The following is a 57244-nucleotide window of genomic DNA, read 5'->3' as shown; positions in this document are numbered from 1 at the left end:
GGCCGGGCTGATTGTGATGCAGGTCGCAGGGGTGCACGAAACCGCGCGCTATACCGCGCACCTGCTGATGGCGACCACAGACGATTGCATCCCCGGCTATGCGCGCGTGGCAGACGCGGTGCATGCCCATGGCTGCGCGCTGTTCGGGCAACTGTTCCATCCCGGGCGCGAAATCATGGAAAGCCAGGACGGCACGCTGCCGGTGGCCTATGCCCCCTCGGCCGTGCCCAACGAACGCTTTCACGTTACCCCGCGCCCGATGTCGGCAGCCCTGATCGCGCAAGTGATCGCAGGCTATGCCATGGCTGCACAACGGCTTGAACGCGCCGGGCTCGACGGGGTGGAAGTGGTTGCCAGCCATGGCTATCTGCCTGCCCAATTCCTTAACCCGCGCGTCAATCTGCGCACCGATGCCTATGGCGGCGACGATCAGGCGCGGCGCCGTTTCCTCGCCGATGTGCTGGCCGCGATCCGCGCCGCCACCGGTCCCGATTTCATCGTCGGCCTGCGCATCAGCGGCGATGAAAAGGATGCCGACGGCCTGAGTGCCGAGGACGTCATGGCGACGCTGGTCGCGTTCGACGGCCAGTTCGATTACTACAACATCACCGCAGGCACGTCGGCCGGGATCGGCAGCGCGGTCAACATCGCCCCGCCGATGGCGGTGGCGCACGGCCACCTCGCACCCCTGTCGGCCAGCATCAGGGCGCGCGTTGGCACCCCGGTGTTCGTCGCAGGCCGCATCAACCAGCCGCAGGATGCCGAACGCATCCTGGCCAGCGGCGCCGCCGACATGGTCGGCATGACCCGCGCGCTGATCTGCGACCCCGAAATGCCCGCCAAGGCCCGCGACAACCGGCTCGACGATATCCGCGCCTGTATCGCCTGCAACCAGGCCTGTATCGGCCATTTCCACATGGGCTATCCGATCTCGTGCATCCAGCACCCCGAAACCGGACGCGAACTGACTTATGGCGCGATCACCCCTGCGCCCCGCCCGCGCCGCATCGTGATTGCGGGCGGGGGCCCGGCGGGAATGAAAGCCGCCGCCGTCGCCGCCGCGCGGGGGCATCAGGTGATTCTGTGCGAAGCCGGGCGCCAGCTTGGCGGGCAGGCGTTGCTGGCCCAGATGCTGCCCTCGCGTGCCGAATTCGGCGGCATCGTCACCAATCTCGCGCGCGAAATGGCGCTGGCCGGGGTCGACGTGCGGCTGAACCAGCCCGTCACGCGCGCGCTGATCGACCAGATTGCGCCCGCTGCCGTGGTGATCGCCACTGGCGCCACCCCGCGCAGCGCGCCGGTCGAAGGCGCCGAGACCGGCCACGTCGTCAACCCCTGGCAAGTGCTGCGCAACGAAGTGAACGTCGGCGCATCGGTGCTGATCGCCGACTGGAGCCTCGACTGGATCGGCCTTGGCCTGGCCGAACGGCTGGCGCGCGCCGGATGCCGCGTGCGGCTGGCCGTCGATGGCTATATGGCCGGGCAACGCGTGCACCAATATGTGCGCGACTTGTGGATCGGTACGCTCCACGATCTGGGCGTTGAAGTCATCCCCTATGCCCGGCTCTATGGCATCGACGGGCAGACCGTGTTCTGCCAGCACGCCAGCAACGGCGCGCCAATGCTGTTCGAAGATGTCGACACGCTGATCACCAACCTGGGCCATCAGAGCGTCTGCGCGCTGGAGGACGAACTGGCCGGAACGGGCCTGGACTTGCACGTGATCGGCGATGCGCTGACGCCGCGCACGGCGGAAGAGGCGGTGTTCGAAGGGTTGAAAGTGGCCGTCGCGCTGTAAACACGGAACTTGCCCGGCCGCCGCAAATATGCGCCCATGGCATGATTGCGAAAGGAAAACGGCGTGGGCACAAGTGGCATCCTCAAACAGGCACGGTTCGCACTGGTCGCCGCAGCGGCGCTTTGCACACCGGTTGCGGTACAAGCGCAAACCGCAGACGGTTTCATCCCTGGTGCCCAGGATGCCGCGGCGCAGACCGTGATGCTCAGCGGTCACGATCTGACCATTGAACAAGTCGTGCAGATTGCCCGCCATGGCGCGAAGATCGCGCTGACCGCGCAGGCCCGCCAGCGCTCTGCCGACGCCTATGGCCTGTTGCTCGAAGCCGCTGCCGAGGGGGTTACCGTCTACTGGTTCAATCGCGGATCGGGGTCGCAACGCGAAACCACCATCTTTTCCGGCGATCCCACCGCGCCCGACACCAGCGCCCGTCTGAAAGCGCGCCAGCTTGCCAATTTTGCACGCGGCGAGACCGGGTCTTATGGCCCGGAAATCGACAACGAGGATGTCATCCGCGCGATGATGGCGATCCGCGCCAATGCGATGTCATACGAAGCGGCCAGCCCAGGCTTGACGCAGATGCTGCTCGACATGGTCAATGCCCGGATCACGCCGATCGTGCACAGCCAGGGGTCGCTCGGTGAAGGCGATCTGGCCCTGATGGGGGACATCGGCCGCGCCATGGTCGGGGTGGGTGAAGTGCATTACCGGGGCGTGCGCATGACCGCGGCGCAGGCGCTGCAGCAGGCCGGGCTGAAGCCGCTCGAACCGTTTGGCGCCGATGATGCCGCGCTGGTCAGCACCGATGCCTGGTTCACCGCCAATGCTGCGTTGCTGGTGGCGGATTCGCGCAATCTGCTCGAATGGTCCGACATGGCGACCGCGATGGCGCTGCTCGGCATGAATTCCAGCATCACGCCGCTGTCGACCCCGGTGCAGGCCAACCGCCCGTTCCGCTGGCTCAACTGGGATGCGGCGCGCGTGCTCGACATGGTGCGCGGCAGCTACTTGTTCGAGGTTGATCCCAAACGGATCATCCAGGACCCCGAAAGCCTGCGCGCCTCGACCCAGCGCACCGGTTCTGCATGGCAAGCCTGGGCCGACTTGCGCGACAGCGTGCAACTGGCGATGAATTCGTCGGATCACAACCCGGCGGTGCGCCCCGATGTACAGCCCGGCGACAGTTGGGAACTTGCCACGCCGCAATTGATGCAATTCCACGTCAAGGGCGGCCCGCTCAGCCACGGGAAAGGCGGCTATATCCTGTCCGACGCCAACTGGGACCCCTATCCGCTGTCGAACCAGGTCGAAGGGTTCACGATCGCGCTGGCCAACATGGGCGTAGTCCTGGCGCAGCGGATCGAACGGTTCACCAATCCGTTCTTCACGGTGATCCGCCCGACCGATGTGATGACACCGGACCAGGCCGCCACGCTGCCGCAAGGCGCGGGCTATCTGCCCGTGGACTTGTGGGTGGAAATCACCGGCCTGATCACCCCGGTCACCCCGCAGGGTCAGCCGATCGTGGCGACGGTTGAAGATCTGCAAGCCGAAACCCGGCTGAAAGTCGCCCGCGCCCGCAAGGTTGTCGATCTGACCACGCATTTGCTGGCGCAGGACATCCTGATGTCGACCAACTGGATGGAAGTGCGCAAGGCGCAAGCGCCCGCGCGCAATTTCGGCGCCGCCCCCATCGCGGCACTGGCGGCGGTGCGCGCCGTGGTGCCATTGCGGCACGGCACCGGCCCCGGCGTGGCGGGAATGGCCATCCACGACCTGATCACCGACACGCCGGTCAGTGCGTTCTATCCAGGCGGCCCCGCCGCGCCGCAGGGCATTGCACCGCCACAGGCCCAGGCAAATTAGAGCGTCCTGCGATAAATCTGTAACACCGTGACGGAGCCGATTTTGGCCCAGTGCAAGGAGGGATGGCGCAGGAATATCGGGAATATTTCAAGCCATCTCGACGCCGCAATGGGCCAAAAGCGGCCCGCCCCGAAGGGGTTGCTCTGGAAAGGCCCGTGGCAGCGTTGCGTCGCTTGCGCGGGGCAACCACAGCCCGCGCTGCGCGACGCGCCTCCCCACGGGGCTTTCCAGAGCAATCACGGTGTTACAGATTTATCGCAGGACGCTCTAGGGCTGGTCGGGTCCCGTAGCCAGCCATGCCGCGCGCACCTTGCGCGAGGTCATGCCCTGCCCGTCGGCACGCCAGCCGGGCGGGCCCATTACCACGCCGGCCACTTCGCGCAACGATCGCGCACGCACCAGGTCGCGCCCCATCGCCAGCCATTCGTGAAAGGCGATGCGGAACGGGTTGTGCGTGTCGATGTTCTTCATGATGCCATAGCGCGGCGGGTCGTGATCGACCTCTTGCGCGAAGGTGCCGAACATCCGGTCCCATACCATCAGCACCCCGCCATAATTGCTGTCGAGATAGCGCGGGTTCGACGCGTGGTGGGCACGGTGGTGGCTGGGGGTGTTGAACAGATATTCGAACCAGCGCGGCATGCGGTGCACCGCCTCGGTGTGAATCCAGAACTGGTAGAACAAGTTGATGGTCTGTTGCAGCAGGATCATCTGCGGGGGAAAGCCGATCAGCGCGAGCGGAATCCACGGCGTCCACGTGCCGACGATTTCTCCGGTCCAGGTCTGGCGCAGCGCGGTCGACAGGTTGTAATGCTGGCTGGAATGGTGGTTGACGTGCGCCGCCCACCACAGGCGGCATTCGTGGCTGATGCGGTGGAACCAGTAATAGGTGAAATCGTCGAGCACGAACAGCAGCGCCCAGGCCCATACCCAGTGCGGTGAAATCGTCAGCACGCGCCAGCGATAGGCCGCGCCCAGCCCGGCGATCACGATCCCGGCCATCATCAGATTGGTCAGCACATTGCCCAGCGTCATGCCGAATGCCGCCAGCGTGTCGCGCGCCCGATAGCGTGCCTTGATCACCGCCATGCGCGCCAGAACCGCCTCAAGCGTGATCGACACCGCATAAAAACCGAAAATCAGCTCTGTCAGCGACGGTTTCCACGCCATATCTGCGCCCCCTTGCCCTGGTCGATCTCAGGATGCGGGCAAACCGGTCCCGCGCCAACCGGAAAATGTCAGGACCCGCTCGACTGCCGCAACGCGGTCAGTTCGTCCTTCGTCTGGTGCAACAGATGGGTCAGTTCGGCCACCGCGATCGACAGGTTGAGCACTTCGCTTTCGCGCAACTGGTCAAGCTTCTGGTGCAGCAGCTCGATTTCCAGTTCGGCCTTGATGTTGATCTTGTAGTCGCTTTCGGCAGCCTTGCGATCGACATCCTGTTGCCGGTTCTGGCTCATCATGATGAACGGCGCGGCATAGGCGGCCTGAAACGACAGCGCGAGATTGAGCAGGATGAACGGATAGGGATCCCATTGCCGCACATAGGCGGTGATGTTGAGCACGATCCACACCGCCAGCAGCACCGATTGCACGATGATAAATCGCCACGACCCCATCGTTTCGGCAACGATATCGGCAATCTTCTGACCCAGCGTCAGCGGCGCGTCGGTCGCGCCATGCGCCCGCGCCGCGCGCAACCGCTCGGCCCGGCGCAACTTGCGGATATCGTGCAACAGGAAGTGTTCGGCTTCATCGAGCAGATGCTTGGCGCCTTCGATGGCATTCATGGGTCTGTCACCGGGCTGTTGGACATCGTTGGCGGCAGGTTAGAGCGGCTTTGCGCAAAGCACAAACAAACAGGGCCGGGGTTGCCCCCGGCCCTGTCGATTATACGATGTCGCGGCTTCAGCCCTTGAGCACTTCGGCCAACGTTTCACCCAGCAGGCTGGGCGAAGGGCTGACGCGGATGCCGGCGGCTTCCATCGCGGCGATCTTGCTTTCGGCATCGCCCTTGCCGCCCGAAACGATCGCACCGGCATGGCCCATGCGGCGGCCCGGAGGCGCCGAACGGCCGGCAATGAAACCGGCCATCGGCTTTTTGCGGCCACGCTTGGCCTCGTCGATCAGGAACTGCGCAGCCTGTTCTTCGGCATCGCCGCCGATTTCGCCGATCATGATGATCGACTTGGTGTCTTCGTCGGCCAGGAACAGTTCGAGCACGTCGATGAAGTTGGTACCGTTGACCGGGTCACCGCCAATGCCGACCGCGGTGGTCTGGCCAAGGCCGATGTTCGAGGTCTGGAACACCGCTTCATACGTCAGCGTGCCCGAACGCGACACCACGCCGACGCTGCCCTTTTTGAAGATCGAGCCGGGCATGATGCCGATCTTGCATTCTTCGGGGGTCAGCACGCCGGGGCAGTTGGGCCCGATCAGGCGCGACTTGCTGCCCTGCAGCGCGCGCTTCACGCGCACCATGTCGAGCACCGGAATGCCTTCGGTGATGCACACGATCAGTTCCACTTGCGCGTCGATCGCTTCGAGGATGGCATCGGCCGCACCCGGAGGCGGGACGTAGATGCACGAGGCGGTCGCACCGGTCGCCGCCTTGGCTTCGGCCACGCTGTCAAACTGCGGCAGGCCGATGTGCGTCGTGCCGCCCTTGCCCGGGGTCACGCCCGCAACCATCTGCGTGCCATAGTCGAGCGCAGCCTGGGTGTGGAACGCGCCGGTCTTGCCGGTCATCCCCTGGGTGATGATCTTGGTGTGTTTGTTGATGAGGATCGACATGGTTCAGGAAACCTTCCGGACTTCGGCCACGATCTTCTTCGCGGCATCGCCAAGATCGTTGGCGGGAACGATGGGCAGACCCGAGTTGGCAAGGATGTCCTTGCCCTGCTGCACATTGGTGCCTTCGAGACGAACGACCAGCGGAACCTGCAGGTTCACTTCCTTGGCGGCGGCAACGATGCCGTCGGCAATGATGTCGCACTTCATGATCCCGCCAAAGATATTGACGAGAATGCCCTTCACCGCCGGGTCGCGCAAAATGATCTTGAACGCAGCCGTCACCTTTTCGGTGGTGGCGCCGCCGCCCACATCGAGGAAGTTGGCGGGGAATTCGCCGTTCAGCTTGATGATGTCCATCGTCGCCATGGCCAGCCCTGCGCCATTGACCATGCAGCCGATGTTGCCGTGGAGCTTGATATAGGCCAGGTCGTACTTGCTGGCTTCGATTTCCGCGGGGTCTTCCTCGGTTTCGTCGCGCAGCGCGAACACGTCGGGGTGACGATAGAGCGCGTTGGAATCAAAGCTCATCTTGGCGTCGAGTACCAGCAGCTTGCCATCGGCGGATTCGACCAGCGGGTTGATTTCGAGCATGTCGGAATCGAGCGCGACGAACGCTTCGTACAACTGCTTCGACAGCTTTTGCGCCTGCTTGTTGAGATCGCCCGACAGCTTCAGCGCGAACGCCACGGCGCGGCCATGGTGCGGCTGGAACCCGGTGGCGGGATCGATCACGATGGTGGAGATCTTTTCGGGCGTCGAATGCGCCACGTCCTCGATGTCCATGCCGCCTTCGGTCGACACGATCAGCGCAACGCGCCCGGTGCCGCGATCGACCACGATCGACAGGTAGTATTCCTTGGCAATGTCGACACCGTCGGTGACATAGAGGCGGTTGACCTGCTTGCCCGCTTCGCCCGTCTGCACGGTGACCAGCGTGTTGCCCAGCATTTCGCGGGCATGCGCGCCGACTTCTTCGACCGATTTGGCCAGCCGCACGCCGCCCTTGGCATCGGCGGGCAGTTCCTTGAACTTGCCCTTGCCGCGCCCACCGGCGTGGATCTGCGCCTTGACCACATAGATCGGGCCCGGCAACTGCTGTGCAGCCGCAACGGCTTCTTCGACGGTCAATGCGGGGATGCCCGCAGGGACACTGACGCCGAATTTGGCGAGCAGTTCCTTGGCCTGGTACTCATGGACGTTCATGCGAATTCCCCAGCGTGCGAGTGGGAGGAAAGCCCGGTCCGGCAGGGGTGCAGGACCGATGGAGTCGCATGGGCCTTAAGCACACGCTTACCGGCTTGAAAAGAGCCCTTCTGCCGCACTGCAACTCAAGCCGGGGATTGGGCGTGCATACGAATGAATGAAACAGGCGAGGTCGGGCCGGGGCAAGCGCGGTCTTGCTTTGCCCACCGGCTTGGCTCATCGCCGTGGTGATGCTCGATTACGCGCGCCTTGAAGCCATCGTTCGCCAGGCCGGGCAACTGGCCATGGCGCATTGGCCGGGGCACGGACACGCGCCCGCAATGTGGGACAAGAGTCCCGACAACCCGGTGAGCGAGGCCGATCTGGCGGTCGATGCCTTTTTGAAGCGCGAACTGGGCGGCTTGTTGCCGAGCGCGGGCTGGTTGTCGGAAGAGACCGCCGACCATCCCGACCGGCTCGACCGGTCGCTGTGCTGGGTGGTCGATCCGATCGACGGCACGCGCGATTTCCTGCGCGGACGCACCGGGTGGTGCGTGTCGGTTGCGCTGGTCAGCGCGGGGCGGGCGCTGATCGGCCTGCTCGATGCCCCGGCGCGCGACGAACTGTGGAGCGCCACCGCCGGGCGCGGGGCCGCGCGCAACGGCGCACCGCTGCACGCCAGCACGCGCACCCGCCTGCCCGGCGCGCGCGTGCCTGCCGACACCCTGCCCAAAATCGATCAGGACCTGACCATGGTGGACAAGCCCAATTCGATCGCGCTGCGCATCGCGATGGTCGCGGCGGACGAGGCCGACCTGCTCGCCACGCTGCGCTGGGGCTATGAATGGGACATCGCCGCCGCCTGCCTGATCGCGCGCGAAGCGGGCGCGGCGGTCAGCGATGCCTTTGGCGTGCCGTTCGATTTCAACAAGCGCGACCCGCGCGCGTTCGGCCTGCTGGTAACCGCGCCCGCCATCCACACAGCGGCGGTCGACCGCCTGGCCGAACGCGCCGCGCGGCTCGCCTGATCACGCGAGTTCAAGACAGGTCGGAAAATCCTCGGTGTCGATGGTCGCCTGCATCGGCGCGGCATAGCGGTGCCCGGCGACTGTCTGATGGTTGATCAGCGCATCGACTTGCGCAGCCAGTTCGGCGGGGATCGCCCAGTCCCAGCGGGCAATGTTTTCCTCCAGATGCGCCACGCTCTTGGTGCCGGGGATCGCCACGACATGATCGCCCTGGGCCAGCACCCAGCCGAGCGACAATTGCGCAGGAGTTACCCCCGCCGCTGCCGCCAGCGCGTTGAAGCGTTCCAGCAGGCCGCGGTTGTGCTGCCAATTGGCCCCCTGAAAGCGGGGCATGCCGGGGCGAATATCGCCTTCGCCCAACGCGGCGGGATCGCCCACGCCATTGGCCAGCGCGCCGCGCCCGACCGGTGAAAACGCGACAAACGTGGTGCCCAGTTCACGGCAGGTGTTCAACACGGCGATTTCCGCCTGCCGCGTCCACGGCGAATATTCGGTCTGCATGGCCGCGATCGGATGCACCGCAGCGGCGCGGCGCAGCGTGTCGGCCGACATTTCCGACAGGCCGATCGCGCCGATCTTACCCTCCTTGATCAGGTCGGCCATCGCCCCCACCGACTCCTCGATCGGCACGGTGAAATCGCGGCGGTGCATATAATAGAGATCGATGTGATCGGTGCGCAGCAGCCGCAGCGAGATCTCAAGCTGTTCGCGGATGGTCTGGGGCTGGCAATCGATGCCGCGCTTGTCGCCGCTGGCGAATATGCCCATCTTGCTGGCCAGAAACACTTTGTCGCGCCGACCTTGCAACGCTTCGCCCACCAGCGTCTCGTTGTGGCCCAGGCCATAGAGCCGGGCGGTATCGAAATGGTCATAGCCCAGCTCGATCGCGCGGTGCAGCAGAGCAATCGCATCGGCATCGGACGGGCGCGGACCATAGGCCCAGCTCAGCGACATGCAGCCAAGCCCGACCGGGTTGGTCAGGCGGCCATTGATCGGACGTTGGTTGATCGTGCCGACGGCAATCGTATCGGAGGTTGGTACGGACATGGGGGGGCTGTCTCCTCGGGGTGCCTGCGGCGATGCCAGCCGGCACCGCCCGGCGTCAAGGACCAAGCCCCGCCGGTCAGGAGCCGCCGCGCGCGCGCGCCACTTCTTCCTGCGAGATCGGCACGATCTTGATTTCCACGCGGCGGTTGGCGGCGCGGCCTTCAGGGGTGTCGTTGCTGGCCACCGGCTGCGTCTTGCCAAAGCCGGTGCTGCGGATACGCGCCTGGCTGACGCCCTTTGACACCAGATAGTCGGCCACCACGCGGGCGCGGTTTTCCGACAATGTCTGGTTATAGGCATCGGACCCGGTCGAATCGGTGTGGCCGTAAACATCGATCAGCGAATTGGGAAATTTGTTGAGACTGGCCGCCACGGTGTCGAGCGTGTCGCGGAACCCCGGCTTGATCAACGTGCTGTCGGTGTCGAACGTCACGCCATTGGGCAGATTGACGAGAATGGCCTGGCCATCATCGACCGCCTTCACGTCCACCCCGCTGCCCGCGGTCTGTTCCTTCAGCTCCTTGATCTGCTTGTCCATGGTATAGCCGATCGAGCCGCCGATCACGCCGCCGATGCCCGCGCCGATGATCCGCCCGGTGCCGCCACCCAGCAGACCGCCGATCACCAGCCCGCCAACCACGCCCGCCGTCGCGCCGATCGCGGTGCGCGACACTTTCTTGTGCCCGGTGTTGGGGTCGGTAACGCAGGCCGAGGTCGCGACCAGCGAAACCGTGCACAACGCAGACAAGACAACCCGACCCAGCTTCATGACCAAACCCCGTATTTTTGAACCACAGACAGACAATGACCCGGATCGACCGGCTTTTCCAGTCCATCGGGGTAAACCGTGGTGACAAGACCCTGAACCGAATCCGAACGAAACGTCGCGCGGCCCTTCGCGAAGTGGCACAAATCTGCTAGCGGCTGGTGTTGTGACACCATTTCCCTGGACTGACGTCGTCATCATTGGCGCCCTGGTTGTTTTGAACGGCCTGTTTTCCATGTCAGAGCTGGCCATCGTTTCGGCGCGTCCGGCGCGGCTGAAAATGCGCGCCGAGGCCGGATCGACCAGCGCCGCGCTGGCGCTCGATCTGGCCAGCGACCAGGGCAAACTGTTGTCCACCGCGCAGATCGGCATCACGCTGGTGGGGATCATTGCCGGGGCCTTTTCGGGATCGCAACTGGGCGGACCGACCGGCGAGCGGCTGGCCGCGCTGGGTGTGCCGGCGCATCTCGCGCCCGAGGCGGGATTTGCGCTGGTGATCGCGGTCACCACCTACCTGAGCCTGGTGATCGGCGAACTGGTTCCCAAACAGCTCGCACTGCGATCGGCCGACGCGATTGCGGTGGTTGCGGCACGGCCGATGGCGATGATGGCCACGGCCACCGCCCCGCTGGTCTGGCTGCTCGACGAATCCTCGTCGCTGGTGCTGCGGCTGGGCGGGATCAAGGGCGCGGGCGGTCACGAAGTGACCACCGAAGAACTGGAAATGATCTTTGCCGAGGCGACTCGTTCGGGCGTGCTCGAAGAAGACGAACGCGCGCTGATGACCAGCGTGATGCGGCTGGCCGAACGGCCGGTACGCGATGTGATGACCCCGCGCACCGAATTGCACTGGATCGACTTGTCGGCCAGCGATGGCGCCTTGCGCGATGCGATCGCCGGGTGCCCGCATTCGCTGCTGCTGGTGGCTGACGGTTCGGTCGATACGATCGTCGGCGTGGTGCGCGTGCGCGACGTGTTGCAGGCACTGGTGCGCGGCGAGGTAGCCGACCTTGGCACTTTGATGAAAAAGCCCGCGATCGTGCCCGACCAGCTCGATGCGATGGATGCCTTGCGCCAGATTCAAATGGCCGAAGTGACGCTGGCGCTGGTGCACGACGAATATGGCCATCTGGAGGGCATCGTCACCCCCGCCGACTTGCTTGATGCAATCGCGGGCACGTTTGTCGCGCATGGCGATGATGGCGACACGCCGATGCTGATCGAGCGCGAGGATGCCTCGCTGCTGATATCGGGCGCGCTGCCCGCCGATGCGATGGCCGACCGGCTGGGCATCGATCTGCCCGAAGATCGCGACTATGCGACCGTCGCCGGGTTTGCGCTGTCGGTGCTCAAGAAGTTGCCGCACGAGGGCGAGCATTTCACCAGCCAGGGCTGGCGGTTCGAAGTGATCGATATGGACGGGCGCAAGATCGACAAGCTGCTCGCCTGCCGGAGCAAGCCTTCGGTGCCACCGACCACCCTCGACGGATAGGCCCTCCCCGCTGGCGGGAAGGGCCCATGCGATCAATGCGAAGGGGTTGGTGCCGCAGCGGGCGCGGTCGCTTGCGCCGCCGGAGAGCTGCTTTCGGGCGCGTTCACGATATCGCGCACGTTTGCGCCCTTGGGCACGGTGCTGGTGCGCGGATCGCCGACCACACTGCGAATGGCGGGAGCCGATGCACCGGCCTTGCCCAGCGCATCGGTTTCAACCGCACTGCGCGGCGCCGGTCCGCCAAACAGCGCATCGAGCGCCTGGCGGCTGGATTCGGTATCCTGCGGGCGCGGCGCACCGGGGTTGGGCGGGGTCAGCGCAAAATCGGGCGGAACCGCCAGCGGGGCCTGCCGGGTCACCGCAAATTCATCAGGACGCACACGATTGAACAGCGAGGAATGCGAACTGCACCCGCCCAGAAGGCCGGACAGCGCCACGGCGCACCCGGCAAGGGAAATTAGGGCGGTCTTGCGCATCAAGAATTCTCCGTAGGGGTATTGCCGGGCTTTTCGCCGGAAAGCAGCGAACGGGCAAGCAGTATCAGCACGCCAAAAGTGATCGCCGCATCGGCAAGGTTGAAAATCAGGAACGGACGCCAGGCGCCGATGTGCAAGTCGGCATAGTCGATGACGAAGCCATAGACCACCCGGTCATAGATATTGCCCAGCGCACCGCCCAGCACCAGCGCCAGCCCGATCACATCGGCGCGGCGGCGTTCGACCAGCAGCCATGCGGCCACCCCCAGCGCGATCGCCCCGGTCACCGCAATCAGGATCAGCCGCAGCGTCTGCGTGGTGGCCGTGAACAGCCCCAGCGAAACACCGAAGTTCTGAGTGTAGCGCAAGGCAAACACCGGCAGCAGCGCAATCGCATCGACCCGGTCGAGCGCGACCGGCCCCAGCAACAGCGCCTTCAACCCGCGATCGAGCGCAAACACCAGCAGCGCCAGGCCATAGCCGAATGCGCGCCGGGTCCAGATTTCAAACAGCACTTTTTCGCGGGTCATGCCTCGATCCCGTCGATTTGCGCCACCACATCGCCACAACGCACGCACAGCGCGCCATCCTCTGCCACATCGGGCAAATGGCGCCAGCACCGGCCACATTTGTGGTGATCGGTCTTGGCCACGTGGACCGCATCGCCGCGCGTGACGACCGAGGTGATGAACAGTTCGGCCAGATCCGCATCCGGGGCGTCATCCGCCACGGTCACCTCGGCTTCCAGGCTAGACCCAAGCACTTTGCCCCGGCGCAGCGGTTCGATCGCTTCGTTGACCGTCGCGCGCAGGGCGCGCAGAGCCTGCCAGCGCGCCTCGTCAACCGTGGCGGCAGGCACCACCGGCCATTCGAGCAAGTGCACGCTGCCTTCTCCGGGATAGCGCGTGCCCCACACTTCCTCGGCCGTGAACACCAGCACCGGCGCGGCATAGCGCACCAGCGCATGGAACAGCGTATCGAACACCGTGCGGCAGCCGCGGCGCGCGGGCGATGACGGCGCATCGCAATAAAGGCTGTCCTTGCGGATATCGAAATAGAACGCCGACAAGTCCTCGTTGCAGAAATCGCTCAGCGCGCGGACATACGTGTTGAAATCAAAGTATTCGACCGCCTGCGCCAGCGTGGCATCGAGCGCACCGAGCCGGGCCAGCACATAGCGTTCAAGTTCAGGCATGGCATCGACCGGCACGCGCTCGGCCTCGTCAAACCCGTCGAGCGCGCCGAGCAGATAACGGAACGTGTTGCGCAACTTGCGATACTGGTCGGCCACCCCGGCCAGGATTTCCTTGCCGATGCGGTGGTCTTCGGTGAAATCGACCGACAGCGCCCACAGCCGCAGGATATCCGCGCCATAATCGCGCATCAGGTCGATCGGGCTGATCGTGTTGCCCAGCGACTTGGACATTTTCATGCCCTTGGCGTCCATCGTAAAGCCGTGCGTCAGCACTGCCTTGTAGGGCGCATGGCCGCGCGTGGCGCAGCCTTCGAGCAGCGACGACTGGAACCAGCCGCGATGCTGGTCCGACCCTTCGGAATAGAGATCGGCAAGCGGGCCCGTATAGCCTGCGGGGCGCAGCAGATCGGGCCAGCGCCCGCTTTCCAGCACGAAAGCATGGGTCGATCCCGAATCGAACCATACGTCGAGAATGTCGGTGACGCGTTCGTAATCGTCCACCGCGTGATCGGGCCCGAGGAATTCGGCGGCACGCGCTTCATCCCAGGCATCGACGCCTTCTTCGGCGATCGCGGCCACGATCCGCGCATTCACATCCGCATCGACCAGCACGTCACCGGTCTGGCGATGAACAAACAGCGTCAGCGGCACGCCCCACGCGCGCTGGCGCGACAGCACCCAGTCGGGGCGCCCTTCAACCATCGCGCCGAGGCGGTTGCGCCCCTTTTCGGGCACAAAGCGGGTTGCCTTGATCGCCGCGACCGCGCGTTCGCGCAAAGTGCGCGGGGCCAGCATGGCGTCGAGATCGTCGGCGCCTTCGGGCAGGATCGGCGGGATCTGCTTGTCCATCGGCACAAACCATTGCGGCGTGCAACGATAGATCACTTTGGCCTTTGATCGCCACGAATGCGGATAGGAATGGCGGTAATCGGCGCTGGCTGCGACCAGCGCGCCAACATCTGCCAGTGCGGTGCAGATCGGCCCATCAGGGGCGTTGAATTTCGGATTGATCACGCTGCCCTGCCCGGCAAGCCACAGCCAGTCATCGCGATAGCGGCCATCGCCCTCGACCGCGAACACCGGTTCCAGCCCGTGCGCCTTGCACAGCGCAAAATCGTCCTCGCCGTGGTCGGGGGACATGTGGACCAGCCCGGTGCCCGATTCGGTGGTGACGAAATCGCCCGCCAGAAAAGGCCGGGGCCGCGCAAAAAAGCCGCCCAGCGCATGCATCGGATGGCGCGCGACGGTGCCTTCGAGCGCGGCGCCCTTGATATAGAAATGCGCGGTGTGCCGATCGGCGCCGGTGCGCGCAACGAATGCCTCGATCAGCGGCTCGGCCACCAGATAGCGACGCCCGGCGATCTCGATCAGGAAATAGTCGATCGATTTGCCATAAGCGATCGCCTGGTTGACCGGGATCGTCCACGGCGTCGTCGTCCAGATCACCGCATAGGCACCGATCAGATCGGGATCGGGGCAATCGGTGATTTCGAACGCCACGTCGATCTGGGTCGACGTGATATCCTCGTATTCGATTTCCGCTTCGGCCAGCGCGGTCTTTTCAACCGGGCTCCACATCACCGGCTTGGCCCCGCGATAGAGCTGCCCGGTTTCGGCAAAGCGCATCAGTTCGCGCACGATCGTCGCCTCTGCGGCGAAATCCATCGTCAGATAGGGATTGTCCCAGTCGCCGTTGATGCCCAGCCGTTTGAGCTGTTCGCGCTGCACATCGACCCAGCCGCGCGCATAGGCGCGGCATTCCGCGCGGAATTCGCGCGGCGGAACTTCGTCCTTGTTCTTCTTTTTCTTGCGATATTCTTCTTCGACTTTCCATTCGATGGGCAGGCCATGGCAATCCCAGCCAGGCACATAGGGCGCATCGAACCCTTTCAGCGAGCGCGTGCGCACCACCATATCCTTCAGGATATGGTTGAGCGCGTGGCCGATATGCATGTCGCCGTTGGCGTAGGGCGGCCCGTCGTGAAGAATGAACTTTGCGCGACCGCTGCGCGCATCGCGCAAGGCGCGATAGAGATTGTCCTGTTCCCAGCGCGCCAGAATGCCCGGCTCCTTGAGCGGCAGGCCAGCCTTCATCGGGAATTCGGTCTTCGGCAGGAAGACAGTGGAACGATAGTCGCGGTCTTGGGTCATGGGCCAAGCGCCTTAACGTATCACGCGCAAAAGGCCAGTCCCGACCATGTCCACCTTCGCGCAATCGCGCGCGTCAAGAGGCTGGTTTCACGAAACGCGCGAAAGGGCGCGTTTCGAAGTCCGCACCGGCCCGCTCCCCGCGACGAAGAGCACGAAAACGTCCGGGGGACGTTTTCGCTGAGGAGCCGACCACCCAATTATAGGTATCCTATGGGTGGTCGAGTGGGGGAGCGGGCCGGTGCCGACTTCCCGAAACGCCAGTTTCGGGTCAGCCCCTTACAGGGGCTATATATCGGCCAGCAGGTGGCGTGCCTCGTCGCAGTCTTTGGCGATCTGCGCCATCAGCGCGTCGAGCGAATCGAATGCCCATTCGCCGCGCAGGAAATGGTGGAACGCGACCTCGATATCCTGTCCGTAAAGATCGCCCGAAAAGTCGAAGAAATGCGGTTCGAGCAATTCCTTGGGCGGATCGAACATCGGCCGCACGCCCAGATTGGCCGCACCCTTCAACAGGCGCCCGTCGGCCAGCCGCGCGGTTACCGCATAGATGCCATAGCGCGGGCGCAGATAGTTGCCCATCGCCAGATTGGCGGTGGGAAAGCCGATCGTGCGGCCGACTTTGTCGCCATGCTGGACCGATCCGCGCACCGCAAACGGCCGGGTCATCAGCCGCGTGGCGGTCGTCGGATCGCCCGATGTCAGCGCATCGCGGATACGGCTCGATGAAACGACCTCGCCCCCGATCATCACCGGGCCGACCGTACGCGTGCGCAGGCCAAGCGTCGCGCCAAGCTGCGCCAGCACCTCGACATTGCCGCCGCGCGCCTTGCCAAAGGTGAAATCCTGTCCCGTGACCACGCCCGCCGCGCCCAGCCGGCCGACCAGCAGCGCACCGACGAAATCGGCCGCCGTGGTACCCGCCAGTTCGGCATCGAAATGGAACACCAGCATGGCATCGGCACCGGCGGCGGCAAACAACACCTCGCGCTGGTCGAGCGTGGTCAGCCGGAAATGCGGCGTGTCGGGCTGAAAATGGCGCACCGGATGCGGATCGAACGTGGCGATGATCGCGGGACGACCCTCGGCCCGCGCCCATTCCACCGCCGCGCGCGCGACCGCCTGATGGCCCAGGTGAAACCCGTCGAAATTGCCCAGCGCGATGATCGCACCGCGATAGGCATCGGGCAGGGCCTGGCGGGCATCAAAACGCATCAGGCCAGGGCCCTTTCCAACGACACGAACGCAAACCCCTCGTGCGCCTCGCGCGCGACTTCGCGCCATTGCGCGCCGGGGGCTGGCATCACCGTGTCGCCCGCATAGAGCCCGTCCACTTCGGTCAGTTCGATGCGGGTGGCAACAGGTTCGAACAGCGCGATCACTTCGGCTCCGCCGATCACCGCCGCATCGTCACCGGCCAGCGCCAGCGCCGCCTCGGGCGTAGCAGCGACTTCGGCGCCCGCGCGGTGCCAGGCGGTATCGCGGGTCAGCACCACGTGGCGGCGACCGGGCAACAGGCCGGGCAACGAATCAAAGGTCTTGCGCCCCATGATCATTGCCTTGCCCATGGTCAGCGCCTTGAACCGGCGCAAATCGGCGGGCAAGTGCCAGGGCAGGCGCCCGCCATGCCCGATGGTGCCATCACTGGCGCGCGCCACAATGATGGTCAACCCCCGTGCCATACGCGTCACGGCACCAGCCGGGTGACATGGCCCATCTTGCGCCCGGGGCGCACGGCGGCCTTGCCATAAAGGTGCAAGTGGTTGGCGCCGTCGGACAGGATCGCGGGCCAGTCGCGCGCGGAATCACCGATCAGGTTGTCCATCACGACACCACTGCCGACCAGCGCGGTATCGCCCAGCGGCAGGCCACAGATGGCGCGAACATGGTTTTCAAACTGGCTAGTCAGCGCGCCTTCGATCGTCCAGTGCCCCGAATTGTGCACGCGCGGCGCCATTTCGTTGAACACCGGGCCCTGATCCGTGGCAAAGAATTCCAGCGTCAGCACCCCGACATAGCCCAGCGCATCGGCCACTTTGGCGGCCAGTGCGCGCGCCGCCGGCACTTGCGCCAGGATCGCCGCCGGGGCGGGCACGGTCGAACGCGCCAGGATGCCGTTTTCGTGTTCGTTGTGCGCGCTGTCCCAGAACCGGATCGCGCCATCGGCGCTGCGCACCAGGATCACCGAAAACTCGCCGAAAAAGGTCACGAACCCTTCGTAGATCAGCGGCACGCCGGGCCAGTCCAGCGAATCCGCATCGGCGGGCGCCATGATCCGCCATTGCCCTTTGCCGTCATAGCCGTCGCGCCGGGTCTTGAGCACGCCGGGCGTGCCGATCCGTGCCACCGCCACGGCCAGATCGGCCGGGCTGTCAACCGCCATCCACGGCGCCGGGCGCCCGCCGAGCGGTTCGACAAAGCTCTTTTCGGCCACACGGTCCTGCGCCACTTCCAGCGCACGGATCGGCGGGTGCAGCGGGGCATGCGGGGTGATCGCGGCCAGCGGCGCGGCGGCGACGTTTTCGAATTCATAGGTCACTACCGCGCATTGCGCGGCAAATACCGCCAGCGCAGCGGTGTCGTCATAGGCGCCCCGCGTCGATGCCGCGCAGACATCGGCGGCGATCGCATCGGCCTCTGGCGCATAGACATGGCAGCGATAGCCCAGTTGCGCCGCCGCCAGCGCGATCATCTGGCCAAGCTGGCCGCCACCGAGGATGCCGATCGTCGCGCCGGGGGGAATCATCGCACGCTGTCCTGTTCAGGCCGGGCGTTCGGCCACGGCATCGGTCTGTTCGGCGCGAAACGCCACCAGCCGCTCGGTCAGGTCCGCATCCGACAGTGCCAGGATCGAGGCTGCCAGAATCCCGGCATTGGTCGCCCCGGCCGCGCCGATCGCCAGCGTGGCGACCGGAATGCCGCCGGGCATCTGGACAATCGACAACAGGCTGTCGAGGCCCTGCAACGCCTTTGACTGCACCGGCACGCCCAGCACCGGCAGATGCGTCATCGAGGCGACCATGCCCGGCAGATGCGCCGCGCCGCCCGCACCTGCGATGATCACGCGAAAGCCCTGGAGATGCGCAGTGCGCGCAAATTCGACCAGCCGTTCGGGGGTGCGGTGCGCCGAAACGATGCGGCAATCATGCGCCACGCCCAGCCGGTCGAGCACTTTGGTCGCGTGCGCCATCGTCTCCCAGTCGGACTGGCTGCCCATGATCACGGCCACCGGCGCGCTTGCGGTCATTGCACGGGCCCTTTTAGCGTTCGGACAAGTAATAGCGGTCGGTCGCCGCCAGCGTGTCATCGAGTTCATAGATGATCGGCTGCCCGGTCGGGATTTCCAGACCGGTGATATCCGCATCCGATATGCCCGACAGATGCTTGACCAGCGCGCGCAGCGAATTGCCGTGCGCGGCCACGATCACGGTTTCGCCCGCCGCCAGCACGGGGGCGATCGCCGCCTCGTAATAGGGCAGCACGCGCGCGATGGTGTCCTTAAGGCTTTCGGTCGCGGGAATCGCAATACCCGCATAGCGCGGATCGCCCGACAGATCGAACGCGCTGCCCGCTTCGAGCGGGGGCGGCGGGGTGTCAAAGCTGCGGCGCCAGATCTTGACCTGTTCCTCGCCGTGGCGGGCCGCAGTCTCTGCCTTGTCGAGCCCGGTCAGCCCGCCATAGTGCCGCTCGTTCAGCCGCCAGTCCTTGACTTCGGGAATCCACAGCCGCCCCGCCGCTTCGAGCACGAGATGCAGCGTCTTGATCGCGCGGGTCTGCACCGAGGTGAACGCGCGCGTCGGCAACACGCCCTTGTCGCGCAGCAATTGCCCGGCGGCAAACGCTTCGGCGGCGCCTTTGTCGGTGACATCGACATCCCACCAGCCGGTAAAGCGGTTTTCAAGGTTCCACTGCGACTGGCCATGGCGGACGAGGATCAGACGGGGCATCGGCATTCCTGTTGGCGCAAAAAACGAGAGCCGCGACGTAGCGGCTTGGTCACGGTTTGGGAAGGTCGGTTTTGGGCGGCGCAGCGGCATCGATCGCGCGCGCCTGCGCCTTGCGCCGACGCAGATTGGCGCGCAACTGTTCGGCCAGCCGCGCCTGTCGATCGGCCTTGCCGGTTGCCGGGGAAGGGGGTTCGCGCGTCGTCATCGCCCCTGCTGTGACGAATGGCACGCGCCAGTGCAAGCCCCGCTTGACAAAGCCGCCCCCCACCGCCAAAGGGCGCGCCTGCCCCAACGGCGCCACGCGCTGGATGGGACGATCGCAGGAAATGGTGTGCTGCTGTAGCTCAGTGGTAGAGCGCATCCTTGGTAAGGCTGAGGTCGGGAGTTCAATCCTCCCCAGCAGCACCATTTCCTGCCGTCCACCCGCACAAGATCGATCGCGCAACCACCCGTCACCCCGGGCTTGACCCGGGGTCCCGCTTGCCTTCAGATCAACCGATGGATCGGGAAAGTCGCGGCGGCTGGGTGTATATCATGGCAGATCGCTATCGCGGCACGATCTATATCGGCGTTACCGCAGATCTGTCCAAACGGATCTTCCAGCATTGGTCTGGCGATGGATCGGATTTTTGCGAACGCTACGGTCTGCACAGGCTCGTCTGGGCGGAACGGGGGCGCAACGATCGAAGAATGCATTGCCCACGAAAAGCAGATCAAGCGTTGGCAGCGCGCGTGGAAGTTCGATCTGATAGAGCGCGCAAATCCTGACTGGCGCGATCTTTACGACACGCTGGTGTGAGCGGTCTTCGAAAGGCGAAGAAAGCGGGACCCCGGGTCAAGCCCGGGGTGACGAGGAGAACGGGCCGGGGCGATCGTCATGGCGTTGCGTCCCTTTCATCATCTTGACCACGGCGGCGCGGGGCCGCATGCCCCGGATCATGAAATTCTTCTCCGACAACGCCGCCACTGTCCACCCCCGCGTCTGGGCCGCGATGGCCGCCGCCGATGCGCCCGACACCGCCTATGACGGCGATGCGCTGTCGGGGCGGCTGGACGAGGCGTTTTCGGCACTGTTTGGCCAGCCTGCGACGGCCATCTGGGTGGCCACCGGCACGGCGGCCAATTGCCTGGCGCTGGCGGCGATGGTGCCGCCCCATGGCGGGGTGGTGTGCCATCGCGAGGCGCATATCGAAACCGACGAGGGCGGCGCGCCGGGGTTCTATACCCATGGGGCAAAGCTGATCCTGGCCGAAGGCGATGCCGCGCGGCTGACCCCCGCCACGATCAACGCAGCGCTCGCGCCGATCCGCGATGATGTGCACCGGGTGCAACCCCACGCCATCTCGATCACCCAGGCGAGCGAATATGGCCGCGTCTATGCGCCCGGCGACGTCGCCGCGATCGGCGCGCTGGCCCGAGCGCGCGATCTGTGGCTGCATATGGACGGGGCGCGATTTGCCAATGCGGTAGCGCATCTGGGCTGTCACCCGGCGGCGATCACGGTCGACGCCGGGGTCGATGCGCTGAGCTTTGGCATGGTCAAGAACGGCGGTCTGGGGGCCGAGGCAATCGTGCTGTTCGGTGAAGGGCGCGACCCGGCACTGGTCGATACCATCCACCGCCAGCGCAAGCGCGCGGGGCATCTGCAATCGAAGGGCCGCTATCTGGCCGCGCAGATCCTGGCGCTGCTGGAGGGCGATCTATGGCTGGCCAATGCCCGCGCGGCCAATGCCTCCGCTGCCGAACTGGCCGCCGCGGCAGGTGACCGGCTGATCCATCCTGTCGAATCCGATGAAGTGTTCCTGATCGTCGACCCCGCCGAAGCGGCGGCACTGCGCGCGGCAGGGTTCGATTTTTATGACTGGGTCGCCCCTGCAGGAGCACCGGGCGCCGCGCGGCTGGTCACCTCGTGGAACAGCGATCCGGCGCATGTCGCCGCGCTGGCGCGGGCAATCGCGGCCCTGTGACGGGCACCCATGCGCGCGCCGATCCGCGCGTGATCGCCGCCTTTGTGGTGACCGCGCTGGTCTGGGGATCGACCTGGCTGGTGATCAAGGCGCAGATCGGCCCGGTGCCACCAAGCTGGTCGGTGACCTGGCGCTTTGTCGGCGCGGCGATCGGCATGTTCGCGCTGGGGCTGATGCGCGGCGACATTCGCGTCGGTGCGCTGGTGCCCGAACGCCGCGTGCTGATCCAGGCCGCGCTGATCGGGCTCAGCCTGTTCTGCGGCAATTTCCAGTTTGTCTATCGCGCCGAAGGCCATCTGACGTCGGGGCTGGTGGCGGTGGTGTTCGCGCTGTTGCTGGTGCCCAATGCGGTGTTCGGCCGGGTGTTTCTGGGCACGCCGATCACGCGCCGGTTCGTGCTGGGATCTGTGATCGCGCTGAGCGGCGTGGTGCTGTTGATGGTCCACGAATATCGCGCCGCGCCGTCGGGCAGCGATGTGCCGCTGGGCGCGGCGATGACCGCGCTGGCGCTGCTGTTCGCATCGACCGGCAATGTGCTGCAGGCGGCGCAAGTCGCGCGCACGGTTCCGGCCGCGATGCTGCTGGGTTGGGCATTCCTGTTCGGCGCCGGGGCCGATTGCGTGATCGCGCTGGTGCTGTCAGGGCCGCCAGTGTTCGATTGGTCGCCCGCCTATGCCGGGTGCGTGGCCTACCTGGCGCTGGTTGGATCGGTGCTGACGTTCCCGTTGTACAACCTGCTGCTGCGCGAAATGGGGCCGGGGCGCGCGGCCTATAACGGGGTGCTGGTGCCGGTGGTGGCGATGGCGTTGTCCACGCTGTTCGAAGGCTATCGCTGGTCCACGCTCAATGCCGCGGGCGCAGTGCTGTCGCTGATCGGGCTGGTCGTCGCGCTGCGCGGGCGCATGCAGGCGCGCAGCCCTTCGCGATAGCTGGGGTATTGGGGGCGCCAGCCGAGCACGCGGCGCGCCTTGCCATTGGCGATACGGCGGTTTTCGGCGTAGAACGCGCGCGCCATCGGCGACAGGTCGGCCTCGGCCAGCGGCACCAGCGGCGGCGGCGCCATGCCGGACAGCCGCGCCGCCTCCTCCATCACCGCGTTCTGATCGCACGGTTCGTCATCGGCCAGATTGTAGACCCCGGCGGGCGCGCCCAGCCCGGCGATCACTCCGCCCGCGATATCGTCGACATGGATGCGGCTGAACACCTGGCCCGGCGCGATCAGCCGCCGCGCGGTGCCATCGCGCAGCCGCTCGAACGCGCTGCGCCCCGGGCCATAGATGCCGGGCAGGCGGAACACCCGCGCGCTCAGCGCCTGCCACGCCAGATCCGCCTCGCTGCGCGCGGTGCGCCGCCCATGGCCGACGCCGGCGCTTTCATCGACCCAGGCCCCGCCGCAATCGCCATAGACCCCGGTAGAGGACAGATAGCCAATCCATCGCGTGCCCGGCGCCGCGCCATAATGCGCCAGCACCGGATCGACCCCGTCACGCCCCGGCGGCACGCTCGACAACACGTGGCTGGCCCGCGCCAGCGCGGCCAGTACCGCCGCGCGATCGTCAAAGGCGATCTCGCCCCCGCGTCCGGTGCCCTCGACTTGCCAGCCCCGCGCACGCAGGCGCCGCGCCAGCACCCCGGCGCTGTAACCCAACCCGAACACGAACAGGTGCATCGCGGCTAACGCCCCTTCACATCGGGCAGCGGCGCAGGCACAACTTCGATCGCGCCGGGGACATGGTCCTTTTTCCACTGCATCGCGCGGTATACCCGCGTGTGGCCCGATGGATGGTCATAGAACAGCGCCTCTTCCCACCACGGCGGCGCGATCTTGCGATAAGTCGACAGTTTCATCGCCGCCAGCGCAAAGCCGTCTGGTTCGCGCGCAGCGTTCAGCCCGAAGGCATCGGCGGCGCTTTCGGTATAGCGGGTCGACGTGTTGCTGAGCGGCAGGAACAGCAGTGTCAGCGCGCTCATCAGCCCGACCAGCACCGGCAGCGCCGCCGGGTCATCGATACCGCGCACACCGCGCCGCCAGGCCCCCGCAGCAAGCACGCCCGGAGCCCACCGCGCCAGCAGCCAGAACTGCGCGGCCGACAACAGCGTGATCACCGCAATCCCGGTCCACACATGGCCCAGCACATAGTGGCCCATTTCGTGTCCGACCACCGCCGCCGCCTCGGGCAGGCTGGTGCGGTTGACCAGATTGTCGGTCAGGCTGATCTGCACGGTCGGCCCGACGCCCGAGACATTGGCCGAAATCCGGTCGCTTTGGCGCGATGCATCGAACACCACGATATGGTTGGTCGGGATATGGTTGGCATCGGCCATCGCCACGATCCGCGTGCGCAGCGGGCCGGGGGCCAGATCGGTATACGTGTTGAACAGCGGCATGATGAACACCGGGGTGATCAGGCTGAAAAACGCCGCCAGCACCCCGACCACACCCGCCCCGATCAGCCACCAGTGCCGGGGAAAGGCGCGAATCACCGCGTTGATCACGGTCAGCACCAGACTGCCCGCCACCAGCGTAAGCGCCAGCGCGATCGCCTGTTGCCCCAGCCAGCCGCCAAATGTCTGGTTCATCAGCCCGAACCGGCGCTCGCGCAGGAAATCGACATAGATCGACCACGGCAGTTGCAGCAGCGACAGCAGCAGCACGAACAGCGCCGCGACCGCCAGCATCACCACCCACGGCCGCCAGCCCCGCCGCCGCATCGCATCGCGCAGCGACACGAGCAATCCAACGCGCAGGATCACCCAGCACAACAGCACGGTGATCAGCGTGGAGGCCGCATCGAGCCACAATCCGCCATCGAAATACGCATCCGACCGCGCCCGCGCCGCCGGGCTGAGCACGGCCAGATAGAGCGCGGTGGCATGATTTACATCGAACGCCGCCGCCCGCGCCCATGTCGGCGCCAGCGCCGCACAGCCCACCGCGATAGCCACCCAGAAATTGGCACGCGCCATGTCATCCCCCAACGTCATCCCCCGACCCACGGTTTCGGCGCATGGGTTCATGCGCCGGCCGATGTGAGTCAAGCGCAAAGGGTTGTCATGATGGTTCCGGAACGGGACCGCCAGCGTTGCGGCCCGTCCTTGCCGCGGCGCGAACAATGCCATTGGCCAGCGCGACAGGAGTCCCTACATTGCCATTATGAACGATATGTCCAGCGCCCCCGTGGCCTCCACCGATCAGCCCCACGTCGTGCGTCGGCTTGATTACCAATCGCCCGACTGGCTGGTGCCGACGATCGATCTCGACTTTGCGCTGTCGATCGATTCGACCCGTGTGCGCTCCACGCTGCATGTCACGCGCCAGCGCGCGGGCGCCCCCCTGCGGCTCAATGGCGACGGGATTGCGGTGGCCACACTGTTGGTCGACGGGCAGGCGCACAATGCCTGGGAAATGGACGGCAACGATCTGGTCGTCTCGCTGTCGGGCGATGCGCATGTGGTGACCATTGACACCGTGGTGAACCCGGTTGCCAACACGCAATTGTCGGGGCTCTATGCCTCGGGCGGGTTGCTGTGCACCCAGTGCGAGGCCGAAGGGTTCCGCCGCATCACCTTTTTCCCCGACCGGCCCGACGTGCTCAGTCGCTATGGCGTGCGTTTGCAGGCCGACAAGGCGCAGTTTCCCGTGCTGTTGTCCAACGGCGATCCGGTGGCGCAGGGCGACAATGCCGATGGCACACATTGGGCGCAATGGAACGACCCCTGGCCCAAGCCCAGCTATCTGTTTGCGCTGGTGGCGGGCGATCTGGTGGCCAGCCGCGACCGGTTCACCACGCGCAGCGGGCGCCAGGTCGATCTGGCGATCTGGGTACGGCCCGGCGATGAAACGCGCACCGACCATGCCATGCGCAGCCTGATCGCGGCGATGGCCTGGGACGAGCAAACCTATGGCCGTGAATACGATCTCGACGTGTTCAACATTGTCGCGGTGTCCGATTTCAACGCCGGGGCGATGGAGAACAAGGGCCTCAACATCTTCAACACGCGCTATATCCTGGCCGATCCCGAAACCGCCAACGATGGCGATTATGACGCGATCGAAGGCGTGGTGGCGCACGAATATTTCCACAACTGGTCGGGCAACCGGGTCACTTGCCGCGACTGGTTCCAGCTATCGCTGAAAGAAGGCTTTACGGTGCTGCGCGATCAGCAGTTCAGCGCCGATCACGGATCGCCCCCGGTCAAGCGCATCGAAGACGTGCGCATTTTGCGCGCAGCCCAGTTTCCCGAGGATTCAGGCCCGCTGGCGCATCCGATCCGGCCCGATTCCTATCAGGAAATCAGCAATTTCTACACCGCCACGGTCTATAACAAGGGCGCCGAGGTGATCCGCATGATGACCGTGCTGGCCGGGCCCGAACGGTTTCGGCGTGGCACCGATCGCTATTTCGACCAGCATGACGGCGAGGCGGCGACATGCGAGGATTTCGTGCGCGCGATCGAGGAAGGCGCCGGGATCGACCTGACGCAGTTCCGCCGCTGGTATTCGCAGGCCGGAACCCCGCGCGTCGACGTGGCGCTGGCGCATGCAGGCGATACCGTCACGCTGACGCTGACCCAGACCGTGCCGCCCACCCCCGGCCAGCCCGACAAACAGCCCATGGTGATCCCGCTGCGCACCGCGCTGTTCGACCGCGCAACCGGGCGGCACGATGGCGAACATCTGCTGGTGCTGACCGAGGAAAGCCAGACATTCACCTTCACCGGCCATGCCGCGCCGCCGGTGCTGTCGATCAATCGCGGTTTTTCGGCACCGGTGGCGATCGATCACCGCGCCGACAGCGCCGATCTGGTGTTTCTGGCCGCGCACGACGACGATCCGTTCGCGCGCTATGAGGCGATGCAGCAACTGGTGGTGCAGCATCTGGTCGCGGCGGTCACCGACCAGTTGTCCGATGCCGAACGCGCCGCCGGGCGCGCCGCCATTGGCGAGGCGTTTGCCGCCGTGCTGGCCGATCCCGCGATCGATGACCTGATGCGCGGCGAACTGGTGATCCTGCCCGGCGAAACGTATCTGGCCGAACAGTTGAGCCCGGTCGATCCGGGTCGGGTGCGCGCCGAGCGCGAGGCGTTGAAGGCTTGGCTGGGCGGCACGCTGGCGGCACAATGGCGCGCCGTGCACGATCGCACCAGCGCGGTGCCCTATAGCCTCGATCCCGCCGCGCGTGGCGCGCGCAAACTGAAGACGCAGGCGCTGGTCTATCTCGCCCCTGCCGATCCGGTAGAGGCGATCAACCGCGCCGCCGCGCAATATGCCGCCGCCGACAACATGACCGACCGCCAGGGCGCGCTGATGGTGTTGTGCGGGCTCGACGGGGCCGAACGCGACCATGCGCTGGCCGATTTCCACCGCCGCTTTGCCGACAATCCGCTGGTGATCGACAAGTGGTTTTCGTTGCAGGCCGGATCGCTGCACCCCGACGCACTGCGCCATGTCAAGGCGCTGGCACAGCACGCCGATTTCACGCTGACCAACCCCAACCGGGTGCGCGCGCTGTACATGGCCTTTGCCGGCAACACCGCCGCGTTCCATGCCGCCGACGGTGAAGGCTATCGCCTGATCGCCGATCTGATCCTCGCGCTCGATCCGATCAACGGCAATGTCGCGGCGCGGTTTGTCCCGCCGCTGGGCCGCTGGCGCAAGATCGAGCCGACCCGCGCCGCCCTGATGCGTGCAGAGCTGGAACGCATCGCCGCGCAGCCGAACCTGTCGCGCGACGTGCGCGAACAAGTGGGCAAGAGCCTGGGCGCATGACTGTCGAGGCGCTGACCCATCCCGCGCTGGCCGGGGCCGCGCACGGCTTTTGCGGTCGGCGCGGCGGGGTAAGCGGCGGCATCCATGCCGGGCTGAATGTCGGCTGGGGCAGCGAGGACGATCCCACCGCCACCGCCGAAAACCGCGCGCGCGCGGTTGACGCGGTGATGCCCGGTGCACGGCTGGTCTGCGCGTACCAGATCCATTCGGCCGACGTGGTAACGGTGACCGAACCCTGGTCCGAAACCGACCGCCCGCCCGCCGATGCGCTGGTGACCGACCGGCGCGGGCTATTGCTCGGCATTCTGACCGCCGATTGCGCGCCGGTGCTGTTTCACGACCGCCACGCGGGCGTGATCGGCGCGGCGCATGCGGGGTGGAAAGGCGCGCTGGCGGGCGTGACCGATGCGACGATTGCCGCGATGGAGGCGCTGGGTGCCCGGCGTCAGGCCATCGCCGCCGTGGTCGGGCCGTGCATTGCCCAGAAAAGCTATGAAGTCGATGACGCGTTCGAACAGCGGTTTGTCGCCGCCGATCCCGCCAATGCGCGCTTTTTCCGTGCCGGTCGCGCGGGCCACGGCTGGTTCGATCTGGAAGGCTATGTCGCAGACCGCCTGCGCGCCGCCGGGGTCGGCAGCGTCGGCATCATGGGCGAGGATACCTATGGTCAGCCCGACCGGTTCTTTTCCTATCGCCGCGCCACGCACCATGGCGAGCCGGGCTATGGCCGCGAGATATCGCTGATCGGGCTGCCATCCTTGCGCCCATAACAGTCTTTACAACAGGCCGAGCCCGATCAGATCGGCCTCCAGCGCCCCGGCATCGCCATCGAACCAGTGCACCTGCCAGCCGAGCGCGCGCGCGGCCGCGATATTGGCGGCGTTGTCATCGATAAACAGCATCCGCGCCGGATCGTGGCCAAACCGCGCGGCGGCCAGATCGAAGATCGCCGCATCGGGCTTGGCCAGACGTTCTTCGCCCGACACCACGATCGCGCCCATATGGTCGAGAATCGGGAACGTCGGGCGGAACATGGCGAAGGCATCGGCGCCGAAATTGGTGATCGAATATTGCGGCACGCCGCGCGCGGCCAACCGTTCGACCAGCGGATGGGTGCCCGCGATCGGGCCCGGCACCGACAGCAGCCAATGCGTGCGATAGCGTTCGATCAGCGCGCGATGCTGCGGGAATTCGGCGACCCGCGCGGCGATCATGTCGGCCATCGGCTCGCCGCAATCGTGGCGGAAATGCCAGGCCTCGCTCACCACGGTGGTGGTGAAGGCAACGCGTTCGGCATCATCGGGAATCACGTCGCGCCAGATGCGCGGGAAATCCCATTGCACCAGCACCCGGCCGATATCCCACACAACGGCATCGACCATCATCATCTATCCCGCTAACGACCAAACCCTCGCCGTTACGGGCGAGGGTTCAAGGTCATCCCATGACAGGATTGCGCCCCGGTGACGGGGCGCAGTGGATCAACCCTGGCGGGCCTTGAAGCGGCGCTGGGTCTTGTTGATCACATAGGTCCGGCCGCGACGACGGATCACGCGGTTGTCGCGATGGCGGTCCTTGAGCGACTTCAGGCTGTTGCGAATCTTCATGACGAATCCCTTTGCCCGAACTGACCGGGCCAAAAACAGAAGGGGGCGGGTATAGGCGCGCCCTAGCAAAGTCAAGCTGCCCCGCGAATTTCCGTCAACCGCCGTTCCCACGCCAGCGCATGGCCGACGATCGTTTCCAGATCGGCATAGCGCGGCACCCACGGCAGTGTCGCCTTGATCCGCCGGTTGTCCGAAATCAGCGCATCGGGATCGCCCGCGCGGCGCGCCTCAAACCGGCGATCGATGGTCAGGTTGGTCACCCGATCGACCGCATCGAGCACTTCGAGCACCGAAAACCCCCGACCATAGCCGCAGTTCATCGTCAACGACTGCGCCGGATCGGCAATCAGCGCTTCGAGCGCCAGGACATGCGCGGCGGCCAGATCGCTGACATGGATATAATCGCGCACGCCCGTACCGTCGGGCGTGGCATAGTCGGTGCCGAACACCGCGACCGATTCGCGTTTGCCCAGCGCAGCCTCGACCGCAACCTTGATCAGGTGGGTGGCCCCGGCGGTCGATTGCCCGGTGCGCGCCTGCGGATCGGCGCCCGCCACGTTGAAATAGCGCAGCGCGCAGAAATTGATGGCATGCGCGCGTGCCGTGTCGCCCAGCATGATCTCGGTCATCAGCTTGGACATGCCATAAGGATTGATCGGTCGTTGCGGGCTGTCCTCGGTCACGGGCGAGACTTCGGGAATGCCATATGTCGCGGCGGTCGAGCTGAAAATGAAATGGGGCACCCCGGCACTGACCGCCGCCTCGATCAGCGACCGGCTCTTGGCGGTGTTGTTGTGATAGTATTTGAGCGGGTTCTCGACCGATTCGGGCACGATGATCGAGCCTGCAAAATGCATCACCGCGCGCGTGCCCTGTTCGGCAAAAATCCGCGCCAGCAACGCGGCATCGGCGATGTCGCCCTGATAGAACGGCACATCATCGGGCAGCGCAAAGCGGAACCCGGTGGTCAGATTGTCGATCACCGCGACCGGCCATCCGCCGTCTTTCAGCGCAAGCACCGCGTGGCTGCCGATATACCCGGCGCCGCCGGTAACGAGAACGGGAACTTTGGTCATTGCCTGCGAATCACCCCGATTGCCTGTGGAACAGGACCTAGCAGCCGCAGCGATAGAAGGAATCCTCCTAAGCATCCGTTGTAGAGTGGGATGTCACGGCCTAGAGTGTGACAAAGTTTCAGGATTGCCAGACGATGACCCGCCCCATGATGACCGGACTGCGTGCCCCGCTGCTGATTTCGACCGTTCTGGGGGTGGCGCTGGCCGTCCCGGCCACGGCGCAACGCTATCCCGGCGGCTGGTCCGATGGCTATGGGCGGGTCGCCAACCAGGGCGGTGCCGAACCCTCGACGCGGGTCGATGTCGAAACCTTCCGCGCCGCCGACGCCGGGGACGCGCTGGGCAAGGGGCGGATCGTGGTGGTCGATGCCGCACCGGCCGCACCGCCGCCAGCGCCCGAAGATGTGCCCGGCTATCTGCCCGGCAACGGCGATGTGCCACCGCCGCAGGACAAGCTGCCGGTCTATGAAGCGGCGGTGATCGACCAGTTGGCGCACAAGGGCTATGATATCGCCGACGCCGCCAATCCCCAGCAACTGATCGAAGTCGCGATCAGCCACGATGTGGTGATCCCCGAAGAGGCGCCGCATAAACCGGTCAGCGGCGAAGTCAGCGTGGGGGTCAGCAACCACGGCTATGGCTATGGCGGCGCGCTCTACATCGACCTGTCGAAACCGCGCAAGGCGATCGTCGCCACCCGGCTCGACGTGCGCATCCGTGACAAGACGACGCACCGCGTGCTGTGGGAAGGCTATGCCCAGGGCCAGTCGCGCATGACCGACACCGGGTATGACGACACCCACATCGCGCCGCGCCTGTCGGCGGCGCTGTTCGCCAGGTTCCCGGCCGGCAAAGTGGTGCAGGCGCTGCCCGGTGCCGAACCGCTGGCCCCGACCGATGGTGGTGGCGAGTAAGATTGCCGGACGCGCCTGTCGCGATTATCACCGCGCCATGACTCAGACCCCCATCATCATCGACGCCGCGTTCGACAGCGGCAATATCGAAGTGCTGTCGATCGACGGCACCCAGGCGCGGCTCGCCATCCGCCGCGACGCGCATTCGCAGTTTTTCCAGTGGTTCCATTTCCGTGTGGCCGGGGCGGCGGGCCGCGACCTCGAATTGCGGCTGACCGGGCTGGCCGCGGCGGCCTATCCCGGCGGGTGGGAGGCCTATCGCGCGGTGTTCAGCGAAGACCGCCAGTTCTGGGGCCGCACCGAAACCAGCTATGACCCGGCGGTCGAAGGCGGCACGCTGACCATCCGCCATCGCCCCGCGGGCGACTTGTGCTGGTTTGCCTATTTCGCGCCCTATTCGTGGGAACGCCATGGCGATCTGGTGGCGCGCAGTGCGGGCGAGCCCGGCGTCACCCACCATGTGCTGGGCCACAGCCTCGAAGGCCGCCCGATCGACTGCCTGACGCTGGGCGAAGGCCCGCGCACGGTGTGGCTCTATGCCCGCCAGCATCCCGGCGAATCGATGGCCGAATGGTGGATGGAGGGTGCGCTGGCGCTGCTGACCGATCCTGCCGACCCGCATGGCCGCGCGCTGCGTCAGCTTTGCACGTTTCATGTGGTGCCCAATGCCAATCCCGATGGATCGGTGCGCGGCCATCTGCGCACCAACGCCGCCGGGGTCAATCTCAACCGCGAATGGCACGCGCCCAGCGCCGACCGCTCGCGCGAAGTGCTGGCGATCCGCGATGCGATGGACGCGACCGGCGTCGATTTCGCGATGGATGTGCACGGCGACGAGGCAATCCCGCACGTGTTCCTGGCCGGGTTTGAGGGCATTCCGTCATGGCGCGACGAACAGGGTGCGGGCTATCGCCGCTATCGCGCGATTCTCGAACGCCGCACCCCCGATTTCCAGACCCGGCGCGGCTATCCCGAGGCGCGCCCCGGCACCGCCAACCTGACGATGTCGACCAACCAGATCGCCGAACGGTTTGGCGCAGTGGCGATGACGCTGGAAATGCCGTTCAAGGACAACGACGATTTGCCCTGCCGCGCGCAAGGGTGGAGCCCCGAACGATCGCAACTGCTCGCGCGGGCCTGCCTCGAATCGCTGCATGAATGGCTGCTGGCGCAATAGTATTTACCGCTTTTTAACCTCTTGCGGCGCAGAGCACAGGACATGTCCCAAGCTCTGCGCCACCCTGCCGTTCTGATCGAGGAAGCCTTGCGCGTTGCCGTGGTGTTCGGCTGCGCTGCCGCGCTGATCGGCGCCGGGCGCTTCCTTCCTTTTTAAAGGATTTCCTGCACCCGCTCTTTGGGGCGGCACAGGCGCACGCCCTTGTCGGTTTCGACCAGCGGGCGTTCGATCAGGATGGGCTGCGCCACCATTGCGGCGAGCACGGTCGCATCATCGGCCTGCGGCAGGCCGCGTTCGGCGGCATCAGTGCCCCGGATGCGCAGCCCCTGTTGGGGGGTGATCCCGGCGTCGCGATATAGCTGCGCCAGTTTCGCCGCGCTGGGCGGGGTTTTCAGATATTCAATCACCGTCACTTCGGCACCGGCGTCGGCCAACAGCGCCAGCGTGTTGCGCGATGTGCCGCATGCGGGGTTGTGCCAGATCGTCGCTTTCATGGTCGGTCCTTATAGTCCGGGGGTGGTGGCAGTGGCGGGAACGGGAACGCGCAGGCCCGGTTCTTCTCCCCGCATGATGCGCCCCGCGCGCTGGATCGTGCGGACCAGCCGGGGTTCGACCCCGCACCGGCAGATGTTGGTGATCGCGGTGGTGATGTCCGCTTCGGTCGGATTGGTGTTGCCCGCCAGCAGCGCGGCGGCGGCTATCACCAGCCCGGGGGCGCAAAACCCGCACTGGATCGCCTGTTCGGCCACGAACGCCTGTTGCACCGGATGGTTGCGGTCGGGCGACAGCCCTTCGATGGTGGTCACGGCGCGCCCTTCGGCTTCGCCCAGCGACAGCGTGCAACTGGGCATCGCCTGCCCGTCGACAATCACCAGGCACGCGCCGCATTCGCCGGTGCCGCAGCCATATTTGGTGCCGGTCAGATTGGCCGCATCGCGCAGCGCCCACAACAGTGGCACATCGCTGTCGAGGTGGAATTCAACCGGCTGGTTGTTGACGGTCAGACGCGCCATTCAGTCCCGCCAACTGCGGTCGATCTGGTCGATCCGGCGCACCCAGGCGGCAAAGTCGGTGGCCCCCGGCGCGCTGCCCGGCACGGCGACCTGGCCCAGATCGCGCTGGTGTACCGCGACCACATCGTCGGCAATGCGGATCGCGGGCTGCCCCATCGACAATGTCGCCAATTGAATTTCGCAGGCGCGTTGCAGCGCCCACATCTGCACAAACATCGACGGCAGCGTCGGCGCCAGCACCACCGGGCCATGGTTGCGCAACATCAGGATATTCTTCGTACCCAGATTGGCCAGCAGCCGTTCGCCTTCTTCGGCGCGCACCGTCACGCCCTCGAAATCGTGATAGGCCAACCGACCGATGAAATTGCAGGCATAGAAATTGATCGGCAGCAGCCCTTCCTCCAGGCTGCACACCGCCATCGAGGCGGTGGTGTGCACGTGGCAGATGGCGTTGGCCCAGTGCAGATGGCGGTGGAAATAGGCATGCTGGGTAAATCCGGCCTTGTTGACCGGGTACTGGCTCGACCCCAGCGTGTTGCCGTCGATGTCGATCTTGACCAGATTGCTCGCGGTCACCTCGCTATAGAGCAGGCCATAGGGATTGATCAGGAACGCGCCATCCTGGTCGGGCAGTTTGACCGAGATGTGGTTGTAGACCGATTCCGACCAGCCCAGCAGGTCGAAGATGCGATAACACGCTGCCAGTTCCTGCCGCGCGTGCCATTCGCTGTCGCTGCATTCGATATTCGGACGGATCTGCGTGGCCATGACATGCTCTCCTGTTCGGGTGCTTATGCAACCTCTGGCATATGGGCCATCGCGGGTTCGATGGCCATGTTGTCGATCAACCGGGTGCGGCCGATATGCGCCGCCACCAGCAACCGCGCCGCGCCGCCATGCCACTGGGCCAGATCATCCAATGTTTCGGCACTGCGCAAATCGGCATAGTCGATGCGATCGAACCCGGCGGCCAGCAGCGTGCGGCGCACCTGATCGAGCACCGGACCGACCGGATCGCCCGCCAGGATGGCGGCGACGGCCACGCGCATCGCCCGGTTGAGCGTGGTCGCGCTGGCGCGTTCGGCCTGCGACAGATAGCGGTTGCGGCTGCTCAGCGCCAGGCCATCGGGCTCGCGCACAGTGGGCACGCCGATGATCGCCTCGGCGCGCGGAAAGGCCAGATCCAGATCGCGCGCCATGCGGCGGATGATCGTCAACTGTTGCCAATCCTTTTCGCCGAACAGCGCGACATCGGGGCAGACCTGGTTGAACAGTTTGAGCACGACCGTGGCCACACCATCGAAATGGCCGGGCCGGTGCATGCCGCACAGCACGCGGTCGAGCCCTTGCACCGAAACCGTGGTGGCAAACCCGTCAGGGTACATTTCCGCAACGCCCGGCGCCCACAACAAGTCGACCCCGGCTGCGCGCAAGAGGCGCTGATCCTGCGCCAACTGGCGCGGATAGGCATCAAGATCCTCGTTCACGCCGAATTGCAGGGGATTGACGAAAATCGACACCGCGACCCGATCCGCACAGGCGCGCGCGCGCCGCACCAGCGTCAGATGCCCTTCGTGCAGGGCGCCCATGGTCGGCACCAGCGCCAGGGTTTTTCCCCCGCTTTTGAGCATGGCAACCGATTTGCCCAGCTCTGCACGGGTCGAGACAGTTTGCATGGGGCCGGTGTCTCCTTTACCATCCGCCGGGTTGCTGAAACGGGGCCAAACATGATTGCAGTCGGGCGGTTGGCGCATTAGGCGCTCCGGCCTAGCTCCGCACCCGGTCGCATTCAAGCGCCCGATCACGTGAACCGGTCCAAGAAGGAAGAGATTGTGTCGAACGGCCCACACCGCATCGTGTTTGCCAACGAAAAAGGCGGCACCGGCAAATCGACCACGGCGGTCCACGTGGCCATCGCACTGGCCTATCAGGGCGCGCGCGTGGCGGCGATCGATCTCGACAGCCGCCAGCGCACGCTGCATCGCTATCTCGAAAATCGTGCCGAAACCGCGCGCCGGCGGCAGATCGACCTGCCCACCGCGACCTTTGCGGTGCATGCCGGCGACGATGTCGAGGCGCTCGACGCGCTGGTCGAAGCGATGGGGGCAGAGGCCGATTTCATCGTGTTCGACACCCCCGGCCGCGATGACCCGCTGGCACGCCATGTGGCCACGCGCGCCGACACGCTGGTCACTCCGCTCAATGACAGCTTCGTCGATTTCGACCTGATCGGGCAAGTCGATGCCGAAACCTTCAAGGTCCGCCGCCTGTCATTCTATGCCGAACTGATCTGGGAAGCGCGCAAGAAACGCGCGATGGCCACGATCCGCGATGCCCGGCGTGACATGGACTGGGTGGTGGTGCGCAACCGCACCGGCTATACCGAGGCGCGCAACCAGCGGCGTATCGACCAGGCGCTGACCGAACTGTCGCGCCGGGTCGGGTTTCGCATCGCCAGCGGCCTGTCCGAACGCGTGATCTATCGCGAACTGTTCCCCAGCGGGCTGACTTTGCTCGACAAAGGGCATCTGGGCGAACTGGGCACCAGCCATCTGGTGGCGCGGCAGGAACTGCGCACGCTGATCGCCGGGCTCAACCTGCCGGTGCTGCGGCAAAAGGGCCAGTTGGCGCTCGAAGGCGTGACATGATCGAACGGCTGGCGGTTCTGGCCGCGCTGGCCAGTCTGGTGATCCGCTGGACCACCGGGCAATGGCCGTGGGCGCTGTGGCAGGGCCGCGATCTGGCCCGGCGCGAACAGCGCGCGCGGGTGCTGCTGGGGGTTCCGGCGGATGCCGGGCGCGAAGATATCATCGATGCCCACCGCCGCCTGATCACGCGGGTTCACCCCGACCGCGGCGGCACCAGCGAAGCGGTCTACGAAGCCAACGATGCGCGCGACGTGCTGCTCGAACGGCTGGGCCCCGGCAATCGTGGATGACCCGATCGCGGATGGCAGGGGTCACCATTTCGACCCCAGCCTGTTGCGCGAATACGACATGCGCGGGGTCTGGGGCGAAACGCTGGGCCCGCGCGATGCCTGGGCAGTCGGGCGCGCGTTTGCCGTCTGTGTGCGGCGCGCCGGGGGCGATTGCGTTGCGGTCGGCTATGACGGACGGCTGAGCTCGCCCGCGCTCGAAACGGCGGTGGTAGAGGGTCTGGTCGAAGGCGGGATTACCGTGCGGCGGATCGGCCTGGTGCCCACCCCGCTGCTGTATTACGCGGTTGCCTCAGCCCAGGACGTGCACGGCGGCATAGAGATAACCGGCAGCCACAATCCCAAGGATCACAATGGCTTCAAGCTGGATCTTGGGGGCCAGCCATTCTTTGGCCAGGACATAGTCGAACTGGGGCGCATCGCTGCTGCCGGGGATTGGGGGCAGCCGCTCGCACCGGGCCGGGTCGAGCAGGTCGATCTGGCGCAGGCCTATGTCGCGCGGATACTCGATGCGCTCGACGGGATAGACCCGGCCTGGCTCGAACGGTGCCGCATCGGCTGGGACGCGGGCAATGGTGCCGCCGGCCCGCTGATCGAACGACTGGTCGGCCATCTGCCGGGACAGCATGTCCTGTTCTTTACGGCTGTTGACGGCCATTTTCCCCACCACCATCCTGATCCGACGATCGTCGAGAACCTTGGCGATCTGATCGGGGCTGTCGCGGCGGGAAACATCGATATCGGATTTGCCTTTGACGGCGATGGCGATCGGCTGGGGGTGGTCGACGGGCGCGGGCGTGTGCTGTGGGGCGATCAGATCCTGTCTATACTGGCGCAGGATCTGCTGAAACAACGGCCCGGCGCCCTGATCATGGCCGATGTCAAGGCGAGCCAGACGCTGTTCGACACGATCGCGGCGCATGGTGGGCGGGCGCTGATGGCGCCGACCGGCCATTCGCTGATCAAATCCGGAATGAAGCAAACAGGGGCGGTGCTGGCGGGTGAAATGACCGGGCATCTGTTCTTTGCCGACGCCTATTACGGGTATGACGATGCGCTCTATGGCGCCTTGCGCGTGCTGGCTGCTTCGGCGCGACTGGGCCGGACGATCACCGAATTGCGCGATGCGATGCCGCAAACGCATGTCACGCCCGACTTGCGCTTTGCCGCACCGGGCCACGATCCGGTTGCGGTGGTGGCGGCGGTGGTTGCCACCTTGCGTGCCGGAGACGCGGTGTTCGATACGACCGATGGCGCACGCGTCACCACGCCCGATGGCTGGTGGCTGCTGCGCGCGTCGAACACCCAGGCGCTGGTGACCGCCCGCGCCGAAAGCCCGACCGGCGACGGATTGCAGCGCCTGCTGGCCGACCTTGACGGGCGGCTCGCCACTTGCGGGGTTCACCGCTAGGGTCCGGCGATGGACAGCGCCGCCTTGCCCCCCGAAATCGCTGCGTGGTTTGCCACGCGCGGCTGGGCGGTGCGGCGGCATCAGGCGGACATGCTGGCGGCGGCGGCGCGTGGCGAACACGCCCTGCTGGTCGCCGATACCGGCGCGGGCAAGACACTGGCGGGTTTTCTGCCGACGCTTGCCGCGTTTGCGCACTCACGGCTGAACGGCGCGCCGGTACCCGACGGGCTGCACACGCTCTATGTCTCGCCGCTGAAGGCGCTGGCGCACGATGTAAAGCGCAACTTGCTGACCCCGGTGGAGGCGATCGGCCTGCCGATCCGCATCGAAACGCGCAGTGGCGACACGCCGAGCGACCGCAAGGCGCGCCAGCGCGCGCGGCCCCCGCACGTGCTGCTGACCACACCCGAATCGCTCGCGCTGCTGCTCAGTTATCCCGACAGCGCCACGCTGTTTGCCGGATTGCAACGCGTGGTGATCGACGAGATCCACGCCTTTGCCACCACCAAGCGCGGCGATCTGCTGGCATTGTCACTGGCGCGCCTGCAGGCGTTGAGCCCGGGCATGCGCCGCGTCGCGCTGTCGGCCACGCTGGGCGATCCCGAGGGCTATCGCGCATGGTTGGCGCCGGGGGGCGATCCGGCCCGTGTGGCGCTGGTGGTGGGCGACAACGGCGCCGCGCCCGAAGTCGAAATCCTTGAACCGGTCGACAGCCGTGTGCCGTGGGGTGGCCACGCCGGAACCTGGGCGGTGCCGCAAGTCTATGACCTGATCCGCCAGCATCGCACCACCCTGATCTTTACCAACACGCGCTTTCTGGCCGAATACCTGTTTCAGCAATTGTGGGATGCCAACGAAGACACCCTGCCGATCGGCATTCACCATGGATCGCTAAGCCGCGAGGCCCGCGCCAAAGTTGAAACCGCCATGGCCCAGGGCAAATTGCGCGCGCTGGTGTGCACCGCCAGTCTCGATCTCGGGGTCGATTGGGGCGATGTCGACCTGGTGGTGCAGATGGGCGCGCCCAAGGGGTCTTCGCGGCTGTTGCAACGGATCGGACGCGCCAACCACCGGCTCGACAGCCCGAGCCGCGCTGTGCTGGTGCCCGGCAACCGGTTCGAATTCCTCGAAGCCCTGGCGGCGCGCGACGCAGTGCTGGCGGGGCAGCGCGATGGCGATGAATTCCGCCCCGGCGGGCTCGACGTGCTCGCCCAGCATGTGATGGCCTGTGCCTGTGCAGGGCCGTTCGATGAAGCGGATCTGCTTGCCCAGGTGCGCGCGGCGCAGCCTTATGCCTGGCTCGACGCCGCCGCATGGCAGCGGGTGCTCGCGTTTGTGGCCACCGGTGGTTACGCCTTGCGCGCCTATGACCGGTTCCGCCGGATCGTGCGCGACGCCGATGGCCGCTGGCGGCTGACCCACCCCGATCTTGCCGCGCGCTACCGGATCAACGCCGGGATTATCGTCGATTCAGACATGCTCGAAGTGCGGTTTCGCAACGGGCGGTCGCTAGGCAAAGTCGAAGAGGATTTTGGCGCACAACTGGCGCCGGGCGATACCTTCCGCTTTGCCGGGCTGGATCTGGAAGTCGAAGGCTTGCGCGACAACGCGGTGCTGGTGCGCGCGGCACGCAAGTCGGGGCAGATCCCCAGCTATCTGGGCGCGCGGATGCCGCTGACCACACATCTGGCCACGCGGGTGCAGGCCATGCTGACCGATCGCGCGGGATGGGGCCGCATGCCCGACGATGTGCGCGAATGGCTGGAAATGCAGGATTGGCGCAGCCGCCTGCCCGGCCCCGACGAACTGCTGGTGGAAAGCTTTCCCCACGGCGGCCGCGCCTACAGCGTGTTCTACACGTTCGCCGGATGGACCGCCAACCAGTCGCTCGGCATGCTGATCACGCGGCGGATGGAAAGCGCGGGCGCCGCGCCGATGGGGTTTGTCGCCAACGATTATGCGCTCGCAGTATGGGGACTCAAACCGGTTCGCGACCCTGCAGCGCTGTTGTCACCGACCATCCTGGCCGACGAATTCGACGACTGGGTGCGCAGTTCCTATCTGCTGCGCCGCGCCTTCCGCGAGGTTGCGGTGATCTCCGGCCTGGTCGAACGCCAATTGCCGGGACAGCGCAAGACCGGGCGTCAGGTAACCTTTTCGACCGACCTGATCTATGATGTCTTGCGCAAGTATGAGCCGGACCACCTGCTGATCGAGGCGGCCTGGGCCGATGCACGCGCCCGGCTGACCGATCTGGGGCGCCTGGCCGATCTGCTCGATCGCGCGGCCGAACGGCTGGTCCATGTCGAGCTTGATCGGGTCAGCCCGCTGGCTGTGCCGGTCCTGGTGATGATCGGGCGCGAAAGCCTGCCGATGGGTGCGGCTGACGAAGACCTGCTGATCGAGGCGGAGAGCCTGGCCGCCACTGCGATGCGGCCCGATCTGCCCGAATAATCGGCGCAGTGCCCCATGCAAAAAGGGCCGAAAAAAGGGGCAAGGCTTGCGCCTCGCCCCTTTTTTCAATGTGGTCCGCAATCCCGCCGCATGGTGTGCAGCGGTCCCCCGTCTGGGGCCATGCGAGAAACTTACTGCGCCGCCTTGGTGAACGCCGCGTAGTTCTCGTTGCCGACAAAGCCGAACTTGGTCACTTTGGAATCGGAGATGATCTTGATGATCTCGTTCGCGATTTCATAGTTGGCATAAGCTTCGGGCTGGAACTGGAGTTCCGGCTCGACCGGCATCGCCTTGGTCGCCTGAAGCAGCGAGACAAGGTTGCCAAAGGTGACCGGCGAACCATTCCACAGGATCGTGTTGGTCGCGGTCAGCACCAGCTTGTTCTTGATCGGCTGGACGACAACATTCGGGGGCGGTGGCGTCGACACAGGCAGGTTGACGCTCACCGAATGGGTGGCCACGGGGATCGTGATGATGAACATGATGAGCAGAACGAGCATGACGTCGATCAACGGCGTCGTGTTCATTTCCATCATCGGCGAACCATCGTCCTTGCCGCCGCTCATTGCCATGGGTGGTACTCCTTAATCTCTGGATCCCGTTGAACTGACCCGAAGGGTCAAGCCGTCAGGCTCAACCGTTGGGGTCGACTGGGGTCGAGATGAAGCCGACCTTGGGATAACCCGCGGCCTGCACGTTGTAGATCGCACCCGCGATGCATTTCCACGGAACGTGGATGTCGCCGCGAATGTGGACTTCGGGGACCTTTTCCGGGTCCATGTTGGCCGCACCACCTTCGCGCTTCACGATCGCGTCAAGCCGGTCGTAGGCCGCCTTGTACAATTCGTTGTTGTCGACCGGCGTGGTGTTGTTGACATAGACGCGGCATTCGCCGGTTGGCGAAGACCCTTGATAGCCCGGCTGTTTCGGGCTGCGCCCGGCAGCATCGGTCGAGACCACGGCGAGCAGCAGGTTTTCCACCTTGTCCTGGGTTTCTTCGGACTTGAGGATGGGAACTTTCAGCTTTTCGACGGTCTGGATCGCCACCGGAACCGCAATGAGGAAGATGATCAGCAGCACGAGCATCACGTCCACGAGCGGCGTGGTGTTGATGTCCGACATCGGGCGTTCTTCTCCGCCGCCGCCTACAGACATTGCCATTGGTTAAATCCTATCCGAGTTGCCCCGCGTGGAACGGGTGGATGAAAAGTACCATGCCACGCGCGTTTCCGGAAAACTGGGGCCGGATCGAAACGACCCGGCCCCGGTGTCTGATTACTTCTTGGGCGCAGCAGCAGGAGCCGCAGGCTTCGCGGCAGCAGCGGCCGGCAGAGCCGGCTTCACCGCACCGTGCGAAGCAATGTTCGCAAGCACGTCGGTGCTGAAGCTGGTCAGCAGTTCGGCGATGCGCTTGTTGCGTGCCTGCAGGTAGTTGTAGGCGAGCACCGCGGGAACCGCGACGAGCAGACCGAGCGCGGTCATGATCAGCGCTTCACCGACGGGGCCCGCGACCTTGTCGATCGAGGCCGAACCGGCGAGACCGATCGCGATCAGCGCGCGATAGATGCCGACCACCGTACCGAACAGACCGATGAACGGCGAGGTTGCACCCACGGTTGCCAGGAACGGCAGGCCGCCAGCAAGCTTGGCGTTGATCGTGGCTTCCGAACGGGCGAGCGAACCGTGCAGCCAGTCGTGGGCTTCGGTCTGGTCAACCAGCTTGGTGGTCTGATCTTCGGCCAGGATGCCGTCGTCGACGATCTGGCGCCATGCGCTGTTCTTTTCCAGCTTGGCAACGCCTTCCTTCAGCGAGCCTGCGCGCCAGAACGTGGGCACGCCCGAACGGTACTGGCCAATCACCTTGGTCTGTTCAAACCACTTGGTGAACAGGATGAAGAACGAACCGAACGACATGATGCCGAGGATCGACACCGTTGCATAGGAAATGAAGCCGCCGGCCTGAAGAGCTTCGACGAAGCCGAACTTGTTCTGCGGCGCAGCACTGGTCGCGGCCGCAGCGAGCGTCTGAATGAGCATTCCGATCTTCCTCTCAAGAATTCGCAAAAAGGGTAAAAAAATGGGCGATAAATGGATGTGGTCCGGCAGGACCGAAGGGCATGTGCGAACGCGTCGCGATCAATCCTTCGGAATCTGCCAGCGGACCTGACTGCTGTAGGCACCCGTGGTCGGGTTCCCGTCACCATCTGTGGCCGGACTGAAGCGCGCACGGCGCCGGATCAGGTCACAGGTTGTCTTGTCCAGTTCGGGACTACCGCTGGAGCGGGTGATGTCGCAGCTCGCGACTTTCCCGTCGGTGCCAATGCTCAGACGGAAGCCGGTTACGCCTTCCTGACCAAGCTGAAGCGCACGCGTCGGGTAATCGTTATCCGATGCCCATTCGTTTGGGTGACCCTTGGGAACGGCCGCCTTCGGCGAAAAGCGCGGTGGCGGCGGTGCAGGCGGCGCAGGCACGGCCACGACCGGCGGCGGAGGAGCCGGCGGAGGAGGCGTCTGCACAGTCTGAATCGGCGGCGGCGCGAAGTTCAATTGGATGGGTGGGGGCGGCGCCACAATCGGCGGAGGCGGAGGTGTATCCGTCTTCGGCGGCGGTGGCGGCGGTGGTGGTGGCGGCTTGTCCGGGTCAATCTTGACCGCGGTGGTCACCTCCTTGATCTTCTTGAAGGCCGAGTACGCGAGGCCAGTGACCAGCGCGTAGCCGACAACGACATGAAGAAGAGCAACGATGATGAGCGCGGTGATCTTGTTACCGCTCATCTGTTGGTCAGCGTAAGCCATTCAGCTTCTTTACTCCATGATCTTTCCCCCGGCCCCTGACAGGCGGAGGAATCCCGACGTCAAAGACCAAGACGGAGCCACGAGCGGAATCACCGTCCCGCCCGACTGGCCAATCCAGCGATTTCATTCCACCCTGCCGGCAACCCGGTCCGCCGACCCCGAGCCAGCCCCGGCGTGACACAAGTGTCGGCGCAAGGGGCCCGGTGGCGGCACTCGTCAAGCATTTGTTTATGGTTTGCCCGATCGAGGCCAAGCTTTAACGCCGAAGGTTGGACCGCGCAATTCCTTTATCGGTTCACCCTTGATTCACGATACATTGGCTTCTTGACCCGCCTGGCAGGAGTGTGAAATGCCCCCCGCAACAACCAGGACCTGACCATGACAAAGCCGCTTTGCCGCCCTCTTGCAACTGCCTTTTACGCTACCGCGCTGACCCTGTCGGCGGTTGCGCCGTCTGGCATCGCAGTTGCCCGGAATGCGCAGGATTCCGGGGCCCTGGCAGGCGGACAAGGCGCGGTTTCAGGCCCTGCGGAAGGGGTTGCAGCACCGCTTGATACCGACGGACAGACATATGCCGATCTGGTCGATCTGGCGCAGGCCAGCCCGGTGGTGGTGCGCGCCACGGTGCACCGCCAAAGCAAGCTCAAACCCGAAGAATCACCCGGTCTGGCGCCCGGTTTTGTCCGCCTTTATATCGAGGCTGACACCGCTGCACTGCTGGTCGGGCCCGACCTTGGCGAATCGCTGCGGTTCCTCGCCGATGTGCCCCTCGATGCGCGCGGCAAAGTGCCCAGGCTGGCCAAGGCGCAAGTCCTGCTGTTTGGCAACGTCGTGCCGGGCAAGCCGGGCGAGCTGCAACTGACCGCGTCGGACACCATGTTTGCCTGGAACGCCGGGCTGGAAAACCAGGTCCGTGCGATCCTGACCGAGCTGATCAATCCTGCCGCCCCGCCCCGGATCACCGGTGTGCGCGAGGCCCTGCACGTGCCGGGCAACCTGATCGGCGAAGGCGAAACGCAATTCTTCTTTGCCACCGCCAACAGCAAGCCGGTCTCGATTTCGGTGGTACGGCGCCCTGGCGAGCCGACCCGCTGGGGCGTCAGCTTCAGCGAAATCGTCGATCAGGCCGCCCAGCCACCCCAGCCACGTACGCTGGCCTGGTATCGGCTGGCCTGTTCGCTGCCGCCCGCGCTGCCCGCGCGCGCGGGCATTTCGGCAACCGAGGCCGACAACCGGATCGCCGCCGAAGACTATGCGCAGGTGCTGCACGATCTGGGGCCCTGCGCGCGGAACCGGGCGCATCGTTGACATAGACGCGCCCGGAATCGGGCGCGCGCCTCAAAAAACCGGTTCCCGTTTGCGCGCACGATGCTTTAGGGGACAGGCCGTGGCTGAGGCAAAGAGGATATCATGAGCGAACCATTGCGCATCGCGCTGGCCGGACTGGGAACAGTCGGCGGCGGGGTGGTCCGGCTGATCGAAGCCAATGCCGACCTGATCGCGCGGCGCGCCGGGCGCCCGATCGTGATCACAGCGATCAGTGCGCGCAACCGGGGCAAGAATCGTGGATTCGACGCCACACGCTATGCCTGGGAAGACGACATGGTCATTCTGGGCGAACGCCCCGATGTCGATGTGGTGGTCGAACTGGTCGGCGGTGCCGATGGCCCAGCACTGGCACTGGCACGCACCACGTTCGAAGCCGGCAAGGGTCTGGTGACCGCCAACAAGGCAATGATTGCGCATCACGGGCTGGAACTGGCCACCCGCGCCGAAGCCGCGCACTGCGCACTGCGCTTTGAAGCGGCGGTGGCCGGCGGCATCCCGGTGATCAAGGGACTGAAAGAAGGCGCGGCGGCCAATTACATCCATCGCGTCTATGGCATCCTCAACGGCACCTGCAACTATATCCTGTCGACGATGGAAGACACCGGCCGCGACTTTGCCGACGTGCTCGCCGAAGCCCAGGCCAAGGGCTATGCCGAATCCGACCCGAGCTTCGACATCGACGGCATCGATGCCGCGCACAAGCTGTCGATCCTTGCCTCGATCGCGTTCGGCACGGTGATCGATTTCGGCGCGGTCACAGTCACCGGCATCCGCCGCGTGCTGGCCGCCGATATCGCGCAGGCCGATGCCCTGGGCTATTATATCCGTCTGATCGGCATGGCCGAGATCGAAACCGGCACCGATGGCCAGACCCGGCTGTTCCAGCGCGTGCACCCGCATCTGGTCCACCGCGACCACCCGCTGGCGCATGTCGATGGCGCCACCAACGCTGTGGTGGCCGAAGGCAACTTCGTCGGTCGCCTGCTGTTTCAGGGCGCGGGCGCGGGCGATGGCCCGACCGCCAGCGCGGTGGTGGCCGACCTGATCGACATCGCGCGCGGCGATATCGGCGCGCCGTTTTCGATCCCGGCGGCTGAACTGGAACCGGCCCAACGCGCCGACAGCGGGCACCGCGCCGGCAAGGCCTATCTGCGCTTCACCGTCGCCGACCGCCCCGGCACCCTGGCCGAAATCGCCGCCGCCATGCGCGATGCCGGGGTGTCGATCGAAAGCCTGATCCAGAAAGGCCGCGTCGATGTCGCAGGCGAAAGCCGCGCGCTGGTTTCACTGGTCACCCACCATGGCCCCGAAAGCGCGATCGCCGAAGCGCTGCGCCTGCTCGACGGCTCACCCAGCCTGGCCGAGCCGCCCCTGGTGATGCATATCCTGGAGGATTAGTTGCTCTTTCCTGATCCTGTCCGTGCCGGGGAGGATCAGTTGCCGCGGATCTCGCCCTTGCCGATGCGGTCGGCGTCCGATCCGATCGGGTCGGCCGGCATCAGGCTGAAATCGATATCGGGCAGCATCGCTTGCGGGCAGACAATGCAGCCGAACTTGATGCTGTGACCGGTGATGCGGTTGCCCATCACGTCGGGCGCGCGCGGCAAACCATCCGCCGTGGCGGTTTCGCGATTCAACCCGCTGGTGATCGGCAGGCGATTTTGCGAATTGTCTTTTTTCTTCGCGCATACGGTGATCCCGCCAATCTGGCCGTTGTCGTCGCAACGCGGTTCGCGCGGAGCCACCAGCAGGCGCTCGGCCAGATTGCCGTCGTCCTTCGTCGCGTCATCGTCGACCTCTGGCGGCAATTGCGGAATCGGCGGCAGATCGGTTCGCGTGGCAGGCGCTGTCGGAGGCGCAGTCTGCGCAACGACATGGGCCAGCGGTGCGCTCAGCAGGGCCAGTCCAAGAAGAAGGTGCGGCACTCTCGACAAAATGGTCTTCCTCAGTCTAGGGCGATGCATACGTCTGCGCGCCCGTCGTCCTCGCCCACCTAAGCAGGGAAATACCGTGACCCAACCCATAGCACAACCCGCTCCGTCCAAGGTACTCGATCGCGTCCTCGTTCTCGAAATGGTCCGCGTGACCGAAGCGGCAGCGATCGGCGCGGCAAAGCTGATCGGACGCGGCGATGAAAAGGCCGCCGACGCCGCCGCCGTCGAGGCCATGCGCATCGCGCTCAACGAACTCTACATGGACGGCACCGTGGTCATCGGCGAAGGCGAACGCGACGAAGCGCCGATGCTGTTCATCGGCGAAAAAGTCGGCCTCGCCCCCGGCAAAGGGCCCAAGATCGATATCGCGCTCGATCCGCTGGAAGGCACCACCATCACCGCCAAGGCCGGGCCCAACGCGCTGGCCGTGCTGGCCGTCGCCGAAGAAGGCGGGCTGCTGAACGCCCCCGACGTCTATATGGACAAGATCGCGGTCGGCCCCGGCTATCCCGCAGGCATCATCGATCTCGACAGAACCGTCACCGAAAACGTGACCGCCGTTGCCACCGCCAAAGGTGTGGCCCCCGGCGACCTGACCGTCTGCGTGCTCGACCGCGCCCGCCACACCGATATCATCGCCGAACTGCGCGGCCTGGGCTGCGGCATCACGCTGATCCCCGATGGCGATGTCGCCGGCGTGATCGCGGTCGCCGATGAAGAAACCGGCATCGACCTCTACATCGGCCAGGGCGGCGCCCCCGAAGGCGTGCTCGCCGCCGCAGCCCTGCGCTGCGTCGGCGGCCAGTTCAAAGGCCGCCTGGTGTTCCGCAACGACGACGAACGCGCCCGCGCCAAGAAATGGGGCATCACCGACCTGAACAAGCAATACGACCTGACCGAACTGGCCAAGGGCGACTGCATCTTCGCCGCCACCGGCGTCACCGACGGCTCCTTGCTGGCAGGCGTCAAACGCCACAAGTCAGGCATGATGACCACCGAAAGCGTGGTCATGCGCGCCAGCTCGGGCACCGTGCGCTGGGTCAAGGGCGAACATCGCCGCCCGAAGGGGTGATCCGCCGGTATAACAAACGCGAACACCCGTCGGAGAGCGATCCGGCGGGTGTTTTTTTGGGCTCTGGCAGGGGGTGAAGGTGCCTCCGGCGGGCAAGGGCTATTGCCCTTGCATCCCGGTTGTTTGGCGATCTGCCATTGGCCAGGGGAAATACCCAAATGGCTTGATATGGAGGGAAGCGGACGCTCGTCAGTCGACCTCTTGAAGGCGTATGCAAGCGCGGAAAGCGCCGTCCACTGTGTCCTGCCGGTGCCAAATCTCAACGACATTATAGTATTTGAAATAACCGGGTGCGGTGTCAATTGAAAGATATTCGCCTATGCGGGGCAGGAACTCGAACTCCGCCGTAAATAGCGGCTCTAATGCGTCTTCGTGGTCAAAGGCTTCTACCATCGGCATGCTGGCACGTTACACAAGCAGGGTAACGTCCGCAATTAGGCGTTTGCTGCCATGACAACCATCTTCGTAACTTCATGCTCGGGAACGGCGGAAAGTGGAGGGAAGCGGACGCTCGTCAGTCGACCTCTTGAAGGCGTATGCAAGCGCGGAAAGCGCCGTCCACTGTGTCCTGCCGGTGCCAAATCTCAACGACATTGTAGTATTTGAAATAACCGGGTGCGGTGTCAATTGAAAGATATTCGCCTATGCGGGGCAGGAACTCGAACTCCGCCGTAAATAGCGGCTCTAACGCGTCTTCGTGGTCAAAGGCTTCTACCATCGGCATGCTGGCACGTTACACAAGCAGGGTAACGTCCGCAATTAGGCGTAAACTGACATTTGGCTCAGCACTCGTGTCGGAGCGGCCAATTCCACAAGCGGTAGATCATCGTGATGCCCGATGGCTCGTCCGGGAATGGCGTCGGGAGAAGCTGTTGCAGCTTCGCAACGAGGTGCAACGCCGCGTTGACGCGCGGTGCAAGCCAACGAACGGGATTGCAAGGGCAATGGCCCTTGCCCGCCGGAGGCACCTTGAAAGCCCTACCAAAGACAAAAAAGCCCCCGCCGAACTGATCCGGCGGGGGCGCTGTATTTGGCGGGATCGGGGTGACATGTCGCAGGTGGTGGACACCCTTCCCCAACCCCTCCCCTGAGGGGAGGGGCGTTTTTTGGTTCAGTCTTCGTCGCCCTTGATCAGGTAGTCGCCGGCGTCGGCGTCGAGCCCATGGGTTTCGCCTTCGACGGCGGCCAGCGGGTCATTGCCGATGGCAGCTTCGGGGCCTTGCTTGAGTTCGGCGGCATGTTCCTCGGCAGCGTTCTTCGGCGCGATCAGTGCGTCTTCGAACCGCTTGGTGGCGGCGCGCAGCGCGGCATCGCGGCTGGTGGCGGCGACGCGCAGGCGGTTCATGCTGGCGCCGGTCCCGGCAGGGATCAGGCGGCCGACGATGACGTTTTCCTTCAGGCCGATCAGGCTGTCGCGTTTGCCTTCGACGGCAGCCTGGGTGAGCACGCGGGTGGTTTCCTGGAACGACGCGGCAGAGATGAACGAACGGGTCTGCAGGCTGGCCTTGGTGATGCCGAGCAGCACGGGCTTGCCTTCGGCCGGTTGCTGACCGGGTTCCAGCTTTGCGTTGTATTCGTTCATTTCTTCGAAGTCGAGCTGTTCACCGGGCAGCAGGGTGGTGTCACCGCCGTCGGTGATTTCCACTTTCTGCAGCATCTGGCGCACGATCACTTCGATGTGCTTGTCGTTGATCTTCACGCCCTGGAGACGGTAGACTTCCTGGATTTCCGCGACGAGGTATTCCGCGAGGGCTTCGACGCCGAGCACTTCGAGGATGTCGTGCGGATCGGGCGAGCCCGAGATCAGGTTGTCGCCCTTTTTGACGTAGTCGCCTTCCTGAACGTCGATCACCTTGGACTTGGGGATCAGGTATTCCACCGGATCGCCTTCCTCGGGGATGATCGCGATCTTGCGCTTGGCCTTGTAGTCGCGGACGAATTCGATGCGGCCCGAGATCTTCGCGATGATCGCGTTGTCCTTGGGGCGGCGTGCTTCGAACAGTTCGGCAACACGCGGCAGACCGCCGGTGATGTCGCGCGTCTTGGCGGCTTCGCGGCTGGCGCGGGCGAGCACGTCACCGGCCTGGACGGTCTGACCGTCTTCGACCGACAGCGTGGTGCCGGGGGCCATCAGGTAGCGCGCGGCCTCGCCCGAATTTTCGTCGAGCAGGGTCATGCGCGGGCGCAGGTCTTCCTTTTTGGCGCGGCCACCGGCGCGGTTTTCGGTCACCACGCGCTGGGCGATACCGGTCGCTTCGTCGACGATTTCGGTCATCGTGCGGCCGTCGATGAGGTCCTGATAGCGGACCACACCGGCCTTGTCGGTGATCACCGGGGTGGTGAACGGATCCCATTCGGCGATGCGTTCGCCCAGCTTGATCGCCGAACCGTCGGCCAGCAGCAAGTGCGTACCATAGGGCACACGGTGGACCGCGCGTTCGCGGCCATCGGTGTCATAGACCGCGATTTCGCCATTGCGCGCCAGCGACAGGCGACGCCCGCGGCTGTCGGTGATGGTCGGGATGTCGCGATAGCGCACGATACCGTCGCACAGCGATTCGAGGTGCGACTGTTCGTTGACCTGTGCCGCGCCACCGATGTGGAACGTACGCATGGTCAACTGCGTGCCGGGTTCGCCGATCGACTGCGCCGCGATCACGCCGACCGCTTCGCCGATGTTGACCGGGGTCCCGCGGGCGAGGTCGCGACCATAGCACTTGCCGCAGACGCCGACTTGCGATTCGCAGATCAGCGGCGAACGGATGCGTGCCGATTGCACACCGGCCGCCTCGATCCGCGTGATCGCGGCTTCGTCGAGCAGGGTGCCGTTCTTTTCGATCACTTCGCCGGTCTTGGCCTCGATCAGGTCTTCGGCCAGCGTGCGGCCGAGGATCCGTTCGCCGAGCGAGGCGATGGTCGAACCGCCCTGCACGATCGCGCGCATTTCCAGCGCGCGTTCGGTGCCGCAATCTTCCATCGTGATCACGCAGTCCTGCGACACGTCGACCAGACGGCGGGTGAGGTACCCGGAGTTTGCCGTCTTGAGCGCGGTGTCGGCCAGACCCTTGCGGGCGCCGTGGGTCGAGTTGAAGTATTCAAGGACGGTCAGGCCTTCCTTGAAGTTCGAGATGATCGGCGTTTCGATGATTTCGCCCGAAGGCTTGGCCATCAGCCCGCGCATGCCGGCAAGCTGCTTCATCTGCGCCGGCGAACCGCGCGCGCCCGAATGGCTCATCATGTAGATCGCGTTGACCTGGCGTTCGCGACCGTTTTCGTCGATCGGGCATGACCGCAGTTCGTCCATCATGGCTGCCGCCACCTGGTCGCCGCAACGGCTCCAGGCGTCGATCACCTTGTTGTACTTTTCCTGCTGGGTGATCAGGCCGTCCTGATACTGCTGTTCGTAATCGGCCACCAGCGCCTTGGTTTCGTCGACCAGCGCATCCTTGCTCGGCGGGATGATCATGTCATCCTTGCCGAACGAGATGCCAGCCTTGAACGCGTTGCGGAAACCGAGCGACATGATCGCGTCGGCAAACAGCACGGTCTCTTTCTGGCCGGTGTGGCGATAGACCTGGTCGATGACGTCGGCGATTTCCTTCTTGGTCAACAGACGGTTGACCAGTTCGAAGGGCACCGTGTGGCTTTTCGGCAGGCATTCGCCGATCAGCATGCGGCCCGGCGTGGTGTCGTAACGCTTGAGGTAGGTCTTGCCTGCTTCGTCGGTCTGCGGAACGCGCGCGACGATCTTGGTGTGCAGGGTGACCGCCCCGGCGTTGATCGCCTGGTGCACTTCGGCCATGTCGCCCAGCAGCATGCCTTCGCCCGGTTCGCCCTGACGATCCATCGACAGGTAATAGAGCCCCAGCACCATGTCCTGCGACGGCACGATGATCGGCTTGCCGTTGGCAGGCGACAGGATGTTGTTGGTGCTCATCATCAGCACGCGTGCTTCAAGCTGCGCTTCCAGGCTGAGCGGCACGTGGACCGCCATCTGGTCGCCGTCAAAGTCGGCGTTGAAGGCCGAGCAGACCAGCGGGTGAAGCTGGATCGCCTTGCCTTCGATCAGCACGGGTTCGAACGCCTGGATGCCCAGACGGTGCAGCGTCGGCGCGCGGTTGAGCATGACCGGGTGTTCGCGGATCACTTCATCCAGGATATCCCAGACTTCCTTGCGTTCCTTTTCGACCCATTTCTTGGCCTGCTTCAGCGTCATCGACAGGCCCTTGGCGTCGAGCCGGGCGTAGATGAACGGCTTGAACAGTTCGAGCGCCATCTTCTTGGGCAGCCCGCACTGGTGCAGTTTGAGTTCCGGACCGGTCACGATCACCGAACGGCCCGAATAGTCGACGCGCTTGCCGAGCAGGTTCTGGCGGAACCGGCCCTGCTTGCCCTTCAACATGTCGGACAGCGATTTGAGCGGACGCTTGTTGGCGCCGGTGATGATGCGGCCACGACGACCGTTGTCGAACAGCGCATCGACCGCTTCTTGCAACATGCGCTTTTCGTTGCGCACGATGATGTCGGGCGCGCGCAGTTCGATCAGGCGCTTGAGACGGTTGTTGCGGTTGATCACGCGGCGATAGAGATCGTTGAGATCCGACGTCGCAAAGCGGCCACCATCGAGCGGCACCAGCGGGCGCAGTTCGGGCGGAATGACCGGAACCACGTCGAGGATCATCCATTCGGGACGGTTGCCCGAATCGATGAACGATTCCACGACCTTGAGCCGCTTGATGATCTTCTTGGGCTTCAGTTCCGACTTGGTTTCGGACAAGTCCTTCAGCAGGTCTTCGCGTTCCTGCACCAGGTCGAGATCGATCAGCATCTGCTTGACCGCTTCGGCGCCGATCCCGGCGGAGAACGCGTCTTCGCCATATTCGTCCTGCGCGTCGAGCAGTTCGTCTTCGGTCAGCAACTGATAGCGTTCGAGCGGGGTGATACCCGGTTCGATCACCACATAGGATTCGAAGTACAAGATGCGTTCAAGCTGCTTCAACTGCATGTCGAGCAGCAGGCCGATGCGGCTGGGCAGCGATTTCAGGAACCAGATGTGCGCAACCGGCGCGGCCAGTTCGATATGGCCCATGCGTTCGCGGCGCACTTTGGTCACGGTCACTTCGACGCCGCACTTTTCGCACACGACGCCCTTGTACTTCATGCGCTTGTACTTGCCGCACAGGCATTCGTAGTCCTTCACCGGACCGAAGATGCGCGCGCAGAACAACCCGTCGCGTTCAGGCTTGAACGTGCGGTAGTTGATCGTTTCGGGCTTCTTGATCTCGCCGAACGACCAGGAACGGATGCGTTCCGGGCTGGCAAGGCCGATGCGGATCTGGTCGAAGCCTTCGGGCTTGGCCATCTGGTTGGTGAACTTGGTCAGGTCGTTCATAATCACAGTCCTCGCCGGGAGGGAATTTGTCGAAATTGGCTGCGGTAAAGGGGACCGGCGGGCTGCAAGACCCGCCGGTCGTCACCGTTATTCCGCCGCAGCGGCCAGCCCGTCGTCGTCATCCTCGTCGAGCGAGGACAGTTCGACGTTGAGGCCGAGGCTGCGCATTTCCTTGACAAGCACGTTGAAGCTTTCGGGAATGCCGGCTTCGAAGGTGTCGTCGCCCTTGACGATCGCTTCGTAGACCTTGGTGCGGCCGACCACGTCGTCCGATTTCACCGTCAGCATTTCCTGCAGCGTATAGGCCGCACCATAGGCCTGCAGCGCCCAGACTTCCATTTCCCCGAAGCGCTGGCCACCGAACTGGGCCTTGCCGCCCAGCGGTTGCTGGGTGACCAGGCTGTAGGGCCCGATCGAACGCGCGTGGATCTTGTCGTCAACAAGGTGGTGCAGTTTGAGCATGTAGATGATGCCCACAGTGACCTTGCGGTCGAACGCTTCGCCGGTGCGCCCGTCATAGAGCGTGACCTGGCCCGACGTGTCGAGCCCGGCCTTGGACAGCATCGCCGAAACGTCGCTTTCACGCGCACCGTCGAACACCGGAGTCCCCATCGGCACGCCGGCCTTCAGGTTTTCCGACAGTTCGACAATCTCGTTGACGTTGCGGGCTTCGATCTCGGCGTGGTATTTTTCGCCGTAGACGTCCTTCAGCTTGTCGATCAGCGCCGAGGGCGGTGCCGCCGTGGCCGGATCAGGATTGGCATGGCGCCAATCCTCAAGCGCTTCGCCAATCTGCTGACCGAGGTTGCGCGCGGCCCAGCCGAGGTGGGTTTCGAAGATCTGCCCGACGTTCATGCGGCTGGGCACGCCCAGCGGGTTGAGCACGATGTCGACATGGGTGCCATCGGCGAGGAACGGCATGTCCTCGACCGGCAGAATGCGGCTGATCACACCCTTGTTGCCGTGGCGCCCGGCCATCTTGTCGCCCGGTTGCAGCTTGCGCTTCACCGCGACGAACACTTTGACCATCTTGAGCACGCCCGGCGCCAGTTCGTCACCGGCTTCGAGCTTGCCCTTGCGATCCTCGAACTTTTCCTGGATCGATTTGACGGTGGCGTCATACTGCGCCTTGACGGCTTCGAGTTGCGCCTGGCGACCATCGTCGGCCACCGCAAATTTCCACCATTCATAGCGTTCGACATCGGCCAGCACTTGCTCGTCGATTTCGATACCCTTTTTCACGCCCTTCGGCCCGGCGGCAACCACCTGACCCAGCAGCATGTCGCGCAGACGGTTGAACGTCGCACGGTTGAGGATGCCGCGTTCGTCTTCACGGTCCTTGGCGAGGCGTTCGATTTCCTCGGCCTGGATCGCACGGGTACGGTCATCGATTTCGATACCGTGACGGTTGAACACGCGCACTTCGACGATCGTGCCCGACACCCCCGGCGGCAGACGCAGCGAGGTGTCGCGCACGTCGCTGGCCTTTTCGCCAAAGATCGCGCGCAGCAGCTTTTCTTCGGGCGTCATCGGCGATTCGCCCTTGGGCGTGATCTTGCCGACCAGGATGTCACCGGGGTGCACTTCGGCGCCGATATAGACGATGCCCGCTTCGTCGAGGTTGCGCAGGGCTTCCTCGCCGACGTTGGGAATGTCGCGGGTGATGTCTTCGGGCCCGAGCTTGGTGTCGCGGGCCATCACTTCGAATTCTTCGATGTGGATCGAGGTGAACACGTCGTCCTTGACGATGCGTTCCGAGATCAGGATCGAGTCTTCGTAGTTGTAGCCGTTCCAGGGCATGAACGCGACGAGCACGTTGCGACCAAGCGCGAGTTCACCCAGATCGGTCGACGGACCATCGGCGATGATCGTCCCGGCATCGACCACTTCGCCCACTTTGACCAGCGGACGCTGGTTGATGCAGGTGTTCTGGTTCGACCGCTGGAACTTTTGCAGGGTGTAGATGTCGACGCCCGACTGGCCGGCCTCGATATCGCCCGCTGCGCGGATGACGATACGCGTGGCATCGACCTGGTCGACGATCCCGCCGCGAAGGGCTGCAATCGCCGCACCCGAATCGCGGGCCACGGTTTCTTCCATCCCGGTGCCGACAAACGGCGCGTCGGCCTTGACCAGCGGCACCGCCTGGCGCTGCATGTTCGAGCCCATCAGCGCGCGGTTGGCGTCATCGTTTTCCAGGAACGGAATAAGCGAAGCGGCCACCGAAACGAGCTGTTTCGGGCTGACGTCCATCAGCGTCACGGTGTCGCGCGGCGCCATCACGAATTCGCCGTTCTGCCGCGCGGAAACCAGTTCTTCGCCAAACGAGCCATCGGCGTTGAGCATCGCCGAAGCCTGCGCCACGGTGTGCTTCTGTTCTTCCATCGCCGACAGATAGGTCACCTCGCTGGTGACTTTGCCGTCGATCACCTTGCGGTACGGCGTTTCGATGAAGCCGTACTTGTTGACGCGGGCAAACGTCGACAGCGAGTTGATCAGACCGATGTTCGGCCCTTCGGGCGTTTCGATCGGGCAGATGCGGCCATAGTGCGTGGGGTGAACGTCGCGCACTTCAAAGCCGGCGCGTTCGCGCGTCAGACCGCCCGGCCCGAGCGCCGACACGCGGCGCTTGTGGGTGACTTCGGACAGCGGGTTGGTCTGATCCATGAATTGCGACAACTGCGACGAGCCGAAGAATTCGCGCACCGCGGCCACCGCCGGCTTGGCGTTGATCAGGTCGTTGGGCATGACCGTCGACACGTCGACCGAGCTCATGCGTTCCTTGACCGCACGTTCCATGCGCAGCAGGCCGACGCGGTACTGGTTTTCCAGCAGTTCGCCGACCGACCGCACGCGCCGGTTGCCCAGATTGTCGATGTCGTCGACTTCGCCCTTGCCGTCCTTCAGGTTCACCAGTTCCTTGACCACCGCGAGAATGTCGTCGGTGCGCAAGGTGGTGACCGTGTCGGGGCAATCGAGGCTGAGACGCATGTTCAGCTTCACACGGCCAACCGCCGACAGGTCATAGCGATCGTTGTCGAAGAACAGGCCCTCGAACAGCGCTTCGGCGGTTTCGCGCGTCGGCGGTTCGCCGGGGCGCATCACCCGGTAGATATCGGCCAGCGCATGGTCACGATCTTCGGCTTTGTCGGCCTTCATCGTGTTGCGGATCCACGGCCCGACCGAGACGTGGTCGATGTCGAGCAGATCGAGCCGGTCGACGCCATGACGATCGAGCACGTCGAGGTTTTCCGGCGACACTTCGTCGCCCGCCTCGATCCAGATGCGGCCGGTCGTCTCGTCGATCAGGTCGAGCGCGGAATAGCGGCCGAAGATCTCTTCGGTCGGGATCAGCAGTTGCTCCAGCCCGTCCTTGCCGGCCTTGTTGGCGGCACGCGGCGAAATCTTGGTCCCGGCGGGGAAGATCACTTCGCCCGATTTGGCATCGACGATATCGAACGTCGGCTTCGTGCCGCGCCACTGGTCGAGCACGAACGGCACGCGCCAGCCGCCTTCGGCACGCACCCAGGTGACCTTCGAATAGAAATGGTCGAGGATCTGTTCGCCATTGAGGCCCAGCGCATAGAGCAGGCTGGTGACCGGCAGCTTGCGCTTGCGGTCGATGCGCACGTTGACGATGTCCTTGGCGTCGAATTCGAAATCGAGCCACGACCCGCGATAGGGAATGACGCGCGCGGCGAACAGGTACTTGCCCGACGAATGCGTCTTGCCGCGATCGTGGTCGAACAAGACGCCCGGCGAACGGTGCATCTGGCTGACGATCACGCGCTCGGTGCCGTTGATGAAGAACGTGCCGTTGTCGGTCATGAGCGGGATATCGCCCATGTAGACATCCTGTTCCTTGATATCGATGAGCGACTTGGTCTCGGTCTCGGCATCGACTTCAAAGGTCGCCAGCTTCAGCGTGACCTTCATCGGCGCGGCATAAGTGATCCCGCGCTGACGGCATTCGTTCACGTCATACTTGGGCGATTCGAGGACGTAGCCGTCCTTTTCCTTGATATCGAGGCTGGCCGTGCCGGCAAAATCCTGGATCGGGAACACCGAACGCAACGTCTTTTCCAGCCCCGAGACATAGCCGGTGGCCGGATCGGAACGCAGGAACTGTTCGTACGATTCGCGCTGAACCTCGATCAGGTTGGGCATCTGCACGACTTCGTGGTTGTCACCGAAGATCTTGCGGATGCGCTTTTTCACACCGGGGCGGGTGCCGTTACCGGCAAGTGCCTTGGTCGCCATGGAGGATGTGTGCCTCTTTGCTCGAATGGCCGGAAAACCGGCAGGAATAGTGCCACGCGCGGACGATGGCGCCACCGAAGCGACAAAAGGCCGCAAGCCTGGTACACACCTGCCCAAGGGGCGAAAATGGTACCGGCCGCAGCCTGTTGCGTCAGATGGAGATCCGGATGCTTCCTTCCGTGGCCCTCCCCCGCGCATGGGAAAGCCTTGCTCGAAGCATTGGACTTGGAGGCGGTATGTAGGGCCGCCATGGTCGCTTGTCAAATCACGGGCCCCACAATCAGGGACTCGCCAAATCGGACACGGCCCATCGACGCGGGGCAGGTTTTGTTTTAAGGACCGCGCGATAACCACGCCGTGAGGGGTCGTTGCCATGCCGGGGCTGCACGTCCTGTTCCA

Annotated in this window: 50 protein-coding genes, 1 tRNA gene and 1 pseudogene (2 of these 52 cut by a window edge); 20 read left to right on the top strand and 32 right to left on the bottom strand. The window is 64.9% G+C overall.

What is annotated here, in order from left to right; genetic code table 11:
* Positions 1–1798, top strand: partial view of an oxidoreductase gene (locus AQZ49_RS13850; RefSeq protein WP_067616600.1) — the 3' portion only. Its footprint begins 155 nt before the window's first position; 1798 of the gene's 1953 nt are visible here — the last part of the coding sequence; its start codon lies beyond the left edge, outside the window; it ends in the stop codon at positions 1796–1798.
* A gap of 63 nt (positions 1799–1861) precedes the next feature.
* A complete protein-coding gene (locus AQZ49_RS13845) occupies positions 1862–3664 on the top strand; it encodes an aromatic amino acid ammonia-lyase (RefSeq protein WP_067616598.1) in 1803 nt (600 codons plus the stop codon).
* 267 nt (positions 3665–3931) lie between these two features.
* On the opposite strand, the gene AQZ49_RS13840 is transcribed toward AQZ49_RS13845, so the two are convergent.
* The 4 genes from AQZ49_RS13840 to sucC all read right to left on the bottom strand — a co-directional run bounded on the left by AQZ49_RS13840 (position 3932) and on the right by sucC (position 7660).
* Entirely contained in the window at positions 3932–4834 is a 903-nt protein-coding gene (locus AQZ49_RS13840) for a sterol desaturase family protein (protein ID WP_067616596.1), read from the bottom strand.
* Positions 4835–4902: 68 nt separating this feature from the next.
* Positions 4903–5454, bottom strand: coding sequence for a DUF1003 domain-containing protein (locus tag AQZ49_RS13835; protein ID WP_067616594.1), 552 nt, complete (start codon positions 5452–5454; stop codon positions 4903–4905).
* Between the two features lie 118 nt (positions 5455–5572).
* Positions 5573–6457 (bottom strand): succinate--CoA ligase subunit alpha, encoded by an 885-nt coding sequence (sucD, locus tag AQZ49_RS13830; protein ID WP_067616592.1) that lies wholly within the window; start codon positions 6455–6457, stop codon positions 5573–5575.
* A 3-nt stretch (positions 6458–6460) separates the two neighbouring features.
* Positions 6461–7660 carry an ADP-forming succinate--CoA ligase subunit beta gene (sucC, locus tag AQZ49_RS13825; RefSeq protein ID WP_067616588.1) on the bottom strand — a complete coding sequence of 400 codons (1200 nt, stop codon included), beginning with the start codon at positions 7658–7660 and terminating at the stop codon, positions 6461–6463.
* Between the two features lie 230 nt (positions 7661–7890).
* Here sucC and AQZ49_RS13820 point away from each other — a divergent pair, with 230 nt between their 5' ends.
* Positions 7891–8667: a 3'(2'),5'-bisphosphate nucleotidase CysQ gene (locus AQZ49_RS13820; protein ID WP_067616586.1), complete on the top strand. Its 777-nt coding sequence runs from the start codon at positions 7891–7893 to the stop codon at positions 8665–8667.
* Here AQZ49_RS13820 and AQZ49_RS13815 read toward each other — a convergent pair whose 3' ends face one another.
* Together AQZ49_RS13815 and AQZ49_RS13810 are read right to left on the bottom strand one after the other, a co-directional pair.
* Positions 8668–9714 (bottom strand): aldo/keto reductase, encoded by a 1047-nt coding sequence (locus tag AQZ49_RS13815; protein ID WP_067616584.1) that lies wholly within the window; start codon positions 9712–9714, stop codon positions 8668–8670.
* 76 nt (positions 9715–9790) lie between these two features.
* The gene (locus AQZ49_RS13810; RefSeq protein WP_067616582.1) at positions 9791–10483 is read right to left on the bottom strand and encodes a YiaD family glycine zipper/OmpA-like lipoprotein; all 693 of its coding nucleotides are present in this window, start codon (positions 10481–10483) and stop codon (positions 9791–9793) included.
* A 163-nt stretch (positions 10484–10646) separates the two neighbouring features.
* On the opposite strand from AQZ49_RS13810, the gene AQZ49_RS13805 reads away from it, so the two are divergent.
* Entirely contained in the window at positions 10647–11972 is a 1326-nt protein-coding gene (locus AQZ49_RS13805; protein ID WP_067616580.1) for a hemolysin family protein, read from the top strand.
* A gap of 32 nt (positions 11973–12004) precedes the next feature.
* Here AQZ49_RS13805 and AQZ49_RS13800 read toward each other — a convergent pair whose 3' ends face one another.
* From AQZ49_RS13800 to AQZ49_RS22575, 9 genes are all read right to left on the bottom strand, one after another.
* Positions 12005–12448: a DUF3035 domain-containing protein gene (locus AQZ49_RS13800; protein WP_067616578.1), complete on the bottom strand. Its 444-nt coding sequence runs from the start codon at positions 12446–12448 to the stop codon at positions 12005–12007.
* Positions 12448–12978, bottom strand: coding sequence for a signal peptidase II (gene lspA / locus AQZ49_RS13795; protein WP_067616576.1), 531 nt, complete (start codon positions 12976–12978; stop codon positions 12448–12450). Before lspA ends, AQZ49_RS13800 begins: the two co-directional genes overlap by 1 nt.
* The gene (ileS, locus tag AQZ49_RS13790; protein WP_067616574.1) at positions 12975–15794 is read right to left on the bottom strand and encodes an isoleucine--tRNA ligase; all 2820 of its coding nucleotides are present in this window, start codon (positions 15792–15794) and stop codon (positions 12975–12977) included. Before ileS ends, lspA begins: the two co-directional genes overlap by 4 nt.
* Positions 15795–16079: 285 nt before the next feature.
* The gene (locus AQZ49_RS13785; RefSeq protein ID WP_067616572.1) at positions 16080–17006 is read right to left on the bottom strand and encodes a bifunctional riboflavin kinase/FAD synthetase; all 927 of its coding nucleotides are present in this window, start codon (positions 17004–17006) and stop codon (positions 16080–16082) included.
* Entirely contained in the window at positions 17006–17473 is a 468-nt protein-coding gene (locus AQZ49_RS13780) for a dihydrofolate reductase (RefSeq protein ID WP_067616570.1), read from the bottom strand. The genes AQZ49_RS13785 and AQZ49_RS13780 overlap by 1 nt, the downstream gene beginning before the upstream one ends.
* 5 nt (positions 17474–17478) lie before the next feature.
* A complete protein-coding gene (locus AQZ49_RS13775) occupies positions 17479–18537 on the bottom strand; it encodes a 5-(carboxyamino)imidazole ribonucleotide synthase (RefSeq protein WP_067616569.1) in 1059 nt (352 codons plus the stop codon).
* 15 nt (positions 18538–18552) lie between these two features.
* Positions 18553–19038 (bottom strand): 5-(carboxyamino)imidazole ribonucleotide mutase, encoded by a 486-nt coding sequence (gene purE / locus AQZ49_RS13770; RefSeq protein WP_067616567.1) that lies wholly within the window; start codon positions 19036–19038, stop codon positions 18553–18555.
* 13 nt (positions 19039–19051) lie between these two features.
* Positions 19052–19738: a 2,3-diphosphoglycerate-dependent phosphoglycerate mutase gene (gpmA, locus tag AQZ49_RS13765; protein ID WP_067616692.1), complete on the bottom strand. Its 687-nt coding sequence runs from the start codon at positions 19736–19738 to the stop codon at positions 19052–19054.
* A 49-nt stretch (positions 19739–19787) separates the two neighbouring features.
* Positions 19788–19943 carry a hypothetical protein gene (locus AQZ49_RS22575; protein ID WP_197411035.1) on the bottom strand — a complete coding sequence of 52 codons (156 nt, stop codon included), beginning with the start codon at positions 19941–19943 and terminating at the stop codon, positions 19788–19790.
* A 128-nt stretch (positions 19944–20071) separates the two neighbouring features.
* On the opposite strand from AQZ49_RS22575, the gene AQZ49_RS13755 reads away from it, so the two are divergent.
* From AQZ49_RS13755 to AQZ49_RS13740, 4 genes and pseudogenes are all read left to right on the top strand, one after another.
* Positions 20072–20146 (top strand) — tRNA-Thr (locus AQZ49_RS13755).
* 90 nt (positions 20147–20236) lie between these two features.
* Positions 20237–20537 (top strand): annotated as a pseudogene (locus tag AQZ49_RS13750) (GIY-YIG nuclease family protein).
* Between the two features lie 139 nt (positions 20538–20676).
* Positions 20677–21705, top strand: coding sequence for a threonine aldolase family protein (locus tag AQZ49_RS13745; protein ID WP_067616690.1), 1029 nt, complete (start codon positions 20677–20679; stop codon positions 21703–21705).
* The gene (locus AQZ49_RS13740) at positions 21702–22634 is read left to right on the top strand and encodes a DMT family transporter (protein ID WP_067616563.1); all 933 of its coding nucleotides are present in this window, start codon (positions 21702–21704) and stop codon (positions 22632–22634) included. Before AQZ49_RS13745 ends, AQZ49_RS13740 begins: the two co-directional genes overlap by 4 nt.
* On the opposite strand, the gene AQZ49_RS13735 is transcribed toward AQZ49_RS13740, so the two are convergent.
* The gene (locus AQZ49_RS13735) at positions 22532–23374 is read right to left on the bottom strand and encodes a Rossmann-fold NAD(P)-binding domain-containing protein (protein WP_067616561.1); all 843 of its coding nucleotides are present in this window, start codon (positions 23372–23374) and stop codon (positions 22532–22534) included. The genes AQZ49_RS13740 and AQZ49_RS13735 overlap by 103 nt on opposite strands.
* A gap of 5 nt (positions 23375–23379) precedes the next feature.
* The gene (locus tag AQZ49_RS13730) at positions 23380–24690 is read right to left on the bottom strand and encodes a M48 family metallopeptidase (RefSeq protein WP_231739230.1); all 1311 of its coding nucleotides are present in this window, start codon (positions 24688–24690) and stop codon (positions 23380–23382) included.
* Between the two features lie 169 nt (positions 24691–24859).
* Here AQZ49_RS13730 and pepN point away from each other — a divergent pair, with 169 nt between their 5' ends.
* Together pepN and pgeF are read left to right on the top strand one after the other, a co-directional pair.
* A complete protein-coding gene (gene pepN, locus AQZ49_RS13725) occupies positions 24860–27475 on the top strand; it encodes an aminopeptidase N (RefSeq protein WP_067616559.1) in 2616 nt (871 codons plus the stop codon).
* A complete protein-coding gene (pgeF, locus tag AQZ49_RS13720; RefSeq protein ID WP_067616557.1) occupies positions 27472–28245 on the top strand; it encodes a peptidoglycan editing factor PgeF in 774 nt (257 codons plus the stop codon). Before pepN ends, pgeF begins: the two co-directional genes overlap by 4 nt.
* Positions 28246–28251: 6 nt before the next feature.
* On the opposite strand, the gene AQZ49_RS13715 is transcribed toward pgeF, so the two are convergent.
* From AQZ49_RS13715 to galE, 3 genes are all read right to left on the bottom strand, one after another.
* A complete protein-coding gene (locus tag AQZ49_RS13715; RefSeq protein WP_156428297.1) occupies positions 28252–28857 on the bottom strand; it encodes an HAD family hydrolase in 606 nt (201 codons plus the stop codon).
* Between the two features lie 99 nt (positions 28858–28956).
* Positions 28957–29082: a type B 50S ribosomal protein L36 gene (gene ykgO / locus AQZ49_RS13710; protein WP_008069451.1), complete on the bottom strand. Its 126-nt coding sequence runs from the start codon at positions 29080–29082 to the stop codon at positions 28957–28959.
* Between the two features lie 71 nt (positions 29083–29153).
* Positions 29154–30158, bottom strand: coding sequence for a UDP-glucose 4-epimerase GalE (gene galE, locus AQZ49_RS13705; RefSeq protein ID WP_067616553.1), 1005 nt, complete (start codon positions 30156–30158; stop codon positions 29154–29156).
* 134 nt (positions 30159–30292) lie between these two features.
* On the opposite strand from galE, the gene AQZ49_RS13700 reads away from it, so the two are divergent.
* On the top strand, positions 30293–31072 hold the full coding sequence (locus AQZ49_RS13700) for a DUF4136 domain-containing protein (protein WP_067616551.1): 780 nt from the start codon (positions 30293–30295) through the stop codon (positions 31070–31072).
* Positions 31073–31109: 37 nt separating this feature from the next.
* Complete coding sequence (locus AQZ49_RS13695) at positions 31110–32249, top strand: M14 family metallopeptidase (RefSeq protein ID WP_067616549.1); 1140 nt, start codon at positions 31110–31112, stop codon at positions 32247–32249.
* 152 nt (positions 32250–32401) lie between these two features.
* Here AQZ49_RS13695 and arsC read toward each other — a convergent pair whose 3' ends face one another.
* The 4 genes from arsC to panC are packed head-to-tail and all read right to left on the bottom strand — an operon-like array spanning position 32402 to position 34938.
* Positions 32402–32743 carry an arsenate reductase (glutaredoxin) gene (gene arsC / locus AQZ49_RS13690; protein WP_067616547.1) on the bottom strand — a complete coding sequence of 114 codons (342 nt, stop codon included), beginning with the start codon at positions 32741–32743 and terminating at the stop codon, positions 32402–32404.
* 9 nt (positions 32744–32752) lie between these two features.
* Positions 32753–33262 carry a (2Fe-2S)-binding protein gene (locus AQZ49_RS13685; protein ID WP_067616545.1) on the bottom strand — a complete coding sequence of 170 codons (510 nt, stop codon included), beginning with the start codon at positions 33260–33262 and terminating at the stop codon, positions 32753–32755.
* Entirely contained in the window at positions 33263–34030 is a 768-nt protein-coding gene (locus AQZ49_RS13680; RefSeq protein WP_067616543.1) for a class II aldolase/adducin family protein, read from the bottom strand.
* A 23-nt stretch (positions 34031–34053) separates the two neighbouring features.
* Positions 34054–34938, bottom strand: a complete 885-nt coding sequence (gene panC / locus AQZ49_RS13675) for a pantoate--beta-alanine ligase (RefSeq protein ID WP_082701785.1) — start codon at positions 34936–34938, stop codon at positions 34054–34056.
* 129 nt (positions 34939–35067) lie between these two features.
* On the opposite strand from panC, the gene AQZ49_RS13670 reads away from it, so the two are divergent.
* From AQZ49_RS13670 to AQZ49_RS13655, 4 genes are read left to right on the top strand one after another with little or no spacing between them, the layout of a single operon-like run.
* Entirely contained in the window at positions 35068–35910 is an 843-nt protein-coding gene (locus AQZ49_RS13670) for a division plane positioning ATPase MipZ (protein ID WP_067616541.1), read from the top strand.
* Positions 35907–36200 (top strand): J domain-containing protein, encoded by a 294-nt coding sequence (locus AQZ49_RS13665; RefSeq protein WP_067616539.1) that lies wholly within the window; start codon positions 35907–35909, stop codon positions 36198–36200. Before AQZ49_RS13670 ends, AQZ49_RS13665 begins: the two co-directional genes overlap by 4 nt.
* Entirely contained in the window at positions 36193–37608 is a 1416-nt protein-coding gene (gene pgmG, locus AQZ49_RS13660; RefSeq protein WP_255355427.1) for a phosphoglucomutase/phosphomannomutase PgmG, read from the top strand. The genes AQZ49_RS13665 and pgmG overlap by 8 nt, the downstream gene beginning before the upstream one ends.
* Positions 37609–37617: 9 nt before the next feature.
* Positions 37618–40062, top strand: a complete 2445-nt coding sequence (locus AQZ49_RS13655) for a ligase-associated DNA damage response DEXH box helicase (RefSeq protein WP_067616536.1) — start codon at positions 37618–37620, stop codon at positions 40060–40062.
* 131 nt (positions 40063–40193) lie between these two features.
* Here AQZ49_RS13655 and AQZ49_RS13650 read toward each other — a convergent pair whose 3' ends face one another.
* The 4 genes from AQZ49_RS13650 to AQZ49_RS21880 form a co-directional block, all read right to left on the bottom strand.
* Entirely contained in the window at positions 40194–40634 is a 441-nt protein-coding gene (locus tag AQZ49_RS13650; protein ID WP_067616534.1) for an ExbD/TolR family protein, read from the bottom strand.
* A 61-nt stretch (positions 40635–40695) separates the two neighbouring features.
* A complete protein-coding gene (locus AQZ49_RS13645) occupies positions 40696–41223 on the bottom strand; it encodes an ExbD/TolR family protein (protein ID WP_082701777.1) in 528 nt (175 codons plus the stop codon).
* Positions 41224–41337: 114 nt separating this feature from the next.
* The gene (locus AQZ49_RS13640) at positions 41338–42099 is read right to left on the bottom strand and encodes a MotA/TolQ/ExbB proton channel family protein (RefSeq protein WP_067616530.1); all 762 of its coding nucleotides are present in this window, start codon (positions 42097–42099) and stop codon (positions 41338–41340) included.
* A gap of 99 nt (positions 42100–42198) precedes the next feature.
* Entirely contained in the window at positions 42199–42858 is a 660-nt protein-coding gene (locus AQZ49_RS21880) for an energy transducer TonB (RefSeq protein ID WP_082701776.1), read from the bottom strand.
* 378 nt (positions 42859–43236) lie between these two features.
* Between AQZ49_RS21880 and AQZ49_RS13635 the strand changes: the two genes are divergently transcribed.
* Positions 43237–44166 carry a hypothetical protein gene (locus tag AQZ49_RS13635; RefSeq protein ID WP_067616528.1) on the top strand — a complete coding sequence of 310 codons (930 nt, stop codon included), beginning with the start codon at positions 43237–43239 and terminating at the stop codon, positions 44164–44166.
* A gap of 102 nt (positions 44167–44268) precedes the next feature.
* A complete protein-coding gene (locus AQZ49_RS13630) occupies positions 44269–45585 on the top strand; it encodes a homoserine dehydrogenase (protein ID WP_067616526.1) in 1317 nt (438 codons plus the stop codon).
* A gap of 35 nt (positions 45586–45620) precedes the next feature.
* On the opposite strand, the gene AQZ49_RS22840 is transcribed toward AQZ49_RS13630, so the two are convergent.
* Positions 45621–46211 carry a hypothetical protein gene (locus tag AQZ49_RS22840; protein ID WP_231739229.1) on the bottom strand — a complete coding sequence of 197 codons (591 nt, stop codon included), beginning with the start codon at positions 46209–46211 and terminating at the stop codon, positions 45621–45623.
* Here AQZ49_RS22840 and glpX point away from each other — a divergent pair.
* Entirely contained in the window at positions 46198–47193 is a 996-nt protein-coding gene (glpX, locus tag AQZ49_RS13620; protein WP_082701775.1) for a class II fructose-bisphosphatase, read from the top strand. The genes AQZ49_RS22840 and glpX overlap by 14 nt on opposite strands.
* A 514-nt stretch (positions 47194–47707) precedes the next feature.
* Here the strand turns inward: glpX and AQZ49_RS13610 are convergent.
* The 3 genes from AQZ49_RS13610 to rpoB all read right to left on the bottom strand — a co-directional run bounded on the left by AQZ49_RS13610 (position 47708) and on the right by rpoB (position 56845).
* The gene (locus tag AQZ49_RS13610; protein WP_067616522.1) at positions 47708–47917 is read right to left on the bottom strand and encodes a hypothetical protein; all 210 of its coding nucleotides are present in this window, start codon (positions 47915–47917) and stop codon (positions 47708–47710) included.
* A gap of 387 nt (positions 47918–48304) precedes the next feature.
* On the bottom strand, positions 48305–52585 hold the full coding sequence (rpoC, locus tag AQZ49_RS13605) for a DNA-directed RNA polymerase subunit beta' (RefSeq protein WP_067616520.1): 4281 nt from the start codon (positions 52583–52585) through the stop codon (positions 48305–48307).
* 87 nt (positions 52586–52672) lie between these two features.
* Positions 52673–56845 (bottom strand): DNA-directed RNA polymerase subunit beta, encoded by a 4173-nt coding sequence (gene rpoB, locus AQZ49_RS13600; RefSeq protein ID WP_067616518.1) that lies wholly within the window; start codon positions 56843–56845, stop codon positions 52673–52675.
* 373 nt (positions 56846–57218) lie between these two features.
* Between rpoB and AQZ49_RS13595 the strand changes: the two genes are divergently transcribed.
* Positions 57219–57244, top strand: the 5' portion of a protein-coding gene (locus AQZ49_RS13595) for a hypothetical protein (RefSeq protein WP_067616516.1). It continues 154 nt past the right edge of the window; 26 of the gene's 180 nt are visible here — the first part of the coding sequence; its start codon is at positions 57219–57221; its stop codon lies off the right edge, out of view.

This window comes from Novosphingobium sp. FSW06-99, from assembly GCF_001519065.1.
In the GTDB taxonomy this organism is placed as follows: Bacteria; Pseudomonadota; Alphaproteobacteria; order Sphingomonadales; family Sphingomonadaceae; genus Novosphingobium.
This window is presented reverse-complemented; position numbering and strand designations above follow the sequence as displayed.

Excerpts from the sequence above, each read along its gene's own strand:
- AQZ49_RS13810 (WP_067616582.1), bottom strand. The coding sequence starts at position 10,483 with ATGAAGCTGGGTCGGGTTGTCTTGTCTGCGTTGTGCACGGTTTCGCTG.
- AQZ49_RS13685 (WP_067616545.1), bottom strand. The coding sequence starts at position 33,262 with ATGGCGCGTCTGACCGTCAACAACCAGCCGGTTGAATTCCACCTCGAC.
- AQZ49_RS13730 (WP_231739230.1), bottom strand. The coding sequence starts at position 24,690 with ATGACGTTGGGGGATGACATGGCGCGTGCCAATTTCTGGGTGGCTATC.
- AQZ49_RS13665 (WP_067616539.1), top strand. The coding sequence starts at position 35,907 with ATGATCGAACGGCTGGCGGTTCTGGCCGCGCTGGCCAGTCTGGTGATC.
- AQZ49_RS13780 (WP_067616570.1), bottom strand. The coding sequence starts at position 17,473 with ATGGCACGGGGGTTGACCATCATTGTGGCGCGCGCCAGTGATGGCACC.
- ykgO (WP_008069451.1), bottom strand. The coding sequence starts at position 29,082 with ATGAAGATTCGCAACAGCCTGAAGTCGCTCAAGGACCGCCATCGCGAC.
- galE (WP_067616553.1), bottom strand. The coding sequence starts at position 30,158 with ATGACCAAAGTTCCCGTTCTCGTTACCGGCGGCGCCGGGTATATCGGC.
- AQZ49_RS13700 (WP_067616551.1), top strand. The coding sequence starts at position 30,293 with ATGACCCGCCCCATGATGACCGGACTGCGTGCCCCGCTGCTGATTTCG.
- AQZ49_RS13635 (WP_067616528.1), top strand. The coding sequence starts at position 43,237 with ATGACAAAGCCGCTTTGCCGCCCTCTTGCAACTGCCTTTTACGCTACC.
- pepN (WP_067616559.1), top strand. The coding sequence starts at position 24,860 with ATGAACGATATGTCCAGCGCCCCCGTGGCCTCCACCGATCAGCCCCAC.
- AQZ49_RS13840 (WP_067616596.1), bottom strand. The coding sequence starts at position 4,834 with ATGGCGTGGAAACCGTCGCTGACAGAGCTGATTTTCGGTTTTTATGCG.
- AQZ49_RS13835 (WP_067616594.1), bottom strand. The coding sequence starts at position 5,454 with ATGAATGCCATCGAAGGCGCCAAGCATCTGCTCGATGAAGCCGAACAC.
- AQZ49_RS22575 (WP_197411035.1), bottom strand. The coding sequence starts at position 19,943 with ATGACGACGCGCGAACCCCCTTCCCCGGCAACCGGCAAGGCCGATCGA.
- pgeF (WP_067616557.1), top strand. The coding sequence starts at position 27,472 with ATGACTGTCGAGGCGCTGACCCATCCCGCGCTGGCCGGGGCCGCGCAC.
- ileS (WP_067616574.1), bottom strand. The coding sequence starts at position 15,794 with ATGACCCAAGACCGCGACTATCGTTCCACTGTCTTCCTGCCGAAGACC.
- AQZ49_RS13715 (WP_156428297.1), bottom strand. The coding sequence starts at position 28,857 with ATGGTCGATGCCGTTGTGTGGGATATCGGCCGGGTGCTGGTGCAATGG.
- panC (WP_082701785.1), bottom strand. The coding sequence starts at position 34,938 with ATGCAAACTGTCTCGACCCGTGCAGAGCTGGGCAAATCGGTTGCCATG.
- AQZ49_RS13630 (WP_067616526.1), top strand. The coding sequence starts at position 44,269 with ATGAGCGAACCATTGCGCATCGCGCTGGCCGGACTGGGAACAGTCGGC.
- AQZ49_RS13745 (WP_067616690.1), top strand. The coding sequence starts at position 20,677 with ATGAAATTCTTCTCCGACAACGCCGCCACTGTCCACCCCCGCGTCTGG.
- purE (WP_067616567.1), bottom strand. The coding sequence starts at position 19,038 with ATGACCGCAAGCGCGCCGGTGGCCGTGATCATGGGCAGCCAGTCCGAC.
- AQZ49_RS22840 (WP_231739229.1), bottom strand. The coding sequence starts at position 46,211 with ATGGGTTGGGTCACGGTATTTCCCTGCTTAGGTGGGCGAGGACGACGG.
- AQZ49_RS13785 (WP_067616572.1), bottom strand. The coding sequence starts at position 17,006 with ATGCGTTTTGATGCCCGCCAGGCCCTGCCCGATGCCTATCGCGGTGCG.
- AQZ49_RS13800 (WP_067616578.1), bottom strand. The coding sequence starts at position 12,448 with ATGCGCAAGACCGCCCTAATTTCCCTTGCCGGGTGCGCCGTGGCGCTG.
- rpoC (WP_067616520.1), bottom strand. The coding sequence starts at position 52,585 with ATGAACGACCTGACCAAGTTCACCAACCAGATGGCCAAGCCCGAAGGC.
- arsC (WP_067616547.1), bottom strand. The coding sequence starts at position 32,743 with ATGAAAGCGACGATCTGGCACAACCCCGCATGCGGCACATCGCGCAAC.
- AQZ49_RS13775 (WP_067616569.1), bottom strand. The coding sequence starts at position 18,537 with ATGATTCCCCCCGGCGCGACGATCGGCATCCTCGGTGGCGGCCAGCTT.
- AQZ49_RS13695 (WP_067616549.1), top strand. The coding sequence starts at position 31,110 with ATGACTCAGACCCCCATCATCATCGACGCCGCGTTCGACAGCGGCAAT.
- AQZ49_RS13680 (WP_067616543.1), bottom strand. The coding sequence starts at position 34,030 with ATGGCCACGCAGATCCGTCCGAATATCGAATGCAGCGACAGCGAATGG.
- AQZ49_RS13645 (WP_082701777.1), bottom strand. The coding sequence starts at position 41,223 with ATGGCAATGTCTGTAGGCGGCGGCGGAGAAGAACGCCCGATGTCGGAC.
- sucC (WP_067616588.1), bottom strand. The coding sequence starts at position 7,660 with ATGAACGTCCATGAGTACCAGGCCAAGGAACTGCTCGCCAAATTCGGC.
- sucD (WP_067616592.1), bottom strand. The coding sequence starts at position 6,457 with ATGTCGATCCTCATCAACAAACACACCAAGATCATCACCCAGGGGATG.
- lspA (WP_067616576.1), bottom strand. The coding sequence starts at position 12,978 with ATGACCCGCGAAAAAGTGCTGTTTGAAATCTGGACCCGGCGCGCATTC.
- AQZ49_RS13735 (WP_067616561.1), bottom strand. The coding sequence starts at position 23,374 with ATGCACCTGTTCGTGTTCGGGTTGGGTTACAGCGCCGGGGTGCTGGCG.
- AQZ49_RS13655 (WP_067616536.1), top strand. The coding sequence starts at position 37,618 with ATGGACAGCGCCGCCTTGCCCCCCGAAATCGCTGCGTGGTTTGCCACG.
- gpmA (WP_067616692.1), bottom strand. The coding sequence starts at position 19,738 with ATGCCCCGTCTGATCCTCGTCCGCCATGGCCAGTCGCAGTGGAACCTT.
- AQZ49_RS21880 (WP_082701776.1), bottom strand. The coding sequence starts at position 42,858 with ATGGCTTACGCTGACCAACAGATGAGCGGTAACAAGATCACCGCGCTC.
- rpoB (WP_067616518.1), bottom strand. The coding sequence starts at position 56,845 with ATGGCGACCAAGGCACTTGCCGGTAACGGCACCCGCCCCGGTGTGAAA.
- AQZ49_RS13650 (WP_067616534.1), bottom strand. The coding sequence starts at position 40,634 with ATGGCAATGAGCGGCGGCAAGGACGATGGTTCGCCGATGATGGAAATG.
- AQZ49_RS13640 (WP_067616530.1), bottom strand. The coding sequence starts at position 42,099 with ATGCTCATTCAGACGCTCGCTGCGGCCGCGACCAGTGCTGCGCCGCAG.
- AQZ49_RS13610 (WP_067616522.1), bottom strand. The coding sequence starts at position 47,917 with ATGCCGATGGTAGAAGCCTTTGACCACGAAGACGCGTTAGAGCCGCTA.
- AQZ49_RS13815 (WP_067616584.1), bottom strand. The coding sequence starts at position 9,714 with ATGTCCGTACCAACCTCCGATACGATTGCCGTCGGCACGATCAACCAA.
- AQZ49_RS13820 (WP_067616586.1), top strand. The coding sequence starts at position 7,891 with ATGCTCGATTACGCGCGCCTTGAAGCCATCGTTCGCCAGGCCGGGCAA.